The following is a 56,005-nucleotide window of genomic DNA, read 5'->3' as shown; positions in this document are numbered from 1 at the left end:
CCTCGTCCCGGACCATCACATCTGTGTCGTGCGGGTGCCGGACCAGGTCGTGTCGTCCGTGCCGCAGGGACTCGAACGCCTCGATCCGGCACGCCCGTTGACGTGGATCTCCGGGCCGTCGGCGACCAGTGACATCGAGCTGGACCGGGTCGAGGGGGTGCACGGTCCGCGCACCCTGGAGGTGATCCTGGTCGGCGAGGACTGATCCGGGGCTCAGGGCAGGATCGAGTCGACGTAGCCGCCGTCGACGCGCAGGGCGCCGCCCGTGGTCGCCGAGGCCTGGTCGGAGGCGAGGTAGACGACCATGTGGGCGATCTCCTCCGGCTCGATCAGCCGCTGGAGCAGCGACTGCGGGCGGTGCTGCCGCATGAAGGCGCGCTGGGCCTCGTCCCACGGCAGGTCACGGTCGACGAGCTGGTAGACGAAGTCCTCGACGCCGCCGGTGTGGGTTGGTCCCGCGATAACCGAGTTCACGGTGACGCCGGTGCCGGCCGCCTGCTTGGCGAAACCCCGGCTCACCGCGAGCAGGGCGGTCTTGGACATGCCGTAGTGGATCATCTCGGCGGGGATGACGACCGCCGAGTCGCTGGCGATGTACTGGACGCGCCCCCAGCCGCGCTCGGTCATGCCGGGCAGGACGAGCCGGGTGAGGCGCACGGCCGACAGGACGTTGACGTCGAAGTAGCGGCGCCACTCCTCGTCGCTGATCTCCAGGGGATCGGCGGACTCGAAGACGCCGAGGTTGTTGACGAGGATGTCGACGTGGCCCAGCGCGTCCACCGCCTGCCGTGCGCCCTCGTCGGTGGTCACGTCGGCGGCGACGGGCACCAGGTCGGCGCCCGGCACCTCGCCCCGCATCCGGTCCACGGCCTCCTGCACCCGCCCGGGCGAGCGGCCGTTGACGCCCACCCGGGCGCCCGCCCCGGCCAGACCGGCGGCGATCGCGGCGCCGATGCCCTGCGTGGAGCCGGTGACCAGAGCGGTGCGGCCCTTCAGATCGATCTGCATGCCGTGAGCCCTTTCCGTGCGGGAGAGATCGAGTACCCCCGGGGGTGTCGCTGAGTACACCCTGGGATACGGGTTCTGCGGCCAGTGTGGTCACGCCCCCGCTCCGTAGCGTCGAGGGCGAGACACAGGGCGAGTCGACGAAGGGGGACGACGACGATGTTCCGCACCGGCCCACGACAGGACCAGGCCCCGGGTCCCGGGGCGGAGGCGCTGCGGCTGGTCAAGGTCACCAAGACCTACGCGGGCGCCGACAGCGCCGTGACCGCCCTGGACGGGGTGACGCTGGGACTGGGGCGTGGCACCTTCACGCCGGTCATGGGGCCGTCCGGTTCCGGCGAGTCGACGCTGCTCAGTTGCGCGACGGGGCGCGACCGGCCCGACAGCGGGATCGTGCGGGTCAACGGCACGGGTTCGTGTAGGTGCTGCTGGTCAACTTCCTCTATGTGGTGACCAGTTATCGCGAGCGGGAGTTCGGGCGGCAGCGGCTGGCCGGGGCGACTCCCGGGCCGGTGCTGGGCGTGGTGGGCGTGGAGGGTCTGGTGCTCACGGCCGTCGGGGTCTTCTTCGGCACCGTGGCGGCGCTGGCGGGGATCCGTCCCGTTCACCGTGGTCCGCACCGACGCGGCGCTGCCGGAGCAGACCTTCGGGGTGCGGCTCGCGGTCGTGGCGGTCGCCGCGGCGGTGACGATGGGCACGGGTCTCGCCACGGCCCGGCGGGTGCTGCGCACCCCGGCGGTGCGGGCGGTGACGTCGGCCGCGTGAGGACAAGGGCCGGGCAAACGGGCGGTCACGGCGGCGACCGCCCCTTCACCACGGGCAGGGCAACGGGCGGTGACGGTGGGGGCCGCCCCTTCACCTCGGGCAGGACAACAGGCGGTCACGGTGGCCGCCGCCCCTTCACCACGTGCGGGGCAACGGGCGGTCGCCGTGGCGGTCGCCCTCTTTACCGCATGCCGGAGGCGTCCAGCAGCGCGGTCACCGTCGCCGTGGTCAGGCCGTCCAGCGTCTCGATCCGTGCTCCGGCCCGGGCGCTGGCCCCGTCGAAGACCAGCATCAGCTGACGGGCGAGCAGCCCCGCGTCGCGCGCGCCGCCCTCCGCGGCCTGCGTGCGGAAGAAGCCGAGCAGCCACTCCTTCGCCCCGCGGGCGACGACGCTCGCCGGGTGCTCGGGATCCTTCAGCTCGACCAGCGCGGCGAGATAGGGGCAGCCCTGGTAGGCGGGCTCGGCCGAGGCCTTCTCCAGCCGTTCGAAGACGTGCAGGATCCTCTCGCGCGGGGCAGCGGCCTCCTCCTGCGGGCCGGGAGCAAGCCGCTCTTCGTACTCGGGGAGCCGTCGGGCCAGGCTCGCCGCGAGGACCTCGTCCTTGCTCGCGAAGAGCTGGTACATGGATCGCTTCGAGACCCCGGCGCTCCGGCACAGCGTCTCGACACCGAGGGAGACGCCCTCGCGGTAGAACAGCTCGGCCGCCGCGTCGAGGAGCCGGTCCCTGGTGGACGCCTTGTCGGTTGTGGCCATACGGGCGAGAGTACCGCGCACCGGGCGGCATGGAAACCGATCGGTTTAACCAATCGCCCGGACGAGACCCCCGTGACAGCGTGGGTGAACAAGCGCTTAGATAGTGCTCCGTCTGTCCGTCCGTCCCACGCCGCCGTTCTGGAGGCCCCGTTGTTCACATCCGTCGACGACGTCTCCGCACGCCTCGCCGAGACCGGCTACCTCGCCTCCCCCGCCGTCGCCACCACCGTCTTCCTCGCTGCCCGGCTCGGCAAGCCGCTCCTGGTGGAGGGCCCGGCCGGAGTCGGCAAGACGGAACTCGCCAAGGCCGTCGCCGCGGTGGCCGGGGCGCGGCTCGTCCGCCTGCAGTGCTACGAGGGGGTCGACGAGTCCCGCGCCCTGTACGAGTGGAACCACGCCAAGCAGCTCCTGCGCATCAGCGCGGGCCGCGACGAGACGTGGGACGAGGCCCGTACGGACATCTTCAGCGAGGAGTTCCTGCTGCCGCGACCGCTGCTGACCGCGATCCGGGGCGACGACCCGACGGTGCTGCTGATCGACGAGACCGACAAGGCGGACGTCGAGGTGGAGGGCCTGCTGCTGGAGGTGCTCAGCGACTTCCAGGTGACCGTCCCCGAGCTGGGCACGATCACGGCGACGCGCCGCCCCTTCGTCGTTCTCACGTCCAACGCCAGCCGGGAGCTGTCCGAGGCGCTGCGCCGGCGCTGCCTCTTCCTGCACATCGGCTTCCCCGAAGAGGAGCTGGAGCGCCGGATCGTACGGCTGAAGGTGCCCGGCCTCGACGAGGCGCTGGCCCGCTCGGTCGTGCGGGTCGTGGGCGCGCTGCGGGCGATGGACCTGCGCAAGGTGCCGTCGGTCGCCGAGACCGTCGACTGGGCGCACACCCTGCTCACCCTCGGCGCCGACTCCCTCGACGAGACGGTCGTGCGGGCCACGCTCGGGGTGCTGCTCAAGCACCAGGACGACGTCCTCAAGGCTTCGGCCAAGCTCGACCTGGACGCCCTGTGACGACGTCGGCGGGCGTCGCCGAGCGGCTGACGTCCCTGGTCGGGGCGCTGCGCGCGCACGGCATGCGGATCGGCACCGGCGAGAGCGTCGACGCGGCGCGAGCGGTCGGGGAACTCGGCCTCGCGGACCGGGAGCTGCTGCGCGAGGGGCTCGCGGCGACCCTGCTGCACGGGCACGGACAACGGCAGGTGTTCGACCCGGTCTTCGACCTCTACTTTCCGCGCGGCGTGGGCGGCCCTGATCAGCGAGCCGCCGGGCGGGCGGACCTGCGGGACCGGCTGGCCGACGCCCTGACCGCCGACGACCGGGCGTTGCTGGGCCGGCTGGCGATCGAGGCGGTCGACGGTTTCGGCGGCTACGGTTCCTCGCCGGAGTCGGACGGCTGGTCGTCGTACCAGACGCTCGAACGGCTGCGGCCGCAGACGCTGCTGGCCCGGGTGCGCGACAACATCCGGGGGCAGGGCGGGAATCAGGGGTTCGCGGACCGGCTGCTGGAGGACGAGGTCCGGCGGCGCATCGACGTCTTCCGCGCTCTGGTGGCGGCGGAGGCGCGGCGGCGGGTCGCCGAGCGGCGCGGCCGGGACGAGATCGCCCGGCGGGGGGTGGCCCCGACCGCCGACCGGGTCGATTTCCTGTTCGCCGGGCAGGACCGGCTGGCCGAGCTGCGCAGGACGGTCCAGCCCCTGGCGCGCAAGCTCGCGACCCGGCTGGCCGCCCGGCGCCGTCGCGCCTCGCGGGGCGCGATCGATCTGCGGCGGACCCTGCGCGGTTCGCTGTCCACGGGCGGGGTGCCGATGAAGCCGGTGCTGCGCAGGCGGCGTCCCATGCGCCCCGAACTGGTGCTGCTGTGCGATGTGTCGGGGTCGGTCTCCGGCTTCTCCGACTTCACGATGCTGCTGGTGCAGGCGCTGCACGACCAGTTCAGCAAGGTGCGGGTGTTCGCCTTCGTCAACCGCATCGACGAGGTGACCGGCCTGCTGGAGCGCGGCCGGGCCGACCCGGAGGGACTGAGCAGCCGGATCCAGGGGGAGGCGGCGATCATGGGCTACCACGGCAGCAGCGACTACGGCATGGCGCTGGGCGAGTTCGCCGAGCGGTACGCGGACGCGGTCGGTTCGCGCACGACCGTGTTCGTGCTGGGTGACGCCCGCACGAACCGGAGCGACCCGAACCTGCCCGCCGTGCGGCAGATCGCCGAACGCGCCCGCCGCGTCCACTGGCTGAACCCGGAGCAGCGCTCCCGCTGGGGCACGGGCGACTCCGTCGCGCCCGCCTACGCCGAGCTGGTCACGATGCACGAGTGCCGCAACGCCCGGCAGTTGAGCGCACTGGTGGCGCGGTTGCTGCCGGTGTGATCAGGCAGCGGTGAGCTGGGGGTAGAGGGCGGCCGGGTCGGCCGCGAGCCCGGCCTTGACCTGCCGCGAGATGTCGTCGGCCAGGACCTCGTAGGCGCCGGAGGCGATGCCGTCGAGGGCCTGGGCCGCGACGGATCCGGCACTGGACTTGGGGGCGTCGACCCCGACGGTCATGTCCGTGTCCACGTAGCCGACGTGGAGGCCGGTGACGTCGATCCCCCGCGGCTTGAGGTCCAGGCGCAGCGAGTTGGTCTGCGACCAGAAGGCGGCCTTGGAGGCGCTGTAGGAGCCGGCGAGGCCGATCCAGGACAGCACGGAGTGGACGTTGAGGATGTGGCCGCCGCCGTTGCGCTCGATGACGGGGACGAAGGCCCGGGTCACCAGGAGCGGCCCGTAGAAGTTGGTCTCGAACTCGCGGCGCACGTCCTCCACGGGCGAGTCGAGGAAGTTGGCGTTCACCGACGCACCGGCGTTGTTGATCAGCAGGGTGACGTCCTGTGCCCGTTCGGCGGCCGCGGCGACGGACTCGGGGTCGGTCACCTCCAGGGCCAGCGGTACGGCGTCGGGGTGCGTGACGGTGCGGGGGTCGCGGGCGGTCGCGTACACCTTCCGCGCGCCCCGCTCGTACAGGGCCTCGACCAGCGCCCGGCCGATGCCGCGGCTGCCGCCGGTGACCAGGGCGACGGAATTTTCGATGGCGGTCATGGGAGTCTCCACTCATTGCCCACAGCACGGAAACCGATCGGTTTCCCATGACGGGAAGCGTAAACCGATCGGTTTCCGAGGGCAAGGGCGGGGCTCGTTACTCCTTCTTCGCGTACTCCTTCGCCGTCTGCCCCTCGAAGTCGTAGACCACGACCTGTTCGTCCCCCACCACCCAGGCGTCGTGACCGGGCGAGACGACGAAGATGTCGCCGGGACCGACCTCGGTCTCCCCGCCGTCGTCCATGAGGATGTGCATGCGGCCCTGGACCATGCAGCAGTAGTGATGCATCTGGCAGGTCGCGGTGCCCGCGATCGGGCCCACGGACTCCGTCCAGCGCCAGCCGGGCTCGAAGGTGGCCACGGCGAAGTCGAGCTCCGTCATGTGGACTGCTTCGAGGTGGCCGCGGGGGAAATCACGCCGCTCATCGGGCTTGTCGAGCGTCTTCACTTCCAACATGACGCGCTCCCTTCCGGCCGCGGCATACCGCGGCCGGGGCCGGCTCTCCCCGGCGGCCCTGGACACCGCCGTCGACGGCCGGCCCGCTACCACTCAATCGTCCGTCCTGCCACCCGGGGACGCCATTCGGGGAACGTCCGCTCAGCCGCCGCTGCCGCAGAGCTCGGCGAAGCGCCCGGCGTCGATGTTCCCGCCGGAGATGACGACGCCGACCCGGCGGGGCAGTGCGCCCGCACGGCCGGTGAGCAGGGCCGCCAGCGGGGTGGCGCCGCTCGGCTCGACGACGATCTTCAGGCGCTCGAAGGCGAACCGCATCGCGTCCCGGATCTCGTCGTCGGTGACCAGGACGACGTCGTCGAGGAGCCGTTGGTTGACCGAGAAGGTCAGCTCGCCGGGTGTGTGCAGGGCCTGGCCGTCGGCGATGGTGTGCGGGACCGGGATGCTGACGCGCCGGCCGGCCTCCAGCGAGCGCTTCGTGTCGTCCCCGGCCTCCGGCTCGACGCCGATGGTGCGGATGCCGGGATGCAGGCCCTTGGCCGCCGTGGCGCTGCCCGCCATCAGCCCGCCACCGCCGACCGGCGTGAGCAGCGCGTCCAACTCTCCGACCTCTTCGAGGAGTTCGAGTGCGGCCGTGCCCTGCCCGGCCATGACGTGGGGGTGTTCGTACGGCGGGATGAGAGCGAGGCCGCGTTCGGCGGCGAGGGCTTCGGCGATGGCGACGCGGTCGCCGGTGTAGCGGTCGTACGTGACGATCTCGGCGCCGTAGCCGGCGGTGGCCGCCCGCTTGGACGGCGGGGCGTCCTCCGGCATCACGATGACCGCGGTGGTGCCCAGCTCGCGGGCGGCCAGGGCGACGGCCTGGGCGTGGTTGCCGGAGGAGTAGGCGGCGATCCCCCGGGAGAGCTGCTCGGGGGTGAGGCGGGAGGCGGCGTTGTAGGCGCCGCGGAACTTGAAGGCGCCCACGCGCTGGAAGTTCTCGCACTTGAGGTGGACTTCGGCGCCGGTGAGGGCGTCGAGGGTGCGGGAGCGCAGCACGGGGGTGCGGTGGGCGACGCCCTTGAGGCGGGCGGCGGCATCGCGGACGTCGTCGAGGGTGACCGGTGGGGTGGTGGTCGTCACGCGGGTCCTCCGGTGGAAGTGTCGTGGGCCGCCCGGGCCCGGGAGAGGTAGTTGTAGGCGGAGGCGCGGGAGATGCCGAGCCGGGCGGCGACCTGCTCGACGGCGCCGCGCACGGCGAAGACTCCGCGGGTGTCCAGCCCGTCGAACAGCTCCAGGCGCTCCGCGCGGTCGAGCTCCGCCCAGCTGCCCCGCTGCTTCGACTGGTGGACGTCGACGAGGGCATCGACCACGGCGTCGATGTCGTTGCCGAAGGTGGTGGTCGGCAGCTCCGCCGGGGCGGCGCCGAGTCCGGCGAGCGCGCCGAGCAGGCCGTGGACCTGGGTGACGGCACCGACGTCGACGTTGACACAGAGGGCGCCGAACACGGCTCCCGTGGAGTCCCGCAGCACCATCGTGGAGGACTTCACCCGTGTGCCGTCGCGGGTACGGGTGACGTAGTTCAGTTCGTCCTCCGCCTCGTCGCCACGGGCGAGGACGCGCATGCCGATCTCGCTCATCGCGCCACCGACCACGCGCCCGGTCAGGGATCCGGCCACGGCGACCACCGACACCTCGGGGTTGCGGTAGTCGTGCAGCACGACCTCGCACACCGGCCCGAAGGTCGCGGCGATCCCGCCCACGACCGGCCTCAGCGCGGCGAGGATCGCGTCCCGCTCGGCATCAGGCTCACTGCTCATCCATCCCCCTCTCGACTCCCACCCACTTTAGACCACACGTCCAGTACTTGGATAGACAGTCCAACTCATCACCAGCGGCGAGGGAACGCGCCGCCGGGTGGCCGACGTCGAGGCGGGAACGTCGGTTTCGTCGTGCCGCAGGCGGCCCCGTGCAGATGCGAGTCGTTGATGCCGGGCAGCACGGTCCGGCCGCCCAGCTCGACGATCCGGGTGCCGGGTCCGGCCAGGGCGGCACCTCCACGCCGCTGCCGGAGGCCAGGATGTCCCGGCCGCGCACGGCGATGCCCTCGGCGACGGTGAACCCGGCGCCCCAGGTGAGCACCTGTCCGCGGGTCAGGACGAGGGTGGGAGCGGTGTCGCTCACGGATGACCACGACTTCGACGTCGCGTGCCGCGACAACGACCACGTCACCTTCGGCAAGGGCAGCCCCCACCCGCGCCTGGGCAACCTGCTCGCCCGCATCGAGATCCGCATCGTGTTCGAGGAGCTGATCCCGCGCCCGGCGGACATCCGCCTCACCGGTGACGTCCCGAGGGTCCGCTCCAATTTCGTCAACGGCGTCAAGAAGCCGCCGGTTGAGGTCGCCCTGGCCTGACGCGGGCTTCCGCACGGGGGGTCGGAACCGGGAACGGCACCCCGCCGGGCCGGTGCATGCTCCGGACATGCGTCGTTCCGCGGTCGGCGAGAGGCTGGAAGGTGTCGACACGGTCACGCGTTCCGAGGAGATCGTCATGGACACCGCCACCCTGGAAGACATGCGCACCACGCTGCGGGGGCCGGTGATCGGCCCTCGGGACGCCGGATACGACGAGGCGCGCAAGATCTACAACGCGATGATCGACAAACGGCCCGCCGCCCTCGTGCCGTGCACGGACGCCGCCGACGTGATGGCGGCGGTCGGCTACGTCCGCGAGCACGGCCTGGAACTCGCAGTGCGGGGCGGCGGGCACAGCGGCCCCGGTCTGTGCCTGGTGGACGACGGCGTGACGGTCGACCTCTCGCCGATGCGCTGGGTGCGGGTCGACCCGGAGGCGCGGACAGCCGAGGTGGGTGGCGGCAGCCGGCTCGGCGACCTCGACCACGCCACCCAGGCCTTCGGACTCGCCACCCCTACCGGCATCATCTCCATGACGGGCGTCGGGGGCCTCACCCTCGGCGGCGGCCACGGCTACCTCACCCGCAAGTACGGGCTGACCGTGGACAACCTGATCGCCGCGGACGTGGTGCTGGCCGACGGCAGCTTCGTCACCGCGAGCGAAACCGAGCACCCGGACCTGTTCTGGGCCCTGCGGGGCGGCGGCGGCAACTTCGGCATCGCGACCGCCCTCACCTACCGGCTGCACCCGGTGGGCACGGTCGGGGCCGGGGTGACGGTCTGGCCGGTCGACAGCACCCGTGAAGTGCTGGCCTGGTACCGCGAGTTCCTCCCGCAGGCACCCGAGGACGTCTACGGCTTCTTCGCCGTCCTCGTCGTCCCGCCCGCCCCGCCCTTCCCCGAGGAACTCCACGGCAAGAAGGTGTGCGGCGTCGTATGGTGCCTCACGGGGGACCTGGACGCGCTCGACGACACCCTCTCGGTGGTGAACGACGCGGGCCGGCCGGCCTTCCACTTCACGACGCCGATGCCGTACGACCAGCTGCAGGGCATGTTCGACGAGCTGATCCCGACCGGCTACCAGTGGTACTGGCGGGGCGACTTCTTCGACAGCATCCCCGACGCGGCCCTGGACGTGCACCTCGAGTACGGGCGGAGCATCCCCACACCGCTGTCGCTGATGCACCTCTACCCGATCGACGGAGCCGCCCACCAGGTCGGCCCCGACGACACCGCGTGGAGCTACCGGGACGCGCTCTGGTCCGGCGTCTTCGCCGGTGTCGATCCCGACCCGGCCAACGCCGCGACGATCAGGCAGTGGTGCGTGGACTACCAGGAGGCGCTGCACCCGTACTCCATGGGCGGCTCGTACGTGAACTTCATGGGCTCGGGCGAGGGCCGGGAACGGGTCCGGGCGACGTACCGCGACCACTACGACCGGCTCGCCAGGATCAAGCGGACCTACGACCCGGACAACCTCTTCCACGCCAACCAGAACATCGAACCGGCGCGCGGGTGACGACCACGTGGCGCCGAGCACCCGGTCGGTGACCCGGCAGTCGGTGCGGCGCCTGGAGTGACGGGACGTGTGATCCAGACCACTGCCGTGGAGTGGGGGCCTCCGGCAGGGCCACGGCAGAATCCCCCGCGTGGACATCACCGCGCAGGAGCTCAATCGAGCCACCCTCGGCCGCCAGTTGCTGCTGGGGCGGGAGGCGATGGGGGCCGGGGAGGCGGTGCGTCGCGTGGTGGCACTCCAGGCGCAGCACGCCGCTTCGCCCTACGTCGCGCTGTGGAACCGGCTGGCCGGGTTCGCGCCGGCCGAGCTGGACGCCGCCTTCTCGGAACGCGCGGTGGTCAAGGCGACCCTGATGCGGATCACGCTGCACGCGGTCCACGCGGACGACTACCAGCTGTTCCGGGAGGCGATGCAGCAGACGCTGTACGCGTCCCGGCTCGGGTACCGCTTCGCCGCGGTGGGGCTCCCGCCGGCCGACGGCCAGGCGCTGGTCCCCGAGTTGCTGGACTTCGCGGACCGGCCGCGGACGGCCGCCGAGGTGCAGGACTGGCTGGCGCGGCGGGTCGGTGAGGAGCGCAAGGCCGGGGCGTGGTGGGGGCTCAAGGCGTACGCGCCGCTGCTCCACGTCCCGACCGGCGGACCGTGGTCGTTCGGCCCCCGGTCGTCGTTCGCCGCGGCGCGGACCGGCCCCGTCCCCGAAGGGCGGGAGACGATGGCGGAGGCTTTGAACCACCTCGTCCTGCGCTATCTGGCGGGCTTCGGGCCCGCGTCGGTGGCGGACGTCGCACAGTTCGCCATGGTGCCGCGGGCGCCGGTACGCCGTGCGCTGCTCGCCCTCGGCGACGCCGTGCAGCAACTGCGGGGCCCCGACGGGACCGTTCTGTACGACGTGCCGGGCGCCTCGCGCCCACCGGCGGACACTCCCGCCCCGCCCCGGCTCATGGCCATGTGGGACAGCGTCCTGCTGGCCCACGGCGACCGCAGCCGCGTGATCCCCCCGGCGTATCGCCGTCTGGTGATCCGGGTGAACGGCGACGTGCTGCCCACGCTGCTGGTCGACGGCCGGGTCGCCGGCGCGTGGCGCGCGCTCGACGGCGGCATCGAGGCCACGGCCTTCCACGACCTGCCGACCACCGTGTGGGACGGACTCGCCGAGGAGGCCGCGTCGTTGACGGCCCTGCTGGCCGACCGCGACCCCGAGGTCTACCGCCGCTACCACCACTGGTGGCCGAAACTCCCCGACGGCCAGGTGCGCCTGCTCAAGGGCTGAAGCGCGCCGAGTTCCCCCGGCTCGGCTCGGAAACCAGGTCGACGGCTTCTGGTCCGGCCGGGCTCCCCCGGCCCCGTGCGAGACGTGACGTCGCGTCAATGATGGGCATGGACCACGGCGTGGCCCTTGCCGCGGCCGATCATCCACTTGTTGACCGGGGTCGTGATCAGGAAGGCGACCGCGAAGCCGCCCAGGAGGGCGTACCAGAAGAGACCCTCCGACAGTTCGGCGTCCATCGCGCCCGGGGTGAGGGCGATGATGAGGTTGTCCACGAGTTCCATCACCGCGATCGAGACCGTGTCCGCGGCGAGGGCGACCCGGATCGCGGCCTTGAGGTCGAGGCCGGCGCGCAGGACCGCGAACAGGGTGAACGAGTAGCCGAAGAGGAACGCGAGCCCGATCGCCACCACCATGGTGGGCACGTTGCCCCATCCCGCGGCCGTGCCGATCACCATGCCGAGGATCTCGCCGATCGCACACCCGGTCAGACAGTGCAGCGTCGCCTTCACGGCGGTCCCCCAGGACGCGGTCCCGTGCCGATGCTTCCCAGGTTCATGAGCGGTGTGGTCCATGAGGCCGACTATATACCCCCCAGGGGTATGCGTGCGAGGGGTCGGCGAAGGCTCGCCGGGCGCTCCCGCGGAGCGACCGGCACCGCTCGACGGCCGGCCGGACGATCGACCTAGAGTGGGTCGCCATGACGACCCACCCGACGCCATCGCCCGAGCCGACCCGGCCGTCCCGGCAGACGGGGGCGACTTCGCCGTCCCACGCGCCACGGGACTACCTCTCCGAGCTGTTCTCCCTGGAGGGCCGGGTCGCGGTGGTCACCGGCGGCAGTTCCGGGATCGGCCGCGCCATCACCGGCGCCCTCGCGCGGGCCGGGGCGAGCGTGGTGGTCGTGGCCCGCGGCGAGGCCGGGCTGGCCGCGACGACCGAGGAGCTCACGGCCCAGGGCTGCCGCGCCTCGTGGGTCAGCGCGGATCTGAGCACCCGCGAGGGGGTGCGGACGGCCGCCGAGCGGGCTGCAGGGGTGTTCGGGGAGCCCGACGTCCTCGTCAACAGCGCGGGGATCAACCTGCGTCCGCCGATGGACGAGCTCGGCGAGGACGTCTGGGACGCCACGATGGCGGTCAACCTGGAGGCTCCGTTCCTGCTGGGGCAGCGCTTCGGCCCCGGCATGGCGGAGCGCGGGTACGGGCGGATCATCCACATCAGCTCGCAGCAGGCGCATCGCGCGTTCGTCCAGAGCGGCGCCTACGGCGCCTCCAAGGGCGGGCTGGAGGCACTGGCGCGTTCCCAGGCCGAGGCGTGGTCGCCGCGCGGGGTGACCTGCAACCTCCTCGTGCCGGGCTTCGTCATGACAGCGCTCAACGCGCGGCTGTCCTCGGACCCGGAGAAGGTGGCCGCCCTCGCCGCCCGCACGATGATCGGGCGCAACGGCCTCGCCGAGGACTTCGCGGGCGCGGCGGTCTTCCTGGCGAGCGCGGCGTCCGCCTATGTCACCGGGCAGTCGGTCTTCGTCGACGGCGGGCTGTCCGTCCACTGACGCCGCCCCCGGCGTCGGCCGGGGTCCCCCGAACGGCGAGCGGCCGACGGGCGACGGGCGACGGGCGGTGTCACGCTGGGCACACAGGCCCCGCGGAAGGGAAAACATCGCCATGATCACGACGGACTACGTCCCCGGTTCCCCCTGCTGGCTCGACCTGGGCGCTCCGGACGTCCCGGCCGCCGCCGCGTTCTACGGCGCCGTCCTCGGCTGGGACTACGAGTCCATGGGCGAGAGCGAGGACTTCGAGGGCGGGATGTTCAAGAAGGACGGCAAGATCGTCGCCGGGCTCGGCAAGCTCACCGAGGAGGGCGCGCGTCCGGCCTGGATGCTCTACTACAGCGTCACCGACGCGGACGCCACGACGCAGGCCGTGCAGCAGGCGGGCGGCACCGTGCGGGTCTCGCCGATGGACCTCGACGACTGGGGCCGGATGGCGCAGTACAGCGACCCGCTGGGCGGTCAGTTCGCGGTCTGGGAGCCGGGCACGAACAAGGGCATGGAGCTGGTGGACCAGCCGGGCTCGTTGTCGTGGACCGAGCTGTACACGACCGACGCCGCGGGCGCGCGGGACTTCTACGGCGGCCTCTTCGGCTGGCAGTTCAGCGACATGCCGCTGCCGGGCGGGGCGGGCACGTACACCCTGATCACCCCGGCGGGGCTCCCCGAGGACCGGATGCAGGGCGGGCTCATGCAGCTCGGCAAGGAGGACCTGACCGTGACGGGCGGACGGCCGTACTGGCACCCGGTCTTCGCCGTGGAGGACTGCGACGCCGCGGTGGCCCAGGTCACCGGGAACGGCGGCAGCGTGCAGATGGGCCCGGTGGACATGGAGGGTGTCGGACGGCTCGCCGTCTGCCTCGACCCTGCCAACGCGGACTTCGTGCTGCTCGCCCCGTCCGAGAGCTGAGCGGCCGCCCCGGCACGACCACCGCCGCGACATGAGCGAAAAGCCCGATCCTGCAGATGAACTCCAGCTCGTCCGGCTGGCGAAGAGCTGGGCCGAGGCGATCGTCTCCGACGACCCCGCGCGGATCGCGGGGTTCATGGCGGACGAGTGGGTCATCGTCTCCGCGTCCGGGATCGACCCGCGGGAGAAGTTCCTCTCCCTCTTGGCGTCCGGCGCGCTCACCCACTCGGCGATGGACCTCAGGACCGATCCCCGCGTCCGCGTCCATGGAGACACCGCGCTGGTGACGTGCCGGGTGACGAACACCGCCCACTACGAGGGCGAGCGTTACGACGCCGACGAGTGGACGACGGATGTGTTCGTGCGGCGGCAGGGCCGCTGGCTGTGCGTGCTGAGCCACATCACGCCCGCGGCCCCCGCCTGAGGCGCGAACCCTTCTTGCATATGATGCGCAAATGCGCGACTACAGCATCAGGGAAGCCGCCGCGGCCGACATCGACGGGGCCCGGGCGGTGATGCTCGACGCCGTGTACCGCGACTTCGGCACGGGCTACGTGCCGCGCTGGCACGCCGACATCATCGATCCGGTGCCGTTCTACGTGACGCCGCCCCGGCACGCCCTCCTGGTGGCCGTGGACGAGCGGGACGGGACGGTCGCGGCCACGGCGGCACTGGACGCGCGCGGCCCGGAGCACCCGCCGAACCCGCGGTGGCTGGCCGAGCGGTTCCCCTCGGGCGAGACGGCCCAGCTGCGGCGGGTGTACGTACGCCCCGAGCACCGGCGGCGCGGCCTGGCCCGTCAACTGGTGGACCGCCTGCTGGAGTTCGCCCGGACCGACGGCGGATACAGGTCCGTGTACCTGCACACCTATCCGCACTCCCCGGGCGCGCTGGGCCTGTGGCGGGCACTGGGCAAGGCCGTCTGCGACGAGCGGGAGGAGGTGCCCGGCGGAGGCAGCGGCGTCGTGCACTTCGAAATACCACTCACATAACGAAAATGGTATTCATATACGCTATGAGAACTCCCCGCCGGCTTATAGCCGGGCTGTTCGTGCTGCCCTTGCTCTCCGGCTGTTTCGCGTCGTCCGGTGACGACGCGTCGGCCTCCTCCGGCTCCGGCAACGGCGCCCGGCTGCGCGTCGCCCTGCCCTTCGCCCCGACCGAGAACTACTCGCCGTACGGCCAGGACGCGATGATCCTGTCCCGGCTCGGCGTCATCGAAGGGCTGACCAAGCTGGACGCGAACGGCACGGCGGTCCCCGCGTTGGCCGAGTCGTGGAGCAGGGAGAACGGCGGCAAGAGCTGGCTGTTCACCCTGCGGGACGCGAGGTTCCAGGACGGCGAGGCCGTCACCGCCGAGGCCGTCGCCGCCGCCCTCACCGCCGCCGGCAGGGCCGACCCGGCACCGGCGGCGCTCGCGGGAGTGAAACTGACCGCCGCGGCCGAGGACGACCAGCGGGTCCGGGTCAGCACCGCCGAGGCCGACCCCGTCCTGCCGTTGCGACTGTCGAACCCCTCCCTGGCGGTGTTCGCGCCCAAGGCGTACGACAGGAAGGGCACGGTGAACGTCGAAGGCACCGCCACCGGCCCCTTCGCACTCACCAAGATCGACGGTGACACCGCGGCCACGCTGAACCGCTTCGACGACTACTGGGGCGGCCGGGCCCAGGCGTCCGGCGTCACCGCCCGGTTCGTCTCCGACGGCACCGCCCGCGCCAACGCCCTGCGCACCGGCGACGTCGACATCGCCGAGTCCCTGCCCGTCGCCCAGGTCGCCTCCCTGGACAAGGACGAGGTCCACGAGGTCGACACCGCCCGCAACACCAGCCTGTACCTCAACACCAAGTCCGGCGCGTTCACCGACGCGGGGCTGCGGGCGGCCGCACGCGAGGCGATCGACACCTCGGTCATCGCCAAGGGCGCCTACGAGGGGTACGCCGTGCCCGCGCAGGGCCTGTTCGGCCCGGCCCTGACCTGGGCCGCCGGCAAGCGCGTCGAACCGACCGGGCGGGCGCGGGCGACCCGCCCCGGCGGCGAGCGCATCACCCTGGCCGCCTACAGCGACCGGCCCGAGCTGCCGGAGACCGCCCAGGTGCTCCAACAGCAGTTGGAGAAGGCGGGGTTCGAGGTGAAGCTGGAGGTGCGCACGTATGCGCGCCTCGAAGGCGACCTGCTGGGCGGCAAGTTCGACGCCGCGGTCTTCTCCCGCAACATGATGCTGGACACCGGCGACCCGGTCACCGTCCTCGCGAGCGACTACACCTGCGACGGCTCCAACAACCTGTCGTTCCTGTGCGACAAGAAGGTGGACAAGCTGGTCGCCGCCGCCCAGGCCGAGTCCGGCACCGCCGAGCGGCAGGACGCCGCCATGAAGGCGGAGGCGGCCGTCCTCGGCACCGACTCGGTCATCCCGCTGGTGCACCAGAAGCTCGTCGCGGGCATCGCGACGTCCGTCCAGGGCGCGCTGCCCGACCCGTACGAACGCACCCTCATCGGGATGGGGACCAGGCGCTGAACAGCTCGAACCCACCCTGGACGAACGGTGCCGCCGCCCGAGTACGCGCACTCGCGGGCGGTGGCGCCCCGCAGCTGCTGTGGCGGACCGTACTCGTGGCCGCCCTGGTGTGCGGCGTCGGCCTGCTGCCGTGGCTGTCGCGTACCGACCCCGCGCTGACCGTGCTCAGGGCGCGGTCGGCGGACCGCGACCCCGATCCCGAGACCCTGCGCGTCATCCGCGACGAACTCGGCCTGGACGACGGCCCCTTGGCGTTGCTCGGTCACTGGCTGGGCGGGCTGCTGCACGGCGACGCCGGCACGTCCTGGGTGTCCGGCAGCCAAGTGCTGCCCGGCGTCGTACAGGCCCTCGGCGCGTCGCTGCTGCTGATGGCCGGCGCCCTGGTGGTCGCCGCGGGTACGGCGGCCGCCGTCTGCGCCCGTACGCTCCGGCTGGGCGCGCGGGGCCGGCTCGGGGCGGCGCGCCGCCCCGGCGGGACGGCGACGGCGGTACTGGCCGCGCTGCCCGAGTTCCTCGTCGCCGCGGTGCTGGCCTCGGTGATCGGCGTGCAGCTGGGCTGGCTGCCCGCCCTGGGCTGGTACGGCCCGCAGTGGATGGTGCTGCCCTCGCTCGCCCTCGGCCTGACCGCCGGGGCGGTCCTGGGACGGATGCTCGACGACCTGCTGCCCGGCGCGTTCGCGGAGCCCTGGGCGACGGCGGCCGCGGCGCGCGGGGCTGCGTCGAGGTCGGTGGCGCGGCAGGCGGTGCGCCGCTGTGTGCCCGGACTGCTGCCGAACCTGGCGCTGTTCGTGGTCGGCCTGACCGGCGGATCGGTCGCCGTCGAGCAGATCTTCGACATCCCGGGTCTGGGCCGGCTGACCCTGCAGGCCGCACTCGCCCAGGACCTGCCCGTCCTGCAGACCGGCACCCTCGCCCTCGTCCTGCTCGCGGCCGGAGCGGGGCTCCTCGCCCGGCTCGCCGCCCGCTTGCTGATCGGTCCGGCGCTGCGCGACGGCGCCCTGCAGTCCCTGCACCGGCCCCGGCCGCCCGCGCCCCGCACACTCCCCCTGCTCTACGGAGGGCTGCTGGCCGCCGTCATCGGCTTCGGGCTGCCCCGCGACCCGCTCGCCCTGGACACCCTCGCCCGGCTGCACGCCCCCTCCCCCGAGCACCCCTTCGGCACGGACGCGCTCGGCCGGGACATGCTCGCCCGCATCTCCCACGGCGCGCTGACCACCCTCGGCACCGCCCTCGCGGTGAGTGCCGCCGCTCTCGCCGCCGGGCTGCTGCTGGGGCTGCTGCCGAGGGTGTCCGGGCCGCTGGTCGACACCCTCAGTGCCGTACCGCCCGTCCTGGCCGGGCTCCTCGTCACCGGCGTCATGGGCAGCGGGCCCTGGACGCCCGCGTTCGCCGTGGCCGTCGTGGCCTGGTGCCCGCTGGCCGCGCACACCTCCTCCCTGCTGCGGCAGGAGCGCGCGACCACGCACCTGACGGCCACCCGGGCGCTGGGCGCCGGCCGCTGGTACCTGCTCCGGCACGAACTGCTGCCCGCCGCCCTGCCCCCGGTCGCCCGGCACGCCCTGCTCCGGCTGCCGGGCATCGCGCTCAGCCTCGCGGCGCTGGGCTTCCTCGGGCTGGGCGCCCAGCCGCCCTCCCCCGACTGGGGCCTGCTGCTGGCCGAGAACCAGCCGTACGCCGAACGCGCCCCGTGGGCCGTCCTCTTCCCCGCCGCCGTGCTCGCCCTGCTCGGGGCGCTCGCGGTGACGGCCGCGGGCGGCGTACGGCTCCCGCGGCGGCGCACCCGGCCCGCCGGCCCGGCCGGACCGCCCGCGGACCGCGTCGTGCCGGCCCCACGCCGGAAACCGGACCACCCCGACGCCCTCCTGACGCCCGTGTCCGCCTCACGGACGGAAGAACGATGACCGACCCCGCCTCCCGGGCGCCGACCCGCGAGAGTGCCCGCACGTCCGGCGCCGGGAGCCGCTACAGCACCTGGCGCCTGTGCGCGGAACTGTCGCCGCTGCTGCGGCTGCTGATCCTCACCCAGCTCGCCTTCAACATCGGCTTCTACGCCGTCCTGCCGTTCCTCGCCGAGCACCTCGGCAGCGCGATCGGCATGGCGGGCTGGCTGGTCGGGTTCGTGCTCGGGCTGCGCACCTTCAGCCAGCAGGGGCTGTTCGTGGTCGGCGGGTGGCTCGTCGACCGGTTCGGGGTGCGGCCGGTCGTATTGGCGGGGTGCGCGCTCAGGATCGCCGGGTTCGTGTGGCTCGGGTACGCGCGGGCGCCGGAGGCCGTGATCGGGTCGGTGCTGGTGATCGGGTTCGCCGCCGCGCTGTTCTCCCCCGCCGTGGAGTCCGAGGTGGCCCGCCAGGCGGTGGCCCGGGAGGAGTGCGGCCACGGCCCGCGCACCCGGGTCCTCGCCCTGTTCAGCGTGGCGGGCCAGGTCGGGGCGTTCGCCGGGCCGCTGCTCGGCGCGCTGCTGCTCGCCGTGGACTTCCGCACCGCGTGCCTCGCGGGTGCCGCGGTCTTCGTCGTCGTCCTCGCCGGGCACCTGTGGCTGATGCCGCAGCACATCCCCGGCCGGGTCCGCGTCCGCGAGCGCGGCGGGGCCCGGGCTCTGCTGCGCAACCGGCGTTTCCTCGCCCTGTGCTGTGCCTACGGCTCCTATCTGCTCGCCTACAACCAGCTGTATCTGGCCCTGCCGGACGAGGTGCAGCGCGCTGCGGGCTCCCAGACGCCGCTGTCCTGGCTCTTCGCCCTGTCCTCGGTGCTGGTGGTGTTCACCCAGCTGCCGGTGACCCGCTGGGCGGGCGACCGGCTCGATCTGCGCCGCTCGATGACCGCGGGGCTGCTGCTGATCGCGGCCGGTTTTGCGGTGGTGGCCGCGGCCCGCCCGGCGGGCTGGACCGGCACCGCCGGGCTGCTGCCGGCCGCGGGCTTCGTGATCTTGCTCACCGTGGGGCAGATGCTGGTGGTGCCCGCCGCCCGCGCCTGGGTGCCCGACCTCGCCGAGGAAGGACGGCTCGGGCTCTACACGGGCGCCCTGTCGTCCGTCTCCGGCCTCATCGTCCTGGCCGGCAGCGCGGCCACCGGTTCACTGCTCGACCTGGGGCTGCCGGCCGCCGTGCCGTGGCTGGTCCTCGCGGCCGTACCCGCCCTGGCGGTGGCCCTGTTGCCGCGCCGCGCGAAGGAGGCGGGCGCGGCGGCCTGAGACGGCGCCGGCGCTCCGGGACGCCCGGGCGCGCCGGAATGTCACCCCGGCGGGTGACCTCTTCGCGCGGGATGTGCGAGACAGCGCCCAGTGAGGACTCCGCCGCGGCGATCGGTGGTCACGCCGCGCCAGTATCCTGGGTCGGCTGCGGCACCCCCCACCAATCCCTGTGCAGAAGCGGGGAGTTCGGCTGCGGCGACGACCCTTCCCACACGCATGAGACGAGGACGAGTGCTGCTAGCGGGCCGCTACCGGCTGGATGTTGAGATCGGGCGCGGTGGAATGGGAGAGGTCTGGCGCGCGTACGACGAGACGCTCGCCAGAGCGGTGGCCCTCAAGCTGCTGCTCCCCCAGGACACCGATGCCACGGCGACCTCCCGGTTCCGTCTGGAGGCTCAGACCGCCGGGCGTCTCAACCACCCGAACGTGGTCGGCGTCCTGGACTTCGGCGAGTACGACAACCGGCTGTACCTGGTGATGGAGCTGGTCGAGGGCGACAGCCTCGCCGGGGTGCTGACCGGCTCCGGCGCGCTCCCCGCCGAGCAGGTGGCCGATCTGGCCGCACAGGCGTCCGCCGGGCTCGCCGCCGCGCACGGGCAGGGCATCGTGCACCGGGACGTCAAGCCCGCCAACCTGCTGCTGGACACGAACGGCACCCTGAAGATCGGCGACTTCGGCATCGCGCGGTTCCTCGACGACCCGGGCGCCGCGCTCACCGCTACCGGCCAGATCGTCGGCACCGGCCTGTACCTCGCGCCCGAGCGTGCCCTGGGCAAGCAGGCGGGTCCGGCCTCCGACATGTACTCCCTGGGCTGTGTGCTCTACCAGCTCCTCAGCGGGCGCCCGCCGTTCCAGGCCGACACCGCCGTCGCCCTCCTCCACCAGCACCTCGACTCCGCCCCCGTGCCACCCCGCGAGCTCGGTGTCGCCGGACTGCCGCCCGCGTTCGAGAACTACCTCCTCGGCCTACTCGCCAAGCAGCCCGAGGACCGGCCCACCGCCCAGCAGGCCGCCGAATGGTTCGCCGGCGGCGCCTGGCGGGGCCTGCCCGAGCCGCTGCCGGAGGTCTCGCCGCCGCTGCGGCCCAGGACCACGTCCGCGGCGATGCCCGCCGGGCCGGGCCCCTACGCGGGTGCCGGGACCGGCAACCCGACGACGTACGCGCTGCCCGCGACCACGGGGCACCGCAGCGCGGCCCGGACGGCCCAGGCGGGGCGTTCGGGCCGCTCCCGCGGGCGCGGCGGCCTCGGCAACCGGTCGCGACTGGCCGCGACGGCCGCCGCCGCGGCGCTCTTCCTCGCCGCGATGCTCATCGGCATGCGCTGGTTCTCGCCCGACACGACCGCGGAGAGCACGGAGCCCGACGCGTCCCCGAGCGCGAGCAGCCCCGCCGCCACGCCGTCCACCGACTCCGCGTCGTCCTCCTCTTCCGATTCCGATTCCGAGGCCGGTCCCGGGGCCGGTCCGGCGGCCGGGCCGAGGGCGGCCGACGCGCCGGCCACCGGCACCGTGGCCGATGTCACTCCGACCGCGCCGGCCGCTTCCCCGACGCCTGTTGCGCCGGAGCCCGGCGCCACGACTCCGACGCAGGAAGGGGGCCCCGGCGGGCCGGAGCAGCCGCAGCCGGAGAAGCCGGGCCAGGCCGGGGACGACGGGGAAGGCGACGACGACGGGGACGACGGGAGCGACGACTGACGCGGCCCGGACGGCGCACGGCGGACCCCTGACCGGAGCGCGTGGATCAGCCGGGAGATGCGCCGGTGTGCGAGCGGGCGCCCCCTCGCGCGCCCCTTGGGTGGCTTGTCATCGCCCTTACCCCGGCCTTATTGTCACCAGGCCTTGGTGAACGGGAAATCCGGTGTGATGCCGGTGCGGCCCTCGCCACTGTGAATCGGGAAGTCCGGCTCCGGCCCTCACGGGCAGCCACTGGGTCCTTGCGACCCGGGAAGGCGGAGTCCGGGCGGTGGTACCCGTCAGCCAGGAGACCGGCCAAGGCGCGTCAACCATCCACGAGGTGCTGGAGAGGGTCTGCTGAGCCATGCACATAGCCGAGGGTTTCCTTCCTCCGGCGCACGCGGTCGCCTGGGGCGTCGCGTCGGCGCCGTTCGTCGTCCACGGGGTCCGGTCGCTCACCCGTGAAGTGCGCGAGCACCCCGAGAGCACCCTGCTCCTCGGTGCGTCCGGAGCCTTCACGTTCGTCCTGTCCGCCCTGAAACTGCCGTCCGTGACGGGCAGTTGCTCGCACCCTACCGGCACGGGCCTCGGAGCCATCCTGTTCCGGCCGCCCATCATGGCGGTGCTGGGCACCATCACCCTGCTGTTCCAGGCGCTGCTGCTCGCGCACGGCGGTCTGACCACGCTCGGCGCCAACGTCTTCTCCATGGCGATCGTCGGCCCCTGGGCCGGATACGCCGTCTACAAGCTGTTGCGGCGCTCCAACGCGCCGCTGATGGTGGCGGTGTTCTCCGGCGCGTTCGTCGCCGACCTGTCCACCTACTGCGTCACCAGCGTGCAGCTGGCGCTCGCGTTCCCCGACCCGGGCAGCGGATTCCTGGGCGCGCTCGGCAAGTTCGGTTCCATCTTCGCCGTCACCCAGGTCCCGCTCGCGGTGAGCGAGGGGCTGCTGACCGTGCTCGTGATGCGGCTGCTGGTGCAGTCCAGCAAGGGCGAACTGACCCGGCTGGGTGTGCTCCTCGCCAAGAAGCAGACCCGGACCGAGACCGAGGCGGTGGCCCGATGAGCAGGAACACGAAGATCAACCTGGTGCTGCTGTTCGTCGTGGCGGCGCTCGCCGTACTGCCGCTGGCGCTCGGCCTAGGTGACCACAAGGAGGAGCCGTTCGCGGGCGCCGACGGCGAGGCCGAGACGGCGATCACCGAGCTGAAGCCGGACTACGAGCCGTGGTTCTCGCCGCTGTACGAACCGCCGTCCGGTGAGATCGAGTCGGCGCTGTTCTCCCTCCAGGCGGCTCTCGGCGCCGGTGTCCTCGCCTACTACTTCGGGCTGCGCCGGGGCCGTCGGCAGGGCGAGCAGCGGGCGCTGGAGCGGGACGCCGAGGCCGACAGCGCGCTCGCCGGCGCCGCCGGAAAGTCCACCGCGAAGCAGGACTGAGCCCGGGTGCTGCCGATCGACGCGGCGGCGCACAGCAGTCGCTGGCGCCGCCGCCATCCCGTGGACAAGGCCGTGCTCGGGCTCGGCCTCACCGTACTCGCGATCTCGCTGCCGCCCTGGCCGGGCGCGGCCCTGGTCCTCCTGACCGCCCTGGTGGTGCTGCTGGGGCCGGCCGGGGTGCCCGGGCGGCGGCTGTGGCGGGCCTACCGGGTGCCGCTGGGCTTCTGCGTGACCGGTGCGGTCACGCTGCTGGTCCAGGTGGGCGGGCCGGGGGGGTTCGTCTCGCTCGCGGACGACGGGCCGCTGAGGGCCGGGGAGTTGCTGCTGCGCACCTCGGCGGCCTCCCTGGGCGTGCTGCTGTTCGCCTTCACCACGCCCATGTCCGATCTGCTGCCCCGTCTGGTCCGGGCCGGGGTCCCCGCGCCGGTCGTCGACGTCGCGCTCGTGACGTACCGGATGAGCTTCCTGCTGCTGGACTCCATGCGGCGCATCCGGGAGGCCCAGGCGGCCCGGCTCGGCCACACCGGCCGGGCCGCGGAGTGGCGTTCTCTGGCCGGGCTCGGCGCCACCGCGTTCGTCCGCGCCTTCGACCGGGCGACCCGGCTCCAGGCCGGGCTCGCCGGGCGCGGCTACGACGGCACCCTGCGCGTCCTGGTGCCCGAGGCCCGGGTCTCCGCCCGCTTCACGGCGGCCAGTTGCGCGCTCCTCGCCGCGCTGGCCGTCCTCACCCTCGTCCTGGAAAGGCCGCTGACATGAGCGAGCCCGCCCTCGTCGCCCTGCGGGGCGCGTCCTTCGCCTACGAGGACGGTCCTGCCGTGCTCAGCGGCCTCGACTTCGACATCCGCGAGGGGCGCGCGCTCGCGCTGCTCGGCCGCAACGGCAGCGGCAAGACCACGCTGATGCGGCTGCTCTCCGGCGGGCTGAAACCGCACGAGGGGCGGCTGACGGTCCAGGGGCAGCCGGTGCCGTACGACCGCAAGGGGCTGACCCGGCTGCGGACCACCGTGCAGCTGGTCGTGCAGGACCCGGACGACCAGTTGTTCGCGGCCTCCGTCGAGCAGGACGTGTCGTTCGGGCCACTGAACCTCGGCCTCGACGACACGCAGGTACGGGCGCGGGTGGCGGAGGCGCTCGCCGCCCTGGACATCACGGCCCTGGCCGACCGGCCCACCCATCTGCTCTCCTACGGGCAGCGCAAACGCACCGCCATCGCGGGCGCGGTCGCCATGCGGCCGCGCGTCCTCATCCTCGACGAGCCGACGGCCGGGCTCGACCCGGACGGCCAGGAGCGGCTCCTCACCACCCTCGACGGCCTGCGTGCCTCCGGTACCACGGTGGTGATGGCCACCCACGACGTCGACCTCGCCCTGCGCTGGGCCGACGACGCGGCGCTGCTCACCCCGTCCGGCGTCCGCACCGGGCCCGCGGCCACGGCGCTGGCCCGCCCGGACCTCCTGCGGGAGGCGGGCCTGCGCCTGCCGTGGGGCGCGGCGACGACGGAACTCCTGCGCGCGCAGGGGCTGTTGACCGACGCGGAGCCGGGTCCGCGGACGCCGGACGAACTCGCCGCCCTGGTGGGCGGACGGCTGGGGGCGCCCGGAGGCTGAGGTCGCGCAGGCGCGCACGACGGTTCGTGACGCCGGCGCGCACCACGCGCTCCCGACGCGTTCGTGACGCCGACGCGCGCCCCGCGTTCCCGAGGCGTTCGTGACGCCGACGCGCGCCCCGCGTTCCCGAGGCGTTCGTGACGCCGGCGCGTACCACGCGTTCGTGACGCCGGCAGTCGCCCGAAACCTGCTTGTCCGGCGTCGCGGCGCCGCACTACGTTGCCGAGGTGGATCTCTTCTCACGCACCTGGACGGCGTTGCGCGCGGCGGTGGCGGGTCTCTCCGACGAGGACTTCGGGCGGCCCTCCGGTTGCACGGGCTGGCTGGTGCGGGATCTGGTGTGCCATCTGATCGTCGACGCCCAGGACGTCCTGATCACCCTGGCCACCCCGTCCGACCGGGAACCGACCCGTGACGCGCTGTCGTACTGGAACATCTCCGGCACCCCGCCGACCGGTGACGATCCGCTCGACGCGCTGACCGTCCGGCTGGCCGCCGCCTACGAGGATCCGCACCTGCTGAAGTTCCATCTGGACGACGTCGGCTCGGCCGCAGGGCGCGCGGCGCTGCTCGCCGACCCGGCCGGCCGGGTCGGCACCCGTGACGAGATCCTCACCGTGGGCGACTTCCTCTCCACCTACGTCTTGGAATGGACGCTGCACCACCTCGATCTGATCGCCTTCCTCCCGGACGCGGAGCAGCCGCCCGCGGAGGGCCTCGTCCGCTCGCGGGAGATGCTGGAGCAGATCGTGGGGCGCCCGTTCGCTCCCGCCTTCCACGCCGTGGACGCCCTGCTGATCGGCACCGGGCGGCGGGCGCCGACCAAGGAGGAACAGGCCGGGCTCGGGGAGCTGGCCTCGAAGGTACCGCTCTACCTGGGCTGATCTCCCGGTCGCCGCCGCGTCCCCCGGCCCGCCGTCGGATCACTCCGGCCGGGGTGGGAGCATGGCCGGATGGACATCCGCCGCAGGAACAACGTCAACGTCATCGGTCCCGATGACGCGCCCGTGCTGCTCCTGGCACACGGGTTCGGCTGTGACCAGAACATGTGGCGGCTGGTGGTGCCCGAGCTCGCACGGCGCTACCGGGTGGTGCTGTTCGACTACGTCGGTTCCGGCGGCTCGGACCTCGCAGCGTGGAGCGAGGAGCGGTACGGGTCGCTCCAGGGCTACGCCGCAGATGTCGTCGACGTCTGCGAGGAGCTGGACCTGCAGCACGTGGTGTTCGTGGGGCACTCGGTGAGTGCCATGGTCGGGGTGCTGGCGGCGCGGACGGCGCCGGAGCGGATCGGTTCGCTCGTGATGGTGACGCCCTCGCCCTGCTACATCGACGACGAGGGGTACCGCGGCGGCTTCAGCACGGAGGACATCGACGAGCTGCTCGCCTCCCTGGAGGCGAACTACCTGGGCTGGTCGTCCGCGATGGCCCCGGTGATCATGGGCAACCCGGAGCGGCCGGAGCTGGGCCAGGAGCTGACCAACAGCTTCTGCGCCACCGACCCCGACATCGCCCGCGTCTTCGCCCGCACGACGTTCCTCACCGACAGCCGCGAGGACCTGAAGGGCGTGTCCGTGCCGACCCTCGTGCTGGAGTGCGAGCAGGACGCCATCGCGCCCAGAGAGGTCGGCGCCTACGTGCACGCGGCGATCCCCGCCTCCCGGCTGGTGACCCTCGATGCCACGGGGCACTGCCCGCAGCTCAGCGCGCCGCAGGCCACCACCTCGGCGATCCTCGACTTCCTGGAGTCCCTGAAGTGATGTGCCGTACGGGCGGCGTGCCGGACCCCGCCGAGACGGGGGACGAGGCGAGCACGGACGCGGCTTTCACCGCTCTGCTGGAGGACAGCGCGGAGGACCTGTACGAGTCCGCGCCATGCGGCTACCTGTCGACGCTGATGGACGGCACCATCGCCAAGATCAACACCACGCTGCTGGACTGGCTCGGGCTGGATCGTGAGGCGGTGGCGGGCCGCAAGCGCTTCACGGACCTGCTCACCATCGGCGGGAAGCTGTACCACGAGACGCACTTCGCTCCGCTGCTACGCATGCAGGGCGAGCTCCGGGGCGTCGCCCTGGACATGCGGCGCCGGGACGGTGGCCCGCTGCCGGTGCTGGTCTCCGCGGTGATCAAGCACGGCACCGAGGGCGATCCCCTGCTGATCCGGATCACCGTCTTCGACGCCTCGGACCGCCGCGCCTACGAGAAGGAGCTCCTGCGCCGCCGCGAGGAGGCCGAGCGGGCCCGCGCCGAGGCGGACGAGGCCCGGCGGCAGGCCGAGGCGGACCGGGCCAGGCTGGCCGACGCGCTCGCCGTCCTGCAGCGTTCCCTCGTGCCGGACTCGCTGCCCGCCGTGCCGGGCCTGGAAACGGCCGTCCACTACCACGCGGCTTCGCCGGACCAGCTCGGCGGTGACTTCTACGACCTGTTCCCCGTGGCCGGAAACCGGTGGGCGTTCTTCCTCGGGGACGTGTGCGGAAAGGGGCCCGAGGCCGCCTCCCTCACCTCGCTGACCCGCTACACCCTGCGCGCCGCGGCCCACCACGACCCGGATCCGGTCTCGGCGCTGACCACGCTGAACGCCGTCCTGCACGAGCGGTACACCGGTGACGGCGACCCCCGGTACTGCACCTGCGTCTTCGGGATCGTCGAGCCGGGCGGCGAGCACGGCCCGACGACCGTGCGCCTCGCCTCCGGCGGTCACCCGCCGGCGCTCGTCCTGCGCTCCGACGGCCACGCCGAGTTCCTGCCCACCCCCGGTGGGCTGCTCATCGGCGTCGTCCCCGGCGCGCCGATCGGCACCGCCGAGACCGTCCTGGCGCCCGGCGACACGGTCGTGCTGTACACCGACGGTCTCACCGAGGCCCGGACCGGCCCCGGCCGCGACGACCTGTACGGCGAGGACGCCCTGCACGCCTTCGCCACCGACCACGCCCCCGCCTCACCGCACGAGGCGATCACCGCCCTCACCGGGCTGCTGGAGAGCTTCGGCGACGGCCTCGACGACGACACCGCCCTGCTGGCGCTCGGCGTTCCCGCCACTCCTTCCTCCATCGCCCCCTCGACGAGTCACACCTCATGAACCCGCTCACCATCAGTCAGCGCGACACCGCGACCGGCCCCGTTCTGCACGTGGCCGGGGACCTCGACTTCGACCAGGCCCCCGTCCTGCGCGGCCGGCTCGACCTGCTCCCCCTGTCACCGGGGCAATGTCTGGTCCTCGAACTGTCCGGCCTCGCGTTCTGCGACTCCTCAGGCATCACCGCCCTGCTCGCCGCCCGCCAGCACGCCCTGGCCGCCGACGCCGACATCGTCCTGGCCGCCGTGCCGGCGAACCTGCTCCGCGTTCTCACCCTCGTCGGCCTCGACCAGGTCTTCACGCTGCGCCCGGACGCCGGCGCCGCGTCGGTGCGCCGGGCGACGTAGGTCAGTTCACGCATCGGTCCGCTGCCCTTTCGCGAGAGCCACGAGGTCGGCGTGGCGGACGACGGCGCCGCCGGCGCCCCAGGCGCCGTCAGGCTGCTCGTGCACCAGGACCCACACGCGCAGGGCGTCGTCCGGGGTGAGCCCGGCGGCGGACAGGACGGTCCGGGTCGCCTCCTCGACCAGTCCGGCCTTACGGCGCTCGGACAGGGCGCCCTGCGGGACGGTGACCTCCACCAGGAAGCGCGGGGCGTCGTCCTCGGCGGTCCGCTGGGCGCCCTCGGGCAGCTCGACGAGGTAGCTCCACGCCTGGGCGCGGAAGAACGCCGTGTCGGGCGCTCCCTCCCAGCGCAGCAGCACCGCGGCGAGATCGCGCTGGACGCGCCCGCGGCCCTCTTCCGTCAGGGCACCGGTGGGAACGGTGAGCCGGATCATCGGCATGGGCAGACCTCTCTTCTCGATCGTCGCGACGGGCGACGCGGCTCTATGACAGTCGTTATAAAGCACGGCCACGCTAGACTATGACGACTGTTATAGCCAGTGGGTCGGAAGGGACCGTGCACGTGACCAAGCCCAGTCCGACGGCGCGCGAGCGGATCGTGGCCGGAGCGGCCGACATGATCAGCCGGCGCGGTCTGAACGCGACGAGCATCCGCGAGACGGCCAAGCACGCCCGGGCGCCGCTGGGCTCGACGTACCACTACTTCCCCGAGGGCAAGCAGCAGTTGGCCACGGAAGCGGTACGCCTCACGGGGGCGTGGGCCGCCCGCAGCCTGCGCGAGGAGCTGGAGGCGGGACCGGTCGCGGGACTGCGGGCCTTCCTCGACCTGTGGCGCGGGATCGTGGTGGACAGCGACTTCCGGGCGGGCTGCCCGGTGCTCGCCGTCTCGATCGAGGAGCCCCCGGCGGACGAGACGCCGCTCGCCCTGGCGGCGGCCGCCGGCGTCTTCGAGGAGTGGGAGGGCCTGTTGGCCGGTTCACTGCGCGAGCACGGCGTTGAGCCCGAGCAGGCGGCCCAGCTCGCGACGCTGATCGTCGCGGCGGTCGAGGGAACCGTGGCCATGTGCCGTGCCAAGCGCAGCACCCAGCCGCTGGACCATACCGCCGCCCAGTTGCAGGCGCTCATCGTCGGCGCGATCCGGGACTGACCGCCCGCCCGGAGGAGAACACGGCCGCGAGGCCGCCGTCCCACCCCGAATCCGCCCGCAGTGCTCCAGGGCGCTCCCCGCACACCACCTCCCGGCCGGAAAACGCTTGGACGCCGTGGCCGGTATCGCGGGACACTTCCGGACTCGACCCGAAACCTCACACATCCGTTGCGGCGATGGCCCCTGCCCGCACACGCGGCGTGGCGGGCGGCCACAGGACGACACAGGGGTGGGATGGAAACGCCGGAAAAACACAGGGTGTTACCGGGCAGGCGCTCGGTACTTCTCGCACTTCGCTACTACGGACGGGAGTTGTCCCGGCTGCGCCGGTGGACGGCGCCCGCGATGCTGCTCTCGGCGCTGGGCAACATCGGCATCAACTACGTCGCGCCGCTGATCGTCGCCAAGCTCGTCGGCGACATCGCCGCGCACAAGGACGTCACGGCCGGCTCGACACTGCCGTACGTGCTCGGCTTCGCGGGTGTCCTGCTGGCCGCGGAGGCACTGTGGCGCGTCGCGCTGCACTGCCTCACCCGTCTCGAGGCCCTGGGCATCGAGCACCTGTACGTGATCGGGATGGACGAACTGTTCGCCAAGGACGCCGCGTTCTTCCACGACAACTTCGCCGGTTCGCTGACCAAACGGGTCCTCAGCTTCGCGTCGCGTTTCGAGCAGTTCGTCGACACGCTGACGTTCCAGATCGTGGGGAGCTTCGTGCCGCTGACGTTCGGCGCGGTGGTGCTGTGGCGCTACGAACCGCTGCTCGTCGTCGGTCTGCTGGTGATGATCGCACTGACGGCGGGGTTCGTCGTGCCGCTCGTCCGGCGCCGTCAGGCGCTCGTGGACCAGCGTGAGGAGGCGATCGCCCGGGTGTCGGGTCATGTCGCCGACAGCCTGATGAACATGGACACGGTGCGGGCGTTCGCCGCGGAGCGGCGCGAGGCCGCCGAGCACCGCTCCCGGGTCGCGACGTCCCGCCGGCTCACCATGCGGTCGTGGGACTACGGCAACCTGCGCATCGACACGGTGGTCGCACCGATGTCCGTGCTGACCAACGCGATGGGCCTGCTCCTCGCGGTGACGCTGGGCGGCGGCACGCACGGTGTGGAGGCGATCGTGGTCGCCTTCGCCTACTACAACAACGCCACCCGGATCATGTTCGAGTTCAACCAGATATACCGCCGGCTGGAGAGCTCGATGACGGAGGCCGCGCAGTTCACCGAGCTGCTGCTGGTGCCGCCGACCGTGCTCGACCCGCCGGACCCGGAGCCGCTGCGGTCCCGGGCCGCCGACGTCCGTTTCGAGAAGGTGACCTTCGCCCACCGGGGCGGGCGCCCGCTGTTCGAGGGACTCGACCTGGCCGTGCCGAGCGGGGCGAAGATCGGCCTCGTGGGCCGGTCCGGCGGCGGGAAGACCTCCCTCACCCGGCTGCTGCTGCGGATGACCGACATCGACGGCGGTCGCATCCTGGTCGGCGGCCAGGACATCACCCGGGTGCGCCAGGCGGACCTGCGCGGGCGGATCGCGTACGTGCCGCAGGACCCGGCGATGTTCCACCGCACCCTGCGGGACAACATCGCCTTCGCCCGGCCGGACGCCACCGACGCCGAGATCCTCCGGGCGGCCGAGGCGGCCCATGTCACCGAGTTCGCCGACGCGTTGCCCCACGGCTTCGACACCATGGTGGGCGAGCGGGGCATCAAGCTGTCCGGCGGGCAGCGCCAGCGGGTCGCCCTCGCCCGGGCGATCCTGCGGGACGCTCCGATCCTGCTGCTCGACGAGGCCACCAGCGCCCTGGACTCCGAGAGCGAACTGCTGGTCCAGGAGGCGCTGTGGCGGCTCATGGAGGGACGGACCGCACTGGTGGTGGCGCACCGGCTGAGCACGGTCGCAGGCATGGACCAGCTCGTCGTCCTCGACCGCGGCCGGATCATCGAGCAGGGCACGCACCAGGAACTGCTCGCGACCGAGGGTGCGTACGCGAAGCTGTGGCAGCACCAGTCGGGCGGCTTCCTGGACGACACCCCCCGGCGGGCCGAGGTGCCATAGCGCGGGCTCGTCACCTCCGTCGGCCGGCCGGCGCCCGGGCCGCCAGGGCCTCCAGCAGCAGGTCCACCGCCTGTTCGAAGGAGCTGTCGGCCATGGCGGGCGGCTCCGGGCGCACCGCGGTCAGGGACGGGTAGGTCACCGGATCGAGGCCCTGGTAGACGTCGCGCCACGACCGCCGGTCGCTTCGCGCTGCTGCGGGAGGGCCTTGAGCCGGGAGCGGTTCCGCGCCGGGAGCGTGAAGATCATGCAGGACGGCATCGCCGAGAACCACACCGCCGCCATACTGTCCCCTCGCCTGACCCGGGTCCTGGAGACCTTCGTCGAAGGCCGGCGGGTCCACGCCGGCACCTGAGGCGTGTTCCAATGCTCCGGGGTCCGGGTGCCACGAAGGGGGATGAGGCGCGGTGGGGTCGTCGGGATCGTCGGGGGACGGGGCCATGCGGTCCGTGATGTGGATACTGCTCGCCGTCGTGACGCTCGGCGTCGGAGTGGCGTCGGCCCGCGAGGTCGGCGGGGCGTTGGATCGGGAGCGGGAGTACCGCGGCGCGCCGGCCTGCGCCGCGGTTCCCGTCGAGGCGTCGGGGTGCGTGTGGGAGCAGGAGTTCACCGTGCGCAGCGCCGCCATGAACCGCGGGAAGCGGGGCGAGGCCCCGGAGGCAGAGCTGGTGCTGCCGTCGGGCAAGCCGTGGGAGGTGACGTTCCTGCGGACCGAGCCGGTGATGTCCGAGATGGCGCCGGACGAGAAGGTCGTCGGGGTGATCTGGCACGGGCAGGTCGTCGAGGTCCGGGACGCCGAGGGCCGGCGGCAGCAGACGTCCGACGGGCCGGTGGGATGGCCCGCGGACCGTCTGGGCGGTGCGCTGGCCTGTATCTCGTTCGGCCTGGCGGCCCTCGTCGGCGGGGTGTGGCCGCTCTTCGCGCGGGGCGACCAGCGTCGTGTAACGGCGGCGAAGGTGGTGCGGTGGCACGGTGTCGGCCTGGGCGCGACGGCGATCCTGACGCTCTGGGCGCAGGCGGCCAACGCCTGGCCGCTCTGGGCCGTTCCGGCGATCTGGGGACCGCTGGCGTTGCTGATCCTGGCGTCCATGACGGCCTTCGCCCTCGGAGCGCTGCGCGGCGAGCTGGACGACGACGCACCCGCCCCGCAGCAGCCGGAGCCCCAAGCCTCGTGACGGCGTGCCCGCTCAGCTCTGCCGGGCGTGCACGGGCCTGGTCGCGACATCGTCCGGGCACGGGCCGTGCGGCCCGCGCGTCTTCACCGTCCAGGCACGCGGGGTACGGCTCAGGCGTCCGCTGTCGCGCCGCAGCTTGCCTGCCGCGGGGGCCGGGGAGCTGCGGGTCGCGTTGCGGGTCAGAGCTGGCGGGCGTGCACCGGGCTGTGGGCGACGTCGTCCGGGCACGGGAGGTGCGGCCCGCGCGTCTTCACCGTCCAGGCACGCGGGGTACGGCTCAGGCGTCCGCTGTCGCGCCGCAGCTTGCCTGCCGCGGGGGCCGAGGAGCTGCGGGTCGTGTTGCGGGTCAGGGCTGGCGGGCGTGCACCGGGCTGTGGGCGACGTCGTCCGGGCACGGGCCGTGCGGCCCCCGCATCCTCGCCGTCCAGGCACGCGAGGTACGGCTCAAGCGCCCGCCGTCACGCCGCAGCTTGCCTGCCGCCGGGGCCGAGGAGCTGCGGGTCGCGTTGCGGGTCAGGGCTGGCGGGCGTGCACCGGGCTGTGGGCGACGTCGTCCGGGCACGGGCCGTGCCGCTCCCGCGTGCGCCGGTCGCGTCGCCAGTCGTACGCCGCGAGGGCCAGGGACGCGGCCATGCCGAGGAGCCCGGCAGCCATGGCGAGGAAGAGCGCGCCGCGGTAGTCGTCGCTTCTGCTGCCGAGCACCAGGTAGTAGAGGCCGGGCAGGGCGGCGGTGCCCACGGCGGCGCCGAGTCGCTGCCCGGTCTGCAGGGCGCCGCCCGCCGCTCCCGCCATGTGCACGGGCACGTCGCGCAGCGTCATGGTGATGTTGGGCGAGATCACGCACCCTCCGCCGACACCGCCGAGGAACAGGACCGGGGCCGCGATCCAGGGCGCGATGTCGAGGGGCGCGAAGCGCAGCAGCAGCGCGGTGCCGCCCAGCCCGAGGATCACGCCCGCGAGCCCGCCCACGGTGAGCAGGCGGCCGAGCCGGTCCACGAGCCGCCCGGAGACAGCGGCCGCGACGGCCGAGCCGAGGGCGAAGGGGGTCACGGCGAGCCCCGACTCCAGCGGGGAGAAGCCCAGGCCGTGCTGGTAGAAGAGGGCGAAGACCAGCCAGACACCGCTGAAGCCGATGAAGTAGAGCGTGCCGACGCCGGCGCCGACGGCATAGCCGCGCACGGTGGTGAACAGGCGCGGATCGAGCAGTGGCTGGGTACCGCGCTCCAGCAGCCGGCGCTGCCGGCGAATGAAGACGAAGAGCAGCGCGGCACCGGCCGGGAACATCCACCACAGCCGGGTCAGGCCGCCGGCCTCCGCCTGGACCAGCGGGTACATGAGCGCGAGCACGCCGAGGCCGAGGAGCAGGACACCGGGCAGGTCCACGTGTTCGCGCCCGGAGCGCCGGGTGCGGGGCAGCAGGCGGCGGCCGAGGAGGACCGCGAGGATGCCGATGGGGACGTTGACGTAGAAGATCCAGCGCCAGCCCTGGGCGCCGTCGGCCAGGGCGAGGATCAGGCCGCCGGTGAGGGGGCCCACCGCGGAGGAGATGCCGACGGTGGCGCCGAAGAACCCGAAGGCCCGGCCGCGTTCGCCGCCACGGAACATCTGCTGGATGAGCGCCGAGTTCTGCGGCGCCATGAAACCGGCCGCCAGGCCCTGGGCGAGCCGGGCCACCACCAGCAGGGTGATGTTCGGGGCCGCTCCGCAGGCCGCGCTGAAGAGCACGAAACCGCTGAGGGCGATCAGGAAGATGCGTCGCCGGTCCAAGGCGTCGCCGAGGCGGCCGGCGGTGACGAGGGCGAGACCGAAGGAGAGGGCGTAGCCGGACACGACCCACTGCACCTCGGCCGCCGAGGCGTGCAGCTGCTGCTGGATCGTGGGCAGGGCGACGGCCACGATCGACACGTCCAGCAGGCTCATGAAGCCGGCGACCAGCGTGACCCACAGGGCCCGCCACCGGTTCGGGTCCGGCTCGTAGCCGTCGGGCTGCCCGCCCTGGTTCCGGCCGCCCGCCGCCGACGCTGTCACTTGGGCTCCTCTCACCGGGCACGCGCCCGGCCGAACAAGTTCCCCCACCGGACCCGGGGCACACACCCGCCCCGGAGATCCTCCCGGACGGCGCACTGACCCGCGACCCGGCCTGAGCTCCCGCTCATCACTTTCCGTGATCAACCGGAGGCCGCGCGAAGGGGGTCGTTTGAGCGCGCGAGATTCGTGCAGGCGTTGTGCTTGGAAAGACGACCGGCGAAAGGAGCCACGTGATGGCGGCGCCCGACAACGACGAGTCGGTGGATCCCGCGGCTGTGAGACGACACCGCGTACTGTTCCGGGCGATCGAGAAACGACGTCATCCGAAGCTGCGCCGCAGCGACATCACGGTGACCGATGAAGCGGCGGTCAAGCGCGCCACCAAGGCCGCCGCCCTCGGCAACGCGATGGAGTGGTACGACTTCGGCATCTACAGCTATCTGGCGGCGACGATCGGGAAGGTCTTCTTCCCCTCGGGCAGCGACACCGCCCAGTTGCTCGGCTCCTTCGCGACGTTCGCGGTGGCCTTCCTGGTGCGTCCGCTCGGCGGCATGGTCTTCGGGCCGCTCGGGGACAAGGTCGGCCGCAAGCGCATCCTCTCCCTCACCATGATCATGATGGCGGTGGGGACCTTCGCCATCGGTCTGGTCCCCTCGCACGCCGTGATCGGCCTGTGGGCCCCGGCCCTGCTGATCTTCTTCCGGCTGGTGCAGGGCTTCTCGACGGGCGGGGAGTACGGGGGCGCCTCGACGTTCATCGCGGAGTACGCGCCGGACAAGCGGCGCGGCTTCTTCGGCAGCTTCCTGGAGCTCGGCACGCTCGCCGGCTACGTCGGCGCCTCCGGCCTCGTCGTGGTCCTGCAGACCCTTCTCAGCGACGACCAGATGCTGTCGTGGGGCTGGCGTGTGCCGTTCCTGGTCGCGGCCCCGCTCGGCCTCATCGGCCTCTATCTGCGGCTGAAGCTGGACGAGACGCCCGCCTTCCGGAAACTGGAGGGCGGCCAGGTGAAGGCGAGCGAGGCCGCAGACGCCGTGGAGACCTCGGCCGCCGCCGACCTCGGCAAGATCTTCACCCAGTACTGGCGGCCGCTGCTGCTGTGCCTCGCACTGGTCGCGGCGTACAACATCACCGACTACATGCTGCTGTCGTACATGCCGACCTATCTGTCCGACGAGCTGGGCTACGGCACCAACCACGGCCTGCTGATCCTGGTCGTGGTGATGGTGCTGCAGATGTGCCTCATCAACCAGGTCGGGCGGCTCTCGGATCGCTTCGGGCGCAAGCCGCTGCTGATGGCGGGGATGCTCGGCTTCCTGTTCCTCTCCCTGCCGTCGTTCCTGCTCATCCAGCAGGGCAACGTTGTCCTCATCACCCTGGGCCTGCTGCTGATGGGGCTCTCCCTGCTGCCGATGCTCGGCACGATGTCGGCGGCGCTCCCGGCGATATTCCCCACCCAGGTGCGCTACGGGTCACTCTCGGTGGCCTACAACCTCGCCACCTCGGTCTTCGGCGGCACGACACCTCTGGTGATCACCGCTCTGATCAGCGCCTTCGACTCGACCCTCATGCCGGCGTACTACGCCACGGGCGCCGCGGTCATCGGCGTCATCGCGGTGCTGTGCATGCGAGAGACCGCCAACCAGCCGCTGGCCGGCTCCCCGCCGTCCGTGGAGACGGAGGCGGAGGCGGAGGAACTCGTCCAGGCGCAGTCGCCGCAGCCCAAGTTCTGAGCCTCGTGAAAACGCCCCGCCCGCCATCGCGGGTGGGGCATTTTCGCGGTTGGGTCCGGTCAGGCCGGGAACGCGGTGCGGGCCACGACTCCCAGACGAAGCCGGTAAGGCGATGACCGAGTACGAACGTTCCCGCACGATGCCCGCGCAGCCCGAGCACGTCTTCGACCAGGCCGCGAACGTCGGCCGGCTGGACAGCTGGCTGCCGGAGGCCCTGCACGTGGAGGCAGAGGAGCTGCCCGCCGTCACCGTGCACGAGGACCGCACCGATGAGGACACCTCCGCCGTGCTGCGCGCCCGGCGGGAGCAGATGCGGCTCGAGTGGGGCACCCGTGACCATGGCGGCTACGCGGGCTGGCTCCAGGTCGCCGGTCTCGACGGCGGCGCCAGCGAGGTGACCGTGCACCTGTCGTTCTTCGACGCCGGCCACGACCCGGGCGAGCGCGCCGTGGCCGATGCCCTGGACACCAGCCTGCGGCGGCTGGAGGAACAGGTGCGGCTGCGCGTCGAGCACCCGGCCGGCTGACCCGCCGTGGCGGGCACGAAGCGGTACGCCGTCGCCGCGTCCGGGCAGTGGACCGACGAGGAGGAGGGCCGACGGCGGCTGCCCTCCGGTGAGGTGCACGCCTGGGAGCCGGGCCGCAACGAGACGGTCTGCGGCCTGTCCCTCAGCCGTTCCCGGCTGGTCCGCTTCCCGCACGTCGGCTGGCCGGACACCTTCCCGGAGTCCGGCGGCGCCGCGGACCGGGTGCGGCGTGTGTGCCCGCGCTGCGCCTCGGTGGCGGGACGCCGCGGGCCGGACGCCCGCCCGCGGTGGCAGCGCGTCAGTCCGAGGCCGTGAGGGCGCCGGGGCCGGCGGTCGGGAATGCCGTCGTCAGGTCGCCCGGGGCGCGGAGCCGCCAGCGCCCGCCACGGACGACGGCCCGCGGTCCTGACCGTCGCACACGGTGCCGCACGCGGCCCGGGGGCGGATGGGGACACCGTTGGTACGCAGGACCTCGCGGACGTCCAGGATCAGGGAGAACACCTCACGGTTGCGGTCCTCGCCCTGCTCGTCCCAGGCCCGCTGCTCGGCCTCGACGGCCATCCGGTCCTCGGCGAACACCCGCTCGGTGAAGCGCCTGATGAGCGGCCAGGCCAGGTGCAGAGCGCCGGGAATCCGAGGCTTCTCGATCATGAGCAGGCCGAAGGTGTGGCACCGGCGCTGTTCGGCGTCCTCGGGCACGTAGGCGACCCAGAGGCGGAAGGCCGGCCGCTCGGCGTTCTCCGGGACCAGGTCGAGGGTCTGGTACGGGTACGTGGTGCGGATCGTCATGACATCGCGGGAGTCGTTGCCGCCGATGCCCTCGGAGGCCAGCAGACTGGCCCCGCGGTTCCGTTTGCCCCCGGCGTGACTGAACAGGTACCTGGCCTCCACCGACCGCTCGTCGGTCCGTGAGTCGAGCAGCTCGGGGTGGAGTCTGCCGACCACGCCCCGGTGGAGGAACTGGTGGTTCATGTCGAGCAGGTTCTCGTGCATGAACGAGTAGTGGCAGCGCACGGTCCGGGAGTACGTCATCGTCCTGTACCGCGGCGAGCCGAACGCCGGCAGGTCGGGCAGCGGGGCGGCGGCCGCCTTGTCCGGGTCGCCCGGGAACACGAACACCAGGCCGTACGCCTCACGGACGGGGTAGCCGCGCACGCCGCGCGGTGGCCGGCCGTCGCCCTTGGAGAGGTATGGGATCTGCGAGATGCGGCCGTCGCCCCGGTAGGCCCAGGCGTGGTAGCAGCAGCGCAGGGCCTCGCCCTCCACGACGCCCATGCTCAGCGGCACCTGACGGTGGGCGCACCGGTCCTCCAGCGCGTACACGGTGCCGCTCTCCCCTCGGTAGAGCGCGATGCGCTCACCGGCGAAGGCCGTCGCGAACGCCCGCTTGCTGCGCACGTTCTTCGACAGGGCGACCGGGTACCAGAAGTCCGGGTTCGCCCCGACGCGCCGGAGGTCGACCATGCCGGTACTCGGGTCACGGTGCGCCGAGGGCCACTCGGCCCCGGCAGAGAAGGGCCCGGCCTCGTCGGTCTCGGTCATACCTCTCCCTCACGCGTACGGGCAGCGACAGCCGCGCGCGGCGTCGGGCAGCACCGGGCTGCCGATGCGGGCGCCCCGGCACCGTCCATGCTGACCGCGACACGCCGGACACGCCCTGCCCGGCGCGTACGAACGGGTGACTGGAGATCGAGCGCGGGGAGGGCGGCCAGGCCGGTGGCGCGCATGATCCGGTCCACGGTCTCGCGCAGGGCGCTGTCGGCGCCGATGACGGTCTCGGCACCCCCGGGCAGCAGGTCCAGTTCGCGGTACCGGTCGCGCAGCCGCGCCTCGCCGACCTCGTGCGCGATCGGCCTGCCGGCATGGCGCAGGAGGGTCTCCTCGAACGGCACGTGCAGGTAGTACGCGTGGGTCGGCCGCGGTGGTCGGACGGCAGCCGGCTGAGCATCTCACCGTGGCGCTCGGCGCACAGGATCCCTTCGACCACGAACCAGCCGGGTCTGCACCGCTCACCGCTCCCACCGTCGCGGCGGCCGGACTACGAGGCCGGGTGCGGGTGTTCGGGAGCCGCGTCGGCCGTCACCGGCGCCGGTCCGCGCTCCCGCGCCGGGCCCGACGGCCACAGCCATGGGCGTCTGCGGGTGCGGCCCGCGATGTCCGAGCCGTGCGCGGCCGCCACCACCGTCATGACCGGCCATGCGAGGAAGGTCGTGCCGAGCTGGGCGACGGCCCCGTCCGTGCCGATCACGACGACCGCGAAGACGGCGGGGAAGACGAGCGCTCCGAGCAGTGCTGCCACCAGGGTGAGTGCCCCGGGGCGGCTGACGACGCGGGACGCGAGGGCCAGTGCGCCGGCGAGGACCAGACCCATCAGCACGCCGGCGAGCAGGCTTCCTCCGGTGAGGAGCCCGCCGTAGCGCAGGTCCCGGGCGGCGAGCCGGGTGTCCCCGCCGGGACGGAGGAACTCCACCAGAGCCACCCCCAGGGCGAGAGCGGCCCAGGGGAGGACCGGAGCGCACGCCATCAGCAGGCCCACCCGCACACCGCGCCCCGCGATGCCGCGTCTCTCCACACGCTCCACGTCAGAGCCTCACCAGACCGCCGACCCACCAGTCGTGAGGACGACCGTCGTTGGCGATGCTCCGGTTGCGCAGCGTCCCTTCGACGGTGAAGCCCAGTCGCTCGGCGACGGCGCGCGAGCCGGTGTTCCCGGTCATGGCCCACCACTCGATGCGGTGGACGTCGAGCGTGGCCCACCCCCAGTCGCACAGCGCCCGCGCGGCCTCGACCGAGTAGCCCCGGCCGCGCTGCTCCTTGACCGCCCAGTAGCCGAGTTCGTAGACGCCCCGGCTGACCCTGGTGAGGCAGTACGAGCCGACGAGGGCCGAGGTGTCCTTGCGGAACGCTCCGAGGACATAGTCCTTGTCGGTGGCCCAGGCCTCGGGCCACTCCTCGCAGACCCGCTTCTCGGCGTCCTGCCTCCGGAAGGGCACGGGGACCGGTGTGTAGAACTGGATGTCCTGGTCCTGGCAGGCGTCGTACACGGCGTCCACGTCGGCCGTGTCGAACGCCCTCAGCACGAGACGCCCGGTCTCGAGTGTCATTGGATCCACCGCGACAGTATGAGCGCCGCCCAGGGCCCACGACCAGCGAATATCGCCGCGGTTGTGCTGACGAAGCCGGCCCGGATCGCCGTGCGCGAGCACCGTGACAGCATCGGCAGCGCACCGCGGGGCGCCCGGAGCGGATGAGGGTCGGGCGGGGCGTTCCAGGTCGGACGCTCGGACTCGGCGCAGGTCAGTTCCCGGGGATGCGCAGGGTCAGGACGGCGACGTCGTCGTCGTTCCCCGCGGGGCGGACGCGGCGCAGGAGCTGGTCGGTGAACGAGGCCAGGGGCCGGTGGGCGAGGGCGGCGGCGTGCTGGCGCAGTTGTCTCAGCCCCTCGTCGAGGGTGCGGCGGGGCGCCTCGATGAGACCGTCGGTGTACAGCACCAGGGTGGAGCCGGGCGGGAGCTGCGCGGTGGCGTCCGGGCGCCGGGTGCCGGTCTGGGTGCCCAGGAGGATGCCGTGGCCGTCGGTGAGGTATTCGGCCAGACCGTCCCGGCTGATCAGCAGCGGCGGGGGGTGGCCGGCGTTGGACCAGGAGAGCTGCCAGTGGCCGTCGTCGGCCGGTTCGATCCGGGCGAAGATCGTCGTGGCCATGGTGACGTCGGTGATGTGCTGGATCGCCTCGTCGAGCCGTTCGACGATCCGGCTGGGCGGTTCGTGCTGGGACCATGCGTAGGCGCGGAGCATGTTGCGGACCTGCGCCATGCCGGCCGCCGCCTCCAGGTCGTGGCCGACGACGTCCCCGATGGCCAGGGCGGTGGACGCGTCGGACAGCGGGAAGGCGTCGTACCAGTCGCCGCCGACCTGTGAGGCGTCCGGTGCGGGCAGGTAGCGGACGGTCATCTGCAGGCCCGGGACACCCGGCATCTGCGGCAGCAGATGGTTCTGCATGGTCTCCGCGACCTTGCGCTGGCGCTGGTAGAGGCGGGCGTTGTCGAGGGCGAGGCCGGCCCGGCGTGCGATGTCCTCGATGAGGGGGAGGTCCGCGGGTGTGAAGGGCGCGGGGTTCTCGTCGCGGCCCAGGGTCAGCGCGCCCAGGACCGCGCGGGTGCTGCGGATGGGCGCGATGGCCGCGGAGTGCATGCCCGTGGCGTCGAAGAGGCGGCGCTGCTCGACCGCGATGCCGGAGTCCGGTGCCCCCTGGTAGGTCTGCGGTCCGGCCAGGTTGGAGGCGACGCCGCGCAGGGCTCTGGAGAGCGGCATCGGGGACTCCTCGGGGACCGGTGGCATAGGCCCCTGCAGATCCTCGCGGTGCGTGAACGTGTCGCCGTCGGCGTGGACGACGACGGTACGCCACACCTCGTCGCGCTCGGTGATCAGGTCGACGACCGCCCAGTCGGCGAGGCGGGGCAGGACCAGCGCGACCAGCCTGCGCAGCGCCTCGTCGACGTCGAGCGTGGAGGTCAGCTGCGCGGTGGTCTCGGCGAGCAGGGCCAGCCGGTGCAGCTCCGAGAGCGGCTGGCTCGACGGCTCCGGCAACGTTTCGGGGGTCTGCTCGTGGTCGGGGGTGTGGAAGACGACGAGCGTGCCGCCGTGCCGGCCACCGACGTCGTACGGGGTGATCAGCCAGGAGATGCGCAGGAGGGTGCCGTCGGCGCAGGCGAAGTAGTCCTCGTCGGCCTGGGCGGTACGCCCGGCGTGGAAGGCGTGCCGCATGGCGCACTGGGTCCGCGGCAGGGGCTGCCCCTGCGGGCCGCGGTGCAGCAGGTCGTGCGCGTCATGCCCGGTCAGCTCGTCGGCGGACCGGCCGAGGAGCTGCTCGGCGCGGGTGTTCGCGGCGATGATGCAGCCCTGCTCGTCCACGACGTAGGCCCCGGCGCCGATGGCCTCCAGGGTCCCGGCCAGCACGACGGACGCTGTCGGCACGGACGGCCCGTGAACGGTCTCCGTGTGCTCCGGCCCCGTCATCGCGGCCTCCCTGCTGATCGGGCCGACTTCCCTGCCGTCGGCATGCCCTGTTCGCCTGCCTCCCCGTATGCCCATACGACAGTAAAATCCACGTCGCCCGACAGCGCGCGTCCTCCCCGCGGGCCGTGCGGGCCGCTGACCTGCGGTGCCGGGGAACCGGGCCGGGCGGGGCGGGTCGGTCAGCGACGCGGCGCTCGCCCCGGCGCGGTCGTCGCGATCACTGCGGCTCAGGCCGGGTCGACGTCGGTGTGCAGCGGGTGGTGGTCCGAGGACGGGGTCGGATGCACGCGGTGCCTGAGGGGGACGAAGCCGCGCAGGAACACGTAGTCGAACTTGAGCTGCCAGTCGGTGGTCGGCTGACAGGTGCCGGTGGGGGACGGGAGGCACTGCGGGTCCGCGTCCGTGGCCAGTGCCCAGATCCGGGTCAGTTCGGGAGAGTCCGGCACGGCGTTGAGGTCGCCGAGGAGGATCGCGCGATCGTGCCGGGCGACCTCCGCGGCTAGCACGCGCGTCTGCTCCTCCCGGACCTCCTCTTGACGCCGTTGGGCGAGATGCGTGTTGAAGACCCGGACGGACCGGTCGCCCACGGTGGTGGTGACGGCCATGTACCCGCGGTCCTCGGAGCCGCCGTCGGGATACTCCACGTTGACCGGGTCCGTCATCGGTGCCGCGGAGAGGATCGCCTGACCGAAGGCGCCCGGGTTCCACGGAGTTCCCCCGCAGCGGCCCCATTTCCGTAGAACGGACCCGTACTCGACGTGGTAGACCAGCCCGTGGAGGTTCTCCAGGTACTCCCGGATCCTCTCGACGTCACGCACACACGCTTCCTGCAGCCCGATGACCTGGGGCGCGGCCGCCGCGATCTCCGCGGCCCGGTCGACGTCGCTCACCTCGCAGGGGTTGCAGATGTTCCAGGTCATGACCCGGTTCGGTACGACTTCCCGGACGGCTTCCGCGGACTGGGCCCCGGCGAAGAGGCCCCCCGTCGGTGTGCTGGGGCCGACCAGCGCCACGCAGAGAGCCAGCATCACGCCCGCGAACAACCGCACCCCCGTGCTCCTGCCGAGCACCCTCGCCTCCTCACGGTGGACCCACGAGGCCCCTGGGGCCTCCAGGAACGAGATTATGGGACGGGGCCGTCGGCGACACACGCCCTGTGCGATCTCGCGATCGCACAGGCAGGCGTGACCCGGAGGTACACGGCATGACGGCACCGAGGGCCCGCACGATCCGGATCACTCCGATCCGGGGCCGCCGGGAGCGTCCGAGGCCCGCGTCACACTCCCCGGTCCTGGCGCCTCCGCCCCGGAGGGACCAGGTTGTGCGTAGGGTGGTCGGACTGGTGATCGACGCGGGCGGTGAGGCATGGACTGGCAGAAGTTCGCCGAGGAGATGGCCCTGCTCGCGCGGCGCCTGCTGAAGCAGGACTCGGTGCAGGGGACACTGGACGAGATCGCGGCGTCGGCCGTGAAGCTGGTGGACGGCTGTGACGCCGCCGGGATCCTCGCGGTGCGCAAGGGCCGTGCCGTCACGCTGGCCTCGTACGGCGAGATGGTCGAGGAGTCCGACCGCCGGCAGGGCGAGCTGGGCGAGGGGCCCTGCTTCGACCTCGCCCGTCGCGCCGACGACGAGGACCGGATGTTCCGGATCGTGGACATGACCCGGCCCCAGCCGGACTGGCCCCGCTACGCCGAGGCCGCGCGCGAACTGGGCATCGGCAGCATGACCGGGGTCCTGCTCTACACCCACGAGGAGGACTTCGGCGCGCTCAACCTGTACTCCCGCCGCCCGGGCACCTTCACCGAGGACATCGCGACCGCCGGCTGGCTGCTCGCCTCGCACGCCGCGGTCGCCCTCGCGGACGCCCGCACCATCGACCAGCTCGAACACGCCCTGGAGACCCGGCACGCCATCGGTGAGGCCATGGGCATCCTCATGGAACGCCACGGGATGAGCGACGAGGAGGCCTTCAGCGTCCTGCGGAAGATCTCCCAGCACCACAACATCAAGCTGCGGGACGTCGCCCAGCGGGTCAGGGACAAGCGCACCGACGGTCCGGCGTGAGCGCCCGGGGCCGGCGGGGCGGACGTGGGCGTCCCGGGTGCCGGTGAGGCCGAGCGGGTGTGACCAAGTCGGGGCACGACGTCCCGAGGCGGAGCGGGTGACCAAGTCGGGGCACGACGCCCCCGAGGCCGCGTGCGGTCCCCACCCGGGGAGGCCCCACCCGGGTACAGGGTGTCCGCCATCGCCGAGGTGAAGCGCAAGCCCTGCGCCGGCGGTGCGCCGCCCGCCGCAGTGCTCGCATGTCGGAGCCGGGCGGGGGACTCTCGGACATGGCGATCCTGGTGATCGAGCTCTGCTCGCCGCGCACAGAGCAGAGCGAAGTACCGGCGAGACCCGCCCGGGACCGCCGGCCACGCGGCCCGGAAGCCGGACTTCTCAGGCCAGGCCGAACCGCTCGGCGTGTACCTGCCGGTGCGGGACCTTCAGGCCGCGCAGCGCGCCGAGCACGGCCGACGTCATCGCGGGCGGGCCGCAGACGTACACGTCGCGTTCGGCTATGTCGGGAACCAGGGCACGGAGACCGTCCGGCTCGAACGGCGTGCTCCCCTCCCCCGTGCGACCGGTCAGCAGGTGCAGCTCGCCACCGCGGTCCGCGACCAGGGCCCGTACCTCGTCGACGAGCACGGCGTCGTGCTCGCTGCGCACCCGGTAGAGCACGACGACATCGCCGCCCGGCTCCTCCTCCAGCAGGGCCCGCACCGGCGTGATCCCCACTCCTCCGGCGATCAGGAGGGCGCCGGGCCGCGTCCGATGCAACGAGGTGAACGCGCCGTACGGCCCCTCGACGAACGCGCGGCTCCCGACCGGGACGTGCCGCAGGCCGGCGCTGGCGCTGCCGACCGCCTTGGCGGTGAGGCGCAACGTGCGTCCGTCGGGTGCCGCCGACAGCGAGAACGGATTCGCCAGCCACCAGTGGTGGTGTCCGGGGAAGCGCCAGATGCAGAACTGGCCGGCCCGGGCCGGCAGCCGGTCGAGGTGGCGGCCCGTGACGTGTACCGACACCACGTCGTCCGACTCCGGTACCACCGCGGTGACGTGGAACCGGTGGTAGGCGTTGCGCCACAGAGGCATCACGATCCGGCCCGTGACGAGGGCGCCGAACGCGAACAGCCACAGGGCCCACCAGTAGATCTTCGCGAACGCGGACGACGTGAAGGTCGTGGTCTCCTGCAACTGGTGGACGAACGCCAGCCCCAACGCCACGTACAGCAGCAGATGCACACCGTGCCAGGTCTCGTACCGCAGCCGCCGCCTCACCTTCCGGGTGGAGACCGAGGCGACCACGACGACGAGCGCCGCCGCCAGCATCCCGAGCAGCGAGGCCGGCACTCCGGCCAGCGCGAAGAACGTCTTCACCATCGACGCGTCGTCGAGCCTCGCGAAGCCCAGCACCACCAGCACGGCGTGGGTGAGGAGGGTCCACAACAGGGTGAAGCCGACCCACCGGTGCCACACCGTCAGCCGGTCCATGCCGATACGGCGGTCGAGCCACGGCAGCCTGGCCACCAGCAGCAGTTGGAACAGCATCAGCACGGCGGCGTGCAGACCGAAGAACTTGGCGACCGTGAGCACCCCGTTCTTACCGGTCCCGGCGTTGAGGAACAGGACCTCGACGATCGCCAAGTTGGCGACGACGAAGGCCCACAGCGCCCATCGCGCCGCAACGACAGGAGGGACGGTGCGCCGACGCACCGGCATCTGTGAACTCGTCGCTTCCACTGCTTCCCCCTCATATCCGACCTGACGGCCCGGCCCAGCGGCCGTCGACCAGTACGTTGAGAGACTAAGGGGTTGAGCACAAGCCGGTCGGCGGAAGTATCGACACTTCCTGCTGCGTTCGCAGCACGACGACGCCTGCCCCTCACTTCCCCGCTGCCGTCCCGGAGGGGAGAGGCTCGCCCGAGCGCAGGTGCTCCCTCAGCCACTGCTCGGTGTTGCTCACGTGCAGCAGTGCCGCGGCCTGGCTCAGGGTGGTGTCACGGGTGGACAGGGCGTTGAAGATCGCCTCGTGCTCGGCGAGGGTCCGGCCCGCGGCCTTGCCGTCGACCAGACCGCGCCAGATGCGGGCGCGCAGCGTGCGGCCGGAGATCCCCTCCAGGAGGGTGAGGAGGGTCTCGTTGCCGGTGGCCGAGACCACGGCGCGGTGGAAGGCGGCGTCGTGGGCGTTGAGCCGTTCGACGTCGTCGCGGGCCTGACGCATGGCATCCAGGTGCCGCTTCACCTCGGCCAGCTGTTCATCGGTGATCCGTGTGGCGGCAAGTGCCGTGGCCATGGGTTCGAGGAGCCGTCGTACCTCCATGAGGTCCTGCAGGGCGACCGAGTCGCCCTGCAGGAGTTCCACCGCGCCGCCGAGCCCCTCCAGCAGCAGGCTCGGCTGGAGGCTGGTCACATACGTGCCGTCGCCTCGTCTGACCTCCAGGACCCGCGCCACGGCCAATGCCTTGACCGCTTCGCGGGCGAGATTGCGGGACAGCCCCAGCTGCGCGGCCAGGTCCGGCTCCGGTGGGAGCTTCGATCCGGGAGGAAGGGCGCCGGTCCGGATCAGCTCACGGATCCGCTCGATCGCCTTGTCCGTCAGCGACACCGCACGTCCCTCCCCACTGTGCCCCGCGAGCACGTCCGACCTGCTCGGGAGTCCGCATGCCGAGGGTGACGTCGATGGTACTGGGGTGAGTGTCCGGGAAGGCGATCGCGGCGGCGGGCATCCCATCAATCCCCGCCGATGACGGCTCCTCATCGACCACGGAATCCGGACAGACATACCATGTTTCAGCAGGCGCAAAGTGCACGGAAACAGGCGCAAGATGCGTCAACTACCCCTCCCTGAGGCGCCTTTCATCCCTGCAACTGGTTGACATCCCAGGGACGCATGCCGGACCTTCATGCGTAACAAGCGGTGCCCTGTGCACAGCAGCCACGCCGACTCGTGTCCCCCGCACTCCCCTGTCCCCCAGCATCAGGGATGTCTCTCCATGTCGAGTTCGATCAACAGACGCCACTTCCTGGCCGGTGCCACCTACGTGGCCACGGCCGCCGTTGCCTCAGGCGTGTTCGGTCCTGGGGTCGCTCATGCGGCGCCCGGCACCTACACGCCCGACTGGAACTCGGTCGACCAGCATCCGCCGGCCCCGGAGTGGTTCCAGGACGCGAAGTTCGGGATCTACTTCCACTGGGGCGTCTTCAGCGTCCCCGCCTACGACAACGAGTGGTACCCGCGGAACATGTACCAGGCGGACAGCAACGCCAACCAGCACCACATCGCGACCTACGGCAGGCCATCGGCATGGCCGTACCACAACTTCATCGACGGAGCGAAGGACCTGGCGGGCAACACCGTGCGGTTCGCGCCGAAACTGAAGTCGGCCGGAGGGAAGTTCGACCCCGAGGAGTGGGCGCAGCTGTTCGTCGACGCCGGCGCCAGGTTCGCCGGCCCGGTCGCCGAGCACCATGACGGCTTCTCCATGTGGGACAGCCAGGTCAACGAGTGGAACTCGGTGAAGAAGGGCCCGGGCCTGGACCTGCTGAAGCTCTTCTCCACGGCCATCCGCGCCAAGAACCTCAAGCTGCTGGTGGCCATGCACCACGCGTACAACTTCACCGGCTTCTACGAGCATGCCCCCGCCCAGACGGACTCGAGCCTCAAGAAGCTCTACGGGCAGCTGGGCCCGGCCGCGGAGAACCAGCTCTGGTTCGACAAGCTCAAGGAGGTGGTCGACCGCGCCCAGCCCGACATCCTGTGGCAGGACTTCAATCTGGACGCCGTTGACGAGCAACAACGCCTCAACTTCCTTGCGTACTACTACAACCAGGCGGGCAGCTGGGACCGTGAGGTCGTCGCCACGTACAAGGACGGCATGAACGGCAAGGGCGAGGTCTTCGACTACGAGCGCGGCGGCCCCGCCGACATCACCACGCCGTACTGGCTGACCGACGACAGCATCTCCAGCAGCAGCTGGTGCTACACCCAGGGCATCGGCTACTACACGCTCCAGCAGATGCTGCACTCGTTCCTGGACCGGGTCAGCAAGAACGGCAACATGCTGCTGAACATCGCGCCCCTGGCCGACGGCACCATTCCCCAGGCGCAGAAGGACATCCTGCTCGGCATCGGCGACCACCTGAAGCGCTTCGGCGAGTCGGTGTACGCGACCCGCGCCTGGACCGAGTACGGCGAGGGCCCGACGAAGATGGGCGGCGGTTCGTTCACCACCCCGCACGCCGGCACTCCGCAGGACATCCGCTTCACCCGCAACAAGGCCGGCAACGTCCTGTACGCCACCGTCCTGGGCTGGCCCGGCAGCTCACTGACGATCAAGACGCTCAGCTCGGACCGGATCAACCTCTCGTCGCTGAGCTCGGTCAAGCTCCTCGGCTCCACCGCCGGCACCTACATCGACCTGCCCGCGACGTCCCAGAGCTCCTCCGGCCTGACGGTCACCCTGCCGTCCTCGACGCCCTACAGTGCGCACGCCTACGTCCTCAAGCTGGTCTTCTCCGGCACGATCCCGGGGCTGCGGCCGCTCGCCGGAGCCGTCGGCTTCGGGGGCGTCGACTACACCGGCAAGGCGGGCGTGTTCACGCTCGGCGACCACACCGCGGCCGACCTGACCGCGGCCGGACTCGGCGCGCGCACCCTGTCCTCCCTCCGAACGGCCCCCGGCTACCAGGTGATCGGCTACTCCGGGGACGACTTCAGCGGCACCTCCTGGACGTTCACCGCCGAGAATCCCGACCTGCGTGCCACCGGCAACAACGACCGGATCACCTCGCTGAGAGTCCGGTTCGACCCGGCGAGGTACTTCCGGATCACCAACGCCACCAGCGGACTCGCCCTGGACAGCGGCGGCAACGTGGGCTCCGGGTCCGACCTCAAACAGTGGACCTGGGACGGCAGTCCCAACCTGCAGTGGCACGCCGAGCCGGTCGAAGGCGGCTACTACCGGCTGGTCAACCGCGCCAACGGCATGGTCGCCGACGGCTGGGGCGCCACCTCCGACGGCTCTCCGGCCCGGCAGGCTCCCTGGAACGGCGGCACCGACCAGCAGTGGAAGATCGTCCACCGGGGCGGTGACCGCTACTCGCTCGCCAACCGCACCACCGGCCTGGTTCTCGACGGCGGCGGCACCGTCGACTCGGGCTCCGTCACCAAGCAGTGGACGTACGGCAGCAGCACCAATCTGCTGTGGAGCTTCACCGCCCTCTGACACCCGCCTGCCCCCGCTCCCCCGCCGCGCTCGCCGTGGTCTCCGGCCGAAGGGTCCTTCCGCTCGGACCTGCTGCCGCAACCATTCTCGCGGTCGTTTCGCGAGCCATTCGGAAAGCAAGACCTCACGGATGGCAGGAAGTTCATCGAGCCTGGAGCATCAAAATTCTCGAATGTTTCGTAGCTGACGACGATTCATGCGAGAGGTATTGACGGGATTCACCGGCCTCCTATCATCCAGAATGTTCAACGAGCCGATCCACGTTCGACATCTCGTACGGCTGGGCCACAGAAGGAGCATGCCACCCGTGCACATGTCATGGACTCATCACGCCCTGTCCCGTCGCCGCACACTGACGGCCGCGGCCGGTCCGGCCGCCGGTGCCCTGCTTCCTCCGACGACGAACTCGACCTGCTGACCGATCGTGCCTGGTGAGCGCTTCTGATGGGAGCGCTCCCTACCCTCACCGCCCCCCATCGGACGCACCCCTGTCAGAGAACCGAGGTACCGTCATGCGCCGCAAACTCCTCGCCCTGGTGGCAGCGCTCTCCGCGCTCCCACTGGCGCTCGCCGCCGCACCGCCCGCCCACGCGGCCGACCCGACGACCATGACCAACGGGTTCTACGTGGACCCCGACTCCAGCGCGAAGCGGTGGGTCGCCGCCAACCCCGGTGACGGCCGGGCGAGCGCGATCAACGCCTCCATCGCCAACACCCCGACAGCCCGCTGGTTCGGCTTCTGGAGCGGCACCATCGGCAGCGCCGCCGGGGCGTACGTGGGCGCCGCGGACGCCCGGGACAAGCTGCCCGTCCTCGTCGCCTACAACATCTACAACCGCGACTACTGCGGCGGGCACTCCGCGGGCGGAGCCTCCTCGCCGTCCGCCTACGCCAGCTGGATCGCGCAGTTCGCGGGCGGAATCGCCGGCCGTCCGGCCGTCGTCGTCCTCGAACCGGACTCCCTCGGGGACTACGGCTGCATGACCCAGGCGCAGATCGACGAGCGCGAGGCCATGCTCACCGGCGCGCTCGCCGAGTTCAACCGCCAGGCTCCCAACACCTGGGTCTATCTCGACGCCGGCAACCCGGCCTGGGCGGGCGCGGCGACCATGGCCCGGCGCCTCCACGAGGCCGGCCTCCGACAGGCCCGCGGCTTCTCCCTCAACGTCTCCAACTACCTGACCACGGCCGAGAACACCGCGTACGGCAACGCCGTCAACAGTGAACTCAGGGCCCGGTACGGCTACACCAAGCCGTTCGTCGTGGACTCCAGCCGCAACGGCAACGGCTCCAACGGCCAGTGGTGCAACCCATCAGGCCGCCGTATCGGCGCCCCGACCCAGCTGGGCGGAGGCGCCGAGATGCTCCTGTGGATCAAGGTCCCGGGCGAGTCCGACGGCAACTGCGGCGTAGGAAACGGCTCCTCGGCCGGTCAGTTCCTCCCGGAGGTCGCCTACAAGATGATCTACGGCTACTGATCCGGGGCCGCTCGGCGCGGTTCCGGCGCGGGCCGAGGTCGGACCGCCCCTGAGAAGGACGCGGTCCGGCCTCGGCTGCTACGAGCCACATACGCCACACACACCACCGCCGTTCCCGAACGCACCAACCTGGAGCGCCACGGAGCAGCGACCGACCTAGGCTGGAAGGAGCCGCTGGAAACCAGCCCTGACAGGCACGGCTGTCCGGACGGAGGCGTGGCGGTGGAGATGGCCGACGAGAAGGATGAGCCCACTGCCGTTGCCGTGGTGGATCCGGACGGCACGGTGAGCGGCTGGAGCGATGGGGGTCGGCTGCTGCTGGGCTGGACGGCGGAGGACATCGTCGGCCGCCCCGTGACCGACCTGCTGGTCGATCCCCCTTCCGGCTCCCCCGAGGGATACAGCGCCGGCCTCACGGGCTTCGTCCCCCTGCGCCACCGGGACGGTTCCACGGTGGACGCCGTGGTAACGGCTCATTCGCTGTCCGGCCCCGACGGGCTGGCACTGGGCCACGCGGTGACCGTCCAGCGCTGGGGAAGCCGCCCGGTGATCGCCGACCGGGCCTTCGAGCAGTCGCCCTTCGCCCTGGGCGTCTACGACCCTGAGCTGCGGTTTCTGTGGATCAACGCCTCTTCGGGCCGGGTGATCGCGCACACCGAGGAGCAAGTGCTCGGTAGGAAGTACCGCGAGGTGCTTCCCGAGTTCGACCGCTCGCTGTTTCCCGAGAGGGACGACAAGCCCTACACGGACGCGCTCGCCGAAGTCGCGAGGACGGGCGAACCCACGCGTCTCATCACCGTCTTCCGCCCTCGCGGCAGTGACTACGCCAACGCCTGGGCCACCAGCATCTGGCCCGTCCGGGATGACCAGGGCAGGGTCCGCGCGATCGCCAACTGGGGATTCGACATGAGCGCCGAGTACTGGGCTCGGCAACGCCTGCTCATCCTCAACAATGCCAGCAGCGGCATCGGCCGGACCCTGGACGTGATCGGCACCGCCCTGGAGCTGGCCACGACCCCGGTGCCGGGGTTCACCGACCTCGTCACCGTGGATCTCTTCGACGAGGTGCTGCGCGGAGAGGAACCGCCCCCCGTGGCCGGGCTCGTCTCCGGCGAGCCCGTCGTGCTCAGCCGTGCCGCCCGGCACAGCGCACAGGACGACACCGACCCGGCTCCCGGGCCCCCGACACCGGTCAGCCACGCTCCCGGTTCCGTCGCCGCCCGCTGCCTGGTCACCGGCAGGTCCACGGTCGAGCTCGCCGCCGAACCCGGCCAGGGCGGCGAATGGGCCTTCGGGCCCGGGCTCGCCGCCGACCCGGCCCACTGGCCGCCGGGCAACCCGGTGATCGACGAGTCTCTCGCCGCGGACGGGCTGACCGGCCGGATCACCGTGCCGCTCAGGGCGCGCGGCGTGCTGCTCGGGGTCGTCGTCTTCTCCCGGCTCGACCGCCCCGAGGCCTTCACCGCCGACGACCTGATCCTGGCCGAAGAGCTGACCGCCAAGGCAGCGGTCGCCATCGACAACGCCCGCCGCTACTCGCGCGAGCGGACGACCGCGCTGACCCTCCAGCGCAGCCTGCTGCCGCAGGGACTGCCGAACCATGAGGCGGTCGAGGTGGCATCCCGCTATCTGCCGGGCGGGGCCGGTGCGGAAGTGGGCGGTGACTGGTTCGACGTCATTCCGCTGTCCGGCGCCCGGGTCGCCCTGGTCGTCGGCGATGTCGTCGGGCACGGCCTGCACGCCTCGGCCAGCATGGGCAGGCTGCGGACGGCGGTCCGCACCCTCGCCGACGTGGACCTGCCGCCGGACGAACTGCTGACCCATCTGGACGACCTGGTCCTGCACCTCGCCGGCGACCTCCAGCCCACCGGCCCCTTCGGGGCGACCGGCGAGTCCGGGGCCACCTGTCTGTACACCGTCTACGACCCGGTGTCCCGACGGTTCACGCTGGCGAGCGCCGGTCATCCCCTGCCGCTGATCATCGCCCCGGACGGCACCAGGACCCCGGTGACCGCCCAGCCGGGACCCCCGCTCGGCATCGGAGGGCTGCCGTTCGAGGCCACCGAGCTCGACCTGCCCGAGGGCAGCCTGCTCGCCCTCTACACCGACGGGCTGCTGGACGGCCGCGCACGCGAGGCCGACAAGGGAATCACCGAACTGCAGCGGATCCTGGACCAGTCGGCGACCTCGTTGGAGACCCTCTGCGACACGGTGATCGACGCGGTGCTCCCCGACCGCCGGACCGACGACGCGGCCCTGCTGCTCGCTCGCACGCACGCGCTGGCTCCTCACCACGTCGCCGACTGGGACGTGGAGCCGGACCCCGCGCAGGTGCCGAACGCCAGGAAGTTCGCTGTCGACCAGGTGGACGCCTGGGGCCTGGAGGAGGCCGCCTTCGTCACGGAGCTGGTCGTCAGCGAACTGGTCACCAACGCCATCCGATACGGCGAACCGCCGATCAAGCTGCGGCTGATTCGCGACACCTCCCTGATCTGCGAGGTCTCCGACGCCAGCAACACCGCCCCGCACCTGCGCCGGGCCCGCGTCTTCGACGAGGGCGGCCGGGGATTGTTGCTCGTCGCCCAGCTGACCCAGGGGTGGGGCACCCGGCACACCACCGACGGCAAGACGATCTGGTGCGCTCAGACCCTGCCCCGGTGAACGTGGCGGTCGAGAAGTCGTTGGTGCCTCGGACACATGGAGGTCATCGGGGGTCGTCCTCCACCTTCTCGAAGAAGAACTCGTGTTTGAGGAAGGAGACGTCGTACTCGTGTCCGGCCTGCGGCGGCAGCAGTTGGGATGCCTGGAACAGGCGCCACCCGTCGAGCAGGGCGGCAAGCCCTGTGGGGTAGGGCGGCTCGTCGCTGTCACCGGTCGTCGGGTGGGTCCTGCCGGTCCCGTCGTACCGGGACCAGCCCACAACATCGGCGTCCAGCGCCGACGTGGCGAGGTAGAGAACCAGAACCTGCTGTCTCATGCGTGACTCCTCAGGGCGGGCCGATTGCCGACGCGCGTGACCCAGTACTCGACGTCGAACGAGTCGTCGCCGGTCAGGGCCCGCCACAGCAGGACCCGGTTGTAGATCTCCAGTCGGGCCGTGGCCTGCTCGTACCAGGGGAAGTACGTGTTCAGTTCCGCGGTCACCGCAGGGTCGTGCAGGTCGGACACGTCCCACAGGCGCACCTGGGGCACGGTCGGGTTGAGGCGGAGCTTGTACATGAAGCGACGAGCCGCGGTGTCGTTGCGGCGGCCGCCGTGCCAGATGCCGTGGTGCACGAGCACGACCGTGCCAGCCGGGCAGGTCAGACGCGTCTGTCCCCGGAGGTTCTGGACACGGCCGACGTCCGTCTCGTTGATCCTGCGCAGATGGCTTCCGGGCACGCTGAGGGTGCCGCCCATCTCGCCGGTCACCTCGTGCGGGTAGTACATGAGCTGGATGTCGAACGCGTCCGGCCGTACGTCGATGATCGCGTCTGCGTGGAGCGCCTGCGCGTGTCCCTCGTGCGGCTCGCGCACATGAACCGCATGGTGGTCGACGGTCGGCAGGGGACCGACCAGGCTCTCGACAGCGCCTGCGACGACCGGCAGGCCGAGCAGCTCGTGGACGAAGGTGTCCGACCCGAACGCTTCACTCAGCGGGGTGCCGTAGGCCACGTCCGGCAGACCCTCGGTCAAGGTCGCGACGGCCCGTTCGTTGATCTCCCGCGGCACCACCCCGTCCAGGCGCAGGAATCCCTGCGCGACGAACCGCGCCACCTGGACCGAGGTCAGGAGTTGCTTGCTGGTTGACATGCGACGAACGTACGGGCCCGATCCGGAACCGTCGTGGGCTGAAATCGTCCAGTGCTGGTAATTTTCCATCATCGTGAAGCACGTAACAGTACGGCTGGACGAAGCGCCCACCGTGGTCGACGCCGGCATCGGGGTGCACGGCGTCTCCACCGACCATGACGTCTTCCGGCTGCCCGACCTGTGGCAGCTGCACCTCTACCACTACGAGGGTGCTCTGACCCTCGGAGGGTCGGTCCACCCCATACGCCCCGGCCACGTCAGCCTGGTGCCGCCGAACACGGAGGTGCACTTCCACTACCGGGGCAGGTCGGAGCATCTCTACGTCCATCTGCGGTTGCACGACGGCGGAACCGCGCGCGTGGTGCCGGTGATGCAGGACGCCGCGGCCGAGAGCACACGCCTGGCCGATCTGCTCCGCCGCGCCGTGACGGCCATGCCGACCTCTCCCCCGCGCGCCACGGCCGAGGTCTGGACCGCTCTGTGGCGCATCGCCGAGTTGCCCGAGGGCGATGGAACCGGACGCCGCCACCCCTTCGTGGCCACCGCACAGGCCTGCATCGAGGAGAACCTGGCCGGTCCGCTGTCCGTGCCGGACGTCGCACGCGTCGTCGGAATCTCCCACACCCACCTGACGCGCGTGTTCCGTGCCGAGACCGGCCTCACGGTCGTGTCATACATCAGGCACCGACGCCTTCAACGCGCCCGCCACCTCCTGCAGTCCTCCACCCTTTCCATCACCGCCATCGCCGCGGCCGTCGGCATCGCCGATCTCCAGGCCTTCAACAAGGCCTGCCGCCGTGAACTCGGCGCGAGCCCACGTGACCTACGTGCGGCCGCACCTCCGCCCACGCTTCAGCCGCCGACCGGCCTGTAGGAGCAGCAGGAACGGACCTCACCGCTGTCACGGTCTCGTCCGGCTGCAACCGGTCGCCGTCGCCAACCCCATGTCCCCCCAGTCCGCAGAGCCGACTTCCGGCGGCACGGCACCGGTCTCCTCGGCCATTTCTCTGCGAGCGTGTAGACATCACCGACTCCGAATGGAACGCTCCCTACAGACGCGGACCTGTTCTCCCGCTCCGCCGGTTCGCCTTCTGCTCTTCGGTCGGCGTCGCCGCTCCAGCGCAACCCCGCCATGTTCTCCGCACGAGCCGCGCATTGCGCACCAGCACTCAAGCCTCGCAGCAGCCGAGTCCTGGTCAAGGGCGCCACCTGCGATATCGGGGCCTACGAGCGAACGCCATGCCCCCCCCACACCGACACCTGGAGTGATGGATGAGAGCCCCGAGTCTGCGCCACGCCCTGGCCAGCGCCGCGGCCGCCGTCGCGGCCCTGCTGCTGTCACTGACCGTTCCCCCGCCCACTGCCCACGCGGATTCCGCCCCCGACTCCCTGGTCGTGCGCACCGACCGGGGCTGGGCGCGGGGCGCGGCCGTCCACGACGGCGGGCGGGTCTTCCAGGGGATCCCGTTCGCCGCCCCGCCGACCGGTGAGCTCCGCTGGCGTCCGCCGCGACCCGCGCCGCAGTGGTCCGGCGTCCGGGACGCCACCGAACCGGCCAACCCCTGCCCCCAGTTACCGCTGACGCTGCTCCCCGACGGCGGCCCCGTCCTGCCAGGAGAGTCCAACCGCACCGGCAGCACCACGGAGGACTGCCTGTACCTCAACGTCTGGACGCCCGCCCGTACCAACGGCCGCCCCCTCCCCGTGCTGGTGTGGCTGCACGGCGGAGGCAACGTCTACGGCGCGGGCAGCGACTACGACGGCTCCGCCCTGGCCGCTCGGGGTGTGGTCGTGGTGACCGTCAACTACCGCCTCGGCGCACTGGGGTTCCTGGCCCACCCTGCCCTGTCGGCCGAGAGCCAGGACCACGCCTCGGGCGACTACGGCCTGATGGACCAACAGGCCGCCCTGCGCTGGGTGCGGCGCAACATCGGTGCCTTCGGTGGCGACCGGAACCGGGTGACGCTCGGCGGCCAGTCCGCCGGATCGGCGGACACCTGCCTCCACATCGCCTCGCCGACCGCGAAAGGCCTGTTCCACCGGGCGATCCAGCAGAGCGGAGCCTGCGCCGCGGACGGCGGTCTGACACCCCTCCCGCTCGACGCGGCCGAGCGGAAGGGAAGCGGCTTCGCGGCCTCGGTCGGCTGCACCGACCCGACGACCGCGGCGGGCTGCCTGCGCGCCGTGCCCACCACCGAGCTCATCCGCGCCACCGGGACAGGTGCCACCCCCCTGTGGACCCCGAACACCGGCCCCCGTGTCCTCC

54 protein-coding genes, 3 pseudogenes and 1 riboswitch (1 of these 58 cut by a window edge) are annotated in these 56,005 nt (G+C 72.2%); of the genes and pseudogenes, 37 read left to right on the top strand and 20 right to left on the bottom strand.

The window, feature by feature from the left end; genetic code table 11:
- Positions 1-205 carry the 3' end of a lactate utilization protein C gene (locus tag K4G64_RS05805; RefSeq protein WP_221754931.1) on the top strand. 431 nt of this gene lie to the left of the window's left edge, so 205 of the gene's 636 nt are visible here — the last part of the coding sequence; its start codon lies beyond the left edge, outside the window; it ends in the stop codon at positions 203-205.
- Positions 206-213: 8 nt separating this feature from the next.
- Here the strand turns inward: K4G64_RS05805 and K4G64_RS05800 are convergent, their stop codons facing one another.
- On the bottom strand, positions 214-1,008 hold the full coding sequence (locus tag K4G64_RS05800; RefSeq protein WP_221754930.1) for an SDR family NAD(P)-dependent oxidoreductase: 795 nt from the start codon (positions 1,006-1,008) through the stop codon (positions 214-216).
- Between the two features lie 156 nt (positions 1,009-1,164).
- Between K4G64_RS05800 and K4G64_RS05795 the strand changes: the two are divergent.
- Positions 1,165-1,416 (top strand): annotated as a pseudogene (locus K4G64_RS05795) (ATP-binding cassette domain-containing protein); the annotation flags it as partial.
- An 11-nt stretch (positions 1,417-1,427) separates the two neighbouring features.
- Positions 1,428-1,770, top strand: a pseudogene (locus tag K4G64_RS39870) (FtsX-like permease family protein); the annotation flags it as partial.
- 181 nt (positions 1,771-1,951) lie between these two features.
- On the opposite strand, the gene K4G64_RS05785 reads toward K4G64_RS39870, so the two are convergent.
- The gene (locus tag K4G64_RS05785) at positions 1,952-2,524 is read right to left on the bottom strand and encodes a TetR/AcrR family transcriptional regulator (protein ID WP_221754927.1); all 573 of its coding nucleotides are present in this window, start codon (positions 2,522-2,524) and stop codon (positions 1,952-1,954) included.
- Between the two features lie 150 nt (positions 2,525-2,674).
- On the opposite strand from K4G64_RS05785, the gene K4G64_RS05780 reads away from it, so the two are divergent.
- Both K4G64_RS05780 and K4G64_RS05775 read left to right on the top strand, forming a co-directional pair.
- On the top strand, positions 2,675-3,532 hold the full coding sequence (locus K4G64_RS05780; protein WP_221754926.1) for a MoxR family ATPase: 858 nt from the start codon (positions 2,675-2,677) through the stop codon (positions 3,530-3,532).
- Complete coding sequence (locus tag K4G64_RS05775; protein ID WP_221754925.1) at positions 3,529-4,887, top strand: VWA domain-containing protein; 1,359 nt, start codon at positions 3,529-3,531, stop codon at positions 4,885-4,887. Before K4G64_RS05780 ends, K4G64_RS05775 begins: the two co-directional genes overlap by 4 nt.
- On the opposite strand, the gene K4G64_RS05770 is transcribed toward K4G64_RS05775, so the two are convergent.
- The 4 genes from K4G64_RS05770 to K4G64_RS05755 form a co-directional block, all read right to left on the bottom strand.
- Positions 4,888-5,592, bottom strand: a complete 705-nt coding sequence (locus K4G64_RS05770; protein ID WP_221754924.1) for an SDR family oxidoreductase — start codon at positions 5,590-5,592, stop codon at positions 4,888-4,890. It lies immediately after the preceding gene.
- Between the two features lie 97 nt (positions 5,593-5,689).
- Positions 5,690-6,049: a cupin domain-containing protein gene (locus K4G64_RS05765; protein ID WP_221754923.1), complete on the bottom strand. Its 360-nt coding sequence runs from the start codon at positions 6,047-6,049 to the stop codon at positions 5,690-5,692.
- 141 nt (positions 6,050-6,190) lie between these two features.
- Positions 6,191-7,168, bottom strand: a complete 978-nt coding sequence (locus K4G64_RS05760) for a threo-3-hydroxy-L-aspartate ammonia-lyase (RefSeq protein WP_221754922.1) — start codon at positions 7,166-7,168, stop codon at positions 6,191-6,193.
- Positions 7,165-7,845, bottom strand: coding sequence for a transcriptional regulator (locus K4G64_RS05755; RefSeq protein WP_221754921.1), 681 nt, complete (start codon positions 7,843-7,845; stop codon positions 7,165-7,167). The genes K4G64_RS05760 and K4G64_RS05755 overlap by 4 nt, the downstream gene beginning before the upstream one ends.
- A gap of 371 nt (positions 7,846-8,216) precedes the next feature.
- Here K4G64_RS05755 and K4G64_RS05750 point away from each other — a divergent pair.
- The 3 genes and pseudogenes from K4G64_RS05750 to K4G64_RS05740 form a co-directional block, all read left to right on the top strand.
- Positions 8,217-8,441: pseudogene (locus K4G64_RS05750) on the top strand (cytochrome P450); the annotation flags it as partial.
- A 136-nt stretch (positions 8,442-8,577) separates the two neighbouring features.
- A complete protein-coding gene (locus tag K4G64_RS05745) occupies positions 8,578-9,960 on the top strand; it encodes an FAD-binding oxidoreductase (RefSeq protein ID WP_221754958.1) in 1,383 nt (460 codons plus the stop codon).
- A gap of 130 nt (positions 9,961-10,090) precedes the next feature.
- Positions 10,091-11,230 (top strand): winged helix DNA-binding domain-containing protein, encoded by a 1,140-nt coding sequence (locus K4G64_RS05740; protein WP_221754920.1) that lies wholly within the window; start codon positions 10,091-10,093, stop codon positions 11,228-11,230.
- Positions 11,231-11,325: 95 nt separating this feature from the next.
- On the opposite strand, the gene K4G64_RS05735 is transcribed toward K4G64_RS05740, so the two are convergent.
- A complete protein-coding gene (locus K4G64_RS05735; protein ID WP_221754919.1) occupies positions 11,326-11,802 on the bottom strand; it encodes a DUF4396 domain-containing protein in 477 nt (158 codons plus the stop codon).
- A 125-nt stretch (positions 11,803-11,927) separates the two neighbouring features.
- Between K4G64_RS05735 and K4G64_RS05730 the strand changes: the two genes are divergently transcribed.
- From K4G64_RS05730 to K4G64_RS05655, 16 genes are all read left to right on the top strand, one after another.
- The gene (locus K4G64_RS05730) at positions 11,928-12,779 is read left to right on the top strand and encodes an SDR family NAD(P)-dependent oxidoreductase (protein WP_260460058.1); all 852 of its coding nucleotides are present in this window, start codon (positions 11,928-11,930) and stop codon (positions 12,777-12,779) included.
- 112 nt (positions 12,780-12,891) lie between these two features.
- Positions 12,892-13,689 carry a VOC family protein gene (locus K4G64_RS05725; protein WP_221754918.1) on the top strand — a complete coding sequence of 266 codons (798 nt, stop codon included), beginning with the start codon at positions 12,892-12,894 and terminating at the stop codon, positions 13,687-13,689.
- Positions 13,690-13,720: 31 nt separating this feature from the next.
- A complete protein-coding gene (locus tag K4G64_RS05720; protein ID WP_221754917.1) occupies positions 13,721-14,113 on the top strand; it encodes a nuclear transport factor 2 family protein in 393 nt (130 codons plus the stop codon).
- 31 nt (positions 14,114-14,144) lie between these two features.
- Positions 14,145-14,681, top strand: a complete 537-nt coding sequence (locus K4G64_RS05715) for a GNAT family N-acetyltransferase (protein ID WP_221754916.1) — start codon at positions 14,145-14,147, stop codon at positions 14,679-14,681.
- A 23-nt stretch (positions 14,682-14,704) separates the two neighbouring features.
- Positions 14,705-16,204 (top strand): ABC transporter substrate-binding protein, encoded by a 1,500-nt coding sequence (locus K4G64_RS05710; RefSeq protein WP_221754915.1) that lies wholly within the window; start codon positions 14,705-14,707, stop codon positions 16,202-16,204.
- Positions 16,205-16,299: 95 nt separating this feature from the next.
- Complete coding sequence (locus tag K4G64_RS05705) at positions 16,300-18,105, top strand: ABC transporter permease subunit (protein ID WP_308122246.1); 1,806 nt, start codon at positions 16,300-16,302, stop codon at positions 18,103-18,105.
- Positions 18,102-19,394, top strand: coding sequence for an MFS transporter (locus tag K4G64_RS05700; protein ID WP_221754914.1), 1,293 nt, complete (start codon positions 18,102-18,104; stop codon positions 19,392-19,394). The genes K4G64_RS05705 and K4G64_RS05700 overlap by 4 nt, the downstream gene beginning before the upstream one ends.
- 216 nt (positions 19,395-19,610) lie before the next feature.
- Positions 19,611-21,089 carry a serine/threonine-protein kinase gene (locus K4G64_RS05695; protein ID WP_260460057.1) on the top strand — a complete coding sequence of 493 codons (1,479 nt, stop codon included), beginning with the start codon at positions 19,611-19,613 and terminating at the stop codon, positions 21,087-21,089.
- 128 nt (positions 21,090-21,217) lie between these two features.
- Positions 21,218-21,403: riboswitch (cobalamin riboswitch) on the top strand.
- Between the two features lie 29 nt (positions 21,404-21,432).
- A complete protein-coding gene (locus tag K4G64_RS05690; RefSeq protein ID WP_190896534.1) occupies positions 21,433-22,134 on the top strand; it encodes an energy-coupling factor ABC transporter permease in 702 nt (233 codons plus the stop codon).
- A complete protein-coding gene (locus K4G64_RS05685) occupies positions 22,131-22,505 on the top strand; it encodes an energy-coupling factor ABC transporter substrate-binding protein (RefSeq protein WP_221754913.1) in 375 nt (124 codons plus the stop codon). The genes K4G64_RS05690 and K4G64_RS05685 overlap by 4 nt, the downstream gene beginning before the upstream one ends.
- A 6-nt stretch (positions 22,506-22,511) precedes the next feature.
- Complete coding sequence (cbiQ, locus tag K4G64_RS05680) at positions 22,512-23,261, top strand: cobalt ECF transporter T component CbiQ (RefSeq protein ID WP_221754912.1); 750 nt, start codon at positions 22,512-22,514, stop codon at positions 23,259-23,261.
- Positions 23,258-24,112, top strand: coding sequence for an energy-coupling factor ABC transporter ATP-binding protein (locus tag K4G64_RS05675; RefSeq protein WP_221754911.1), 855 nt, complete (start codon positions 23,258-23,260; stop codon positions 24,110-24,112). Before cbiQ ends, K4G64_RS05675 begins: the two co-directional genes overlap by 4 nt.
- Positions 24,113-24,339: 227 nt before the next feature.
- Positions 24,340-24,996: a maleylpyruvate isomerase N-terminal domain-containing protein gene (locus K4G64_RS05670; protein ID WP_221754910.1), complete on the top strand. Its 657-nt coding sequence runs from the start codon at positions 24,340-24,342 to the stop codon at positions 24,994-24,996.
- Between the two features lie 69 nt (positions 24,997-25,065).
- Positions 25,066-25,869: an alpha/beta fold hydrolase gene (locus K4G64_RS05665; RefSeq protein WP_221754909.1), complete on the top strand. Its 804-nt coding sequence runs from the start codon at positions 25,066-25,068 to the stop codon at positions 25,867-25,869.
- Positions 25,869-27,191, top strand: coding sequence for a PP2C family protein-serine/threonine phosphatase (locus tag K4G64_RS05660; protein WP_221754908.1), 1,323 nt, complete (start codon positions 25,869-25,871; stop codon positions 27,189-27,191). The genes K4G64_RS05665 and K4G64_RS05660 overlap by 1 nt, the downstream gene beginning before the upstream one ends.
- Complete coding sequence (locus tag K4G64_RS05655; RefSeq protein WP_221754907.1) at positions 27,188-27,535, top strand: STAS domain-containing protein; 348 nt, start codon at positions 27,188-27,190, stop codon at positions 27,533-27,535. The genes K4G64_RS05660 and K4G64_RS05655 overlap by 4 nt, the downstream gene beginning before the upstream one ends.
- A 6-nt stretch (positions 27,536-27,541) precedes the next feature.
- On the opposite strand, the gene K4G64_RS05650 is transcribed toward K4G64_RS05655, so the two are convergent.
- A complete protein-coding gene (locus K4G64_RS05650) occupies positions 27,542-27,973 on the bottom strand; it encodes a tautomerase family protein (RefSeq protein WP_221754954.1) in 432 nt (143 codons plus the stop codon).
- Between the two features lie 122 nt (positions 27,974-28,095).
- Between K4G64_RS05650 and K4G64_RS05645 the strand changes: the two genes are divergently transcribed.
- Both K4G64_RS05645 and K4G64_RS05640 read left to right on the top strand, forming a co-directional pair.
- Entirely contained in the window at positions 28,096-28,680 is a 585-nt protein-coding gene (locus tag K4G64_RS05645; protein ID WP_308122245.1) for a TetR/AcrR family transcriptional regulator, read from the top strand.
- 234 nt (positions 28,681-28,914) lie between these two features.
- Complete coding sequence (locus K4G64_RS05640; protein ID WP_221754905.1) at positions 28,915-30,729, top strand: ABC transporter ATP-binding protein; 1,815 nt, start codon at positions 28,915-28,917, stop codon at positions 30,727-30,729.
- A 10-nt stretch (positions 30,730-30,739) separates the two neighbouring features.
- On the opposite strand, the gene K4G64_RS05635 is transcribed toward K4G64_RS05640, so the two are convergent.
- Positions 30,740-30,868 (bottom strand): hypothetical protein, encoded by a 129-nt coding sequence (locus tag K4G64_RS05635; protein ID WP_260460055.1) that lies wholly within the window; start codon positions 30,866-30,868, stop codon positions 30,740-30,742.
- A gap of 66 nt (positions 30,869-30,934) precedes the next feature.
- On the opposite strand from K4G64_RS05635, the gene K4G64_RS05630 reads away from it, so the two are divergent.
- Together K4G64_RS05630 and K4G64_RS05625 are read left to right on the top strand one after the other, a co-directional pair.
- The gene (locus K4G64_RS05630; protein WP_221754960.1) at positions 30,935-31,081 is read left to right on the top strand and encodes a hypothetical protein; all 147 of its coding nucleotides are present in this window, start codon (positions 30,935-30,937) and stop codon (positions 31,079-31,081) included.
- An 85-nt stretch (positions 31,082-31,166) separates the two neighbouring features.
- On the top strand, positions 31,167-31,901 hold the full coding sequence (locus K4G64_RS05625) for a hypothetical protein (protein ID WP_260460054.1): 735 nt from the start codon (positions 31,167-31,169) through the stop codon (positions 31,899-31,901).
- Between the two features lie 513 nt (positions 31,902-32,414).
- On the opposite strand, the gene K4G64_RS05620 is transcribed toward K4G64_RS05625, so the two are convergent.
- Complete coding sequence (locus tag K4G64_RS05620; protein WP_221754904.1) at positions 32,415-33,929, bottom strand: MFS transporter; 1,515 nt, start codon at positions 33,927-33,929, stop codon at positions 32,415-32,417.
- 233 nt (positions 33,930-34,162) lie between these two features.
- On the opposite strand from K4G64_RS05620, the gene K4G64_RS05615 reads away from it, so the two are divergent.
- The 3 genes from K4G64_RS05615 (at position 34,163) to K4G64_RS05605 (ending at position 36,500) form a co-directional block, all read left to right on the top strand.
- Complete coding sequence (locus K4G64_RS05615; RefSeq protein WP_221754903.1) at positions 34,163-35,659, top strand: MFS transporter; 1,497 nt, start codon at positions 34,163-34,165, stop codon at positions 35,657-35,659.
- A 112-nt stretch (positions 35,660-35,771) separates the two neighbouring features.
- Positions 35,772-36,185 carry an SRPBCC family protein gene (locus K4G64_RS05610; protein WP_031110812.1) on the top strand — a complete coding sequence of 138 codons (414 nt, stop codon included), beginning with the start codon at positions 35,772-35,774 and terminating at the stop codon, positions 36,183-36,185.
- 6 nt (positions 36,186-36,191) lie between these two features.
- Positions 36,192-36,500 (top strand): hypothetical protein, encoded by a 309-nt coding sequence (locus tag K4G64_RS05605; protein ID WP_221754902.1) that lies wholly within the window; start codon positions 36,192-36,194, stop codon positions 36,498-36,500.
- 33 nt (positions 36,501-36,533) lie between these two features.
- On the opposite strand, the gene K4G64_RS05600 is transcribed toward K4G64_RS05605, so the two are convergent.
- The 6 genes from K4G64_RS05600 to K4G64_RS05575 all read right to left on the bottom strand — a co-directional run bounded on the left by K4G64_RS05600 (position 36,534) and on the right by K4G64_RS05575 (position 42,229).
- A complete protein-coding gene (locus K4G64_RS05600; protein WP_221754901.1) occupies positions 36,534-37,727 on the bottom strand; it encodes an aromatic ring-hydroxylating dioxygenase subunit alpha in 1,194 nt (397 codons plus the stop codon).
- On the bottom strand, positions 37,724-38,077 hold the full coding sequence (locus tag K4G64_RS41305) for a hypothetical protein (protein ID WP_374206368.1): 354 nt from the start codon (positions 38,075-38,077) through the stop codon (positions 37,724-37,726). Before K4G64_RS41305 ends, K4G64_RS05600 begins: the two co-directional genes overlap by 4 nt.
- 146 nt (positions 38,078-38,223) lie before the next feature.
- On the bottom strand, positions 38,224-38,766 hold the full coding sequence (locus K4G64_RS05590) for a hypothetical protein (RefSeq protein ID WP_221754900.1): 543 nt from the start codon (positions 38,764-38,766) through the stop codon (positions 38,224-38,226).
- A 1-nt stretch (position 38,767) separates the two neighbouring features.
- Entirely contained in the window at positions 38,768-39,289 is a 522-nt protein-coding gene (locus K4G64_RS05585; protein WP_221754899.1) for a GNAT family N-acetyltransferase, read from the bottom strand.
- Between the two features lie 193 nt (positions 39,290-39,482).
- Positions 39,483-41,201: a SpoIIE family protein phosphatase gene (locus K4G64_RS05580; RefSeq protein ID WP_221754898.1), complete on the bottom strand. Its 1,719-nt coding sequence runs from the start codon at positions 41,199-41,201 to the stop codon at positions 39,483-39,485.
- Positions 41,202-41,428: 227 nt separating this feature from the next.
- The gene (locus K4G64_RS05575; protein WP_221754952.1) at positions 41,429-42,229 is read right to left on the bottom strand and encodes an endonuclease/exonuclease/phosphatase family protein; all 801 of its coding nucleotides are present in this window, start codon (positions 42,227-42,229) and stop codon (positions 41,429-41,431) included.
- Positions 42,230-42,566: 337 nt separating this feature from the next.
- On the opposite strand from K4G64_RS05575, the gene K4G64_RS05570 reads away from it, so the two are divergent.
- Positions 42,567-43,265 carry a GAF and ANTAR domain-containing protein gene (locus tag K4G64_RS05570; protein WP_221754897.1) on the top strand — a complete coding sequence of 233 codons (699 nt, stop codon included), beginning with the start codon at positions 42,567-42,569 and terminating at the stop codon, positions 43,263-43,265.
- Positions 43,266-43,640: 375 nt separating this feature from the next.
- Here K4G64_RS05570 and K4G64_RS05565 read toward each other — a convergent pair whose 3' ends face one another.
- Together K4G64_RS05565 and K4G64_RS05560 are read right to left on the bottom strand one after the other, a co-directional pair.
- Positions 43,641-44,963, bottom strand: coding sequence for a ferric reductase-like transmembrane domain-containing protein (locus K4G64_RS05565; RefSeq protein WP_221754896.1), 1,323 nt, complete (start codon positions 44,961-44,963; stop codon positions 43,641-43,643).
- A gap of 163 nt (positions 44,964-45,126) precedes the next feature.
- Positions 45,127-45,849, bottom strand: coding sequence for a FadR/GntR family transcriptional regulator (locus tag K4G64_RS05560; RefSeq protein WP_221754895.1), 723 nt, complete (start codon positions 45,847-45,849; stop codon positions 45,127-45,129).
- A 388-nt stretch (positions 45,850-46,237) separates the two neighbouring features.
- Here K4G64_RS05560 and K4G64_RS05555 point away from each other — a divergent pair, with 388 nt between their 5' ends.
- The 3 genes from K4G64_RS05555 to K4G64_RS05545 all read left to right on the top strand — a co-directional run bounded on the left by K4G64_RS05555 (position 46,238) and on the right by K4G64_RS05545 (position 52,608).
- A complete protein-coding gene (locus tag K4G64_RS05555; RefSeq protein WP_221754894.1) occupies positions 46,238-48,469 on the top strand; it encodes an alpha-L-fucosidase in 2,232 nt (743 codons plus the stop codon).
- A 512-nt stretch (positions 48,470-48,981) separates the two neighbouring features.
- Positions 48,982-49,947, top strand: coding sequence for a glycoside hydrolase family 6 protein (locus tag K4G64_RS05550; protein WP_221754893.1), 966 nt, complete (start codon positions 48,982-48,984; stop codon positions 49,945-49,947).
- 228 nt (positions 49,948-50,175) lie between these two features.
- Entirely contained in the window at positions 50,176-52,608 is a 2,433-nt protein-coding gene (locus tag K4G64_RS05545) for a SpoIIE family protein phosphatase (protein ID WP_221754951.1), read from the top strand.
- Between the two features lie 43 nt (positions 52,609-52,651).
- Here the strand turns inward: K4G64_RS05545 and K4G64_RS05540 are convergent, their stop codons facing one another.
- Positions 52,652-52,924 (bottom strand): hypothetical protein, encoded by a 273-nt coding sequence (locus tag K4G64_RS05540; protein WP_221754892.1) that lies wholly within the window; start codon positions 52,922-52,924, stop codon positions 52,652-52,654.
- The gene (locus tag K4G64_RS05535; RefSeq protein ID WP_221754891.1) at positions 52,921-53,739 is read right to left on the bottom strand and encodes a phytanoyl-CoA dioxygenase family protein; all 819 of its coding nucleotides are present in this window, start codon (positions 53,737-53,739) and stop codon (positions 52,921-52,923) included. Before K4G64_RS05535 ends, K4G64_RS05540 begins: the two co-directional genes overlap by 4 nt.
- Before the next feature lie 73 nt (positions 53,740-53,812).
- On the opposite strand from K4G64_RS05535, the gene K4G64_RS05530 reads away from it, so the two are divergent.
- Positions 53,813-54,613, top strand: coding sequence for an AraC family transcriptional regulator (locus tag K4G64_RS05530; RefSeq protein WP_221754890.1), 801 nt, complete (start codon positions 53,813-53,815; stop codon positions 54,611-54,613).
- Between the two features lie 398 nt (positions 54,614-55,011).
- Positions 55,012-56,005, top strand: a 994-nt coding sequence (locus K4G64_RS05525; protein WP_221754889.1) for a carboxylesterase/lipase family protein, incomplete at its 3' end; no start/stop codon positions are given.

This window comes from Streptomyces sp. WAC04114 (assembly GCF_019733245.1).
Taxonomy (GTDB): Bacteria; Actinomycetota; Actinomycetes; order Streptomycetales; family Streptomycetaceae; genus Streptomyces; species Streptomyces massasporeus_A.
The sequence above is the reverse complement of the archived record's forward strand: the minus strand, read 5'-3'. Positions and strand labels throughout refer to the sequence as shown.

Coding starts and splice junctions, on each gene's coding strand:
- K4G64_RS05800 (WP_221754930.1), bottom strand. CDS start 1,008: ATGCAGATCGATCTGAAGGGCCGCACCGCTCTGGTCACCGGCTCCACG.
- K4G64_RS05785 (WP_221754927.1), bottom strand. CDS start 2,524: ATGGCCACAACCGACAAGGCGTCCACCAGGGACCGGCTCCTCGACGCG.
- K4G64_RS05770 (WP_221754924.1), bottom strand. CDS start 5,592: ATGACCGCCATCGAAAATTCCGTCGCCCTGGTCACCGGCGGCAGCCGC.
- K4G64_RS05765 (WP_221754923.1), bottom strand. CDS start 6,049: ATGTTGGAAGTGAAGACGCTCGACAAGCCCGATGAGCGGCGTGATTTC.
- K4G64_RS05755 (WP_221754921.1), bottom strand. CDS start 7,845: ATGAGCAGTGAGCCTGATGCCGAGCGGGACGCGATCCTCGCCGCGCTG.
- K4G64_RS05745 (WP_221754958.1), top strand. CDS start 8,578: ATGGACACCGCCACCCTGGAAGACATGCGCACCACGCTGCGGGGGCCG.
- K4G64_RS05735 (WP_221754919.1), bottom strand. CDS start 11,802: ATGGACCACACCGCTCATGAACCTGGGAAGCATCGGCACGGGACCGCG.
- K4G64_RS05730 (WP_260460058.1), top strand. CDS start 11,928: ATGACGACCCACCCGACGCCATCGCCCGAGCCGACCCGGCCGTCCCGG.
- K4G64_RS05725 (WP_221754918.1), top strand. CDS start 12,892: ATGATCACGACGGACTACGTCCCCGGTTCCCCCTGCTGGCTCGACCTG.
- K4G64_RS05720 (WP_221754917.1), top strand. CDS start 13,721: ATGAGCGAAAAGCCCGATCCTGCAGATGAACTCCAGCTCGTCCGGCTG.
- K4G64_RS05715 (WP_221754916.1), top strand. CDS start 14,145: ATGCGCGACTACAGCATCAGGGAAGCCGCCGCGGCCGACATCGACGGG.
- K4G64_RS05710 (WP_221754915.1), top strand. CDS start 14,705: ATGAGAACTCCCCGCCGGCTTATAGCCGGGCTGTTCGTGCTGCCCTTG.
- K4G64_RS05700 (WP_221754914.1), top strand. CDS start 18,102: ATGACCGACCCCGCCTCCCGGGCGCCGACCCGCGAGAGTGCCCGCACG.
- K4G64_RS05695 (WP_260460057.1), top strand. CDS start 19,611: ATGAGACGAGGACGAGTGCTGCTAGCGGGCCGCTACCGGCTGGATGTT.
- K4G64_RS05690 (WP_190896534.1), top strand. CDS start 21,433: ATGCACATAGCCGAGGGTTTCCTTCCTCCGGCGCACGCGGTCGCCTGG.
- K4G64_RS05685 (WP_221754913.1), top strand. CDS start 22,131: ATGAGCAGGAACACGAAGATCAACCTGGTGCTGCTGTTCGTCGTGGCG.
- K4G64_RS05675 (WP_221754911.1), top strand. CDS start 23,258: ATGAGCGAGCCCGCCCTCGTCGCCCTGCGGGGCGCGTCCTTCGCCTAC.
- K4G64_RS05665 (WP_221754909.1), top strand. CDS start 25,066: ATGGACATCCGCCGCAGGAACAACGTCAACGTCATCGGTCCCGATGAC.
- K4G64_RS05660 (WP_221754908.1), top strand. CDS start 25,869: ATGTGCCGTACGGGCGGCGTGCCGGACCCCGCCGAGACGGGGGACGAG.
- K4G64_RS05655 (WP_221754907.1), top strand. CDS start 27,188: ATGAACCCGCTCACCATCAGTCAGCGCGACACCGCGACCGGCCCCGTT.
- K4G64_RS05650 (WP_221754954.1), bottom strand. CDS start 27,973: ATGCCGATGATCCGGCTCACCGTTCCCACCGGTGCCCTGACGGAAGAG.
- K4G64_RS05640 (WP_221754905.1), top strand. CDS start 28,915: ATGGAAACGCCGGAAAAACACAGGGTGTTACCGGGCAGGCGCTCGGTA.
- K4G64_RS05625 (WP_260460054.1), top strand. CDS start 31,167: ATGCGGTCCGTGATGTGGATACTGCTCGCCGTCGTGACGCTCGGCGTC.
- K4G64_RS05615 (WP_221754903.1), top strand. CDS start 34,163: ATGGCGGCGCCCGACAACGACGAGTCGGTGGATCCCGCGGCTGTGAGA.
- K4G64_RS05610 (WP_031110812.1), top strand. CDS start 35,772: ATGACCGAGTACGAACGTTCCCGCACGATGCCCGCGCAGCCCGAGCAC.
- K4G64_RS05600 (WP_221754901.1), bottom strand. CDS start 37,727: ATGACCGAGACCGACGAGGCCGGGCCCTTCTCTGCCGGGGCCGAGTGG.
- K4G64_RS05585 (WP_221754899.1), bottom strand. CDS start 39,289: ATGACACTCGAGACCGGGCGTCTCGTGCTGAGGGCGTTCGACACGGCC.
- K4G64_RS05580 (WP_221754898.1), bottom strand. CDS start 41,201: ATGACGGGGCCGGAGCACACGGAGACCGTTCACGGGCCGTCCGTGCCG.
- K4G64_RS05575 (WP_221754952.1), bottom strand. CDS start 42,229: ATGCTGGCTCTCTGCGTGGCGCTGGTCGGCCCCAGCACACCGACGGGG.
- K4G64_RS05570 (WP_221754897.1), top strand. CDS start 42,567: ATGGACTGGCAGAAGTTCGCCGAGGAGATGGCCCTGCTCGCGCGGCGC.
- K4G64_RS05565 (WP_221754896.1), bottom strand. CDS start 44,963: ATGCCGGTGCGTCGGCGCACCGTCCCTCCTGTCGTTGCGGCGCGATGG.
- K4G64_RS05555 (WP_221754894.1), top strand. CDS start 46,238: ATGTCGAGTTCGATCAACAGACGCCACTTCCTGGCCGGTGCCACCTAC.
- K4G64_RS05550 (WP_221754893.1), top strand. CDS start 48,982: ATGCGCCGCAAACTCCTCGCCCTGGTGGCAGCGCTCTCCGCGCTCCCA.
- K4G64_RS05545 (WP_221754951.1), top strand. CDS start 50,176: ATGGCCGACGAGAAGGATGAGCCCACTGCCGTTGCCGTGGTGGATCCG.
- K4G64_RS05540 (WP_221754892.1), bottom strand. CDS start 52,924: ATGAGACAGCAGGTTCTGGTTCTCTACCTCGCCACGTCGGCGCTGGAC.
- K4G64_RS05535 (WP_221754891.1), bottom strand. CDS start 53,739: ATGTCAACCAGCAAGCAACTCCTGACCTCGGTCCAGGTGGCGCGGTTC.